The sequence below is a fragment of the Candidatus Methanarcanum hacksteinii genome (assembly GCF_964305265.1).
GTDB classification, from domain to species: Archaea; Thermoplasmatota; Thermoplasmata; order Methanomassiliicoccales; family Methanomethylophilaceae; genus Methanarcanum; species Methanarcanum hacksteinii.
Genome location: NZ_CAYATA010000002.1, coordinates 230,687 through 287,954, shown reverse-complemented (window position 1 = coordinate 287,954; position 57,268 = coordinate 230,687). Strand labels below are relative to the sequence as shown.

The window sequence follows — 57,268 nt, the reverse complement described above, 5'->3', positions numbered from 1 at the left end:
TAAAGAAAAAGGTATTCTTGATCATTGTTTGATTTATTGTTCAGATGGGAAAGATTCAGAGGATGACAATATCCGTTCTCGTGAAAGAGTTGTAATGGAATTGAATAAATTATGGGTTCCTTGCAGGAAATTTACTGCTGAAGAAAAAAATACTGAAAGACAGGAGATATTGCACGAATTTTCAATCGGCAATATCAAAGTAATTGTTGCAATAAAGTGTCTTGATGAAGGCGTTGATGTTCCTGCGACACGTAATGCTATTATAATGGCCAGTACAGGAAATCCGAGGGAATACATTCAGAGAAGAGGGCGTGTTCTCAGGAGATACGATGATAAGGAATATGCCAATATCTATGATTTTGTTGTTATTCCACGCGATTATTCACCAGATTTAGATTCGGAATGTCAGATTTTTACTAATGAGTACAAAAGATTCAAGGAATTTTCTGATTATTCGTTGAATAAGGACGAAAATGGTTTACTCATACAAAAGATAATTGATAAATTTTCTATCAATATTGAAGAAGGCGAATGAATGGCAGAAAACTCTCTGGTTATAAACAAAATAGAATCGATGGAAATCGATGAAAAATACAAGAAAGCTATGATTGATTTGTTCAGATCTGAGTTGCAACATGGCAATATTTCCAGAATTGATGTAAAAAAGAATAGAGCAACAAAATGCCGTGAGATTGTAATCAAGGTGATTTCTCGTGAAAATATTTGAGGTTGACATCTGTAATTATCGTCAGTACAAAGGCGAGAATATTATTGTTTTTTCAGTAGATAATGACAAAAATTTCACAATAATACAGGGAGATAATGGTGGCGGGAAATCTAATTTGATGAACGCTATCATATGGTGTTTGTACGGTGATGAGATATTCAAATCAAAAAACAACGAAGGAAGAGAAATAATCAATGAATTGGCGATTCAAGAGGTTTGTATCGGAGAATCTGCAAAAGTAAGTGTATCTATTAAAATGGGTAAAGATAAGGTAGATCACATAATTACGAGAGAAGTATCGTTCAAAAGAGCAATGGGTAACATAGTTCGTGGGATGTCAATATTTAAGGTTGTGGAAATATCTGACAAAGCAGGAGTGAGGACGATACCCACACCTGATTGGTTTATCGAAAAGCATTTTATCCCCAGGGATTTGATTGGATTCTTCTTCTTTGATGGAGAAAAAATGGATGAATATTTTGAAGATACAACAAAAGTTAAACAAAATGTTCAAAAAATAGCACAAATTGATGTATTGCAGAATTCGATAGACACATTAGACTATACTATTAGGAATATCAATGCAGACATTAAAAATCAAACTCCAGAATCTACGGTTGATGTTGAAGAGATAGAAGAATTAAAAACGAGCAAATCCCAAGCAGAACTTGAATTAAAAAATGTAAAAGACAGGATAATCGATTTGGAAATTGAAATATCTAAAATCGAACAGTATCTAAGGGACAATTCAGATACAGTAGTCAGACAAATACAGAGGACACGCGAGTCATTAGATGATCAATTAAAAATACAATTTAATAGGAAACAAACTATTGAAAATAATGTCAAATCATTAATATCTGAATCAGCTCCGATAATAATGTCTTTACAAGCATTAGAATATTCTGAGCACCTTATAGAAGAAGAAACACAAAAAGGGGTTCTTCCTCCGAATGTGAAAGATGTTTTCTTGATGGATTTGCTGGAAAAGGGCACTTGTATTTGTGGCAGAGATTTATCAGACGGTTCTGAAGAACGCTCGTGTGTTGAACAATTGCTCAATCAACTTATGCCTAGTGATATTTCATGTGAAGCTACTCAAGGAAGATATATTATTCAGAATATGTTAAAGAAGAAAAATTTCTCTGAAACATATAAAAGTTATCTCGAATCAAAACAAGATTGTAGAGAACAGATTGAATCTCTTACAGAAAGGATAGATGCAGAATCTGATAGATTGTCTAAATATAATGTAGGGGATATTCGCCAGAAGGAAGAAGATCGTAGTTTGAAACAAAAGACACTTGGTCAATTGAATACCAGAAAAGGTACATTGGGAAATAAAATCATGCTATATGAAAGAAACATTGCATCATTGGAAGAAAAATACAACAAAAATTTGGTTTCTGACAGCAATGTTGGTCGTTTAAGAAAACAATACGAAGTTGCTGATAATTTAAGGCGGTATTTTAAAGAAGTCAAAGAGTCAATTCTTGATGATGTTAGAAAGCAACTTGAGGATAAAACACGTAGTTACTTCTTTAGCATGATATGGAAGAAAGATGCTTTTTCAGATGTCTTGATAAAAGACATAGGTTCACAATATAAAATATCTGTATTGAGCGATTATGGGAATGAATGCTTAGGCGATCTATCTGCTGGTGAACGTCAGGTATTGGCACTTTCCTTTACGGCGGCTTTGTATTCAGTTAGTGGCTACTCTGTTCCCGTAATAATTGATACCCCACTTGGAAGAATATCTGGAGCGCCTCGTGATAATATCGCGTCTTCATTACCTAATTATCTATCTGAAACTCAGGTGGTGATGTTGGCTACGGATACAGAATATACAGAAACTGTTAGAGAAAAAATAAAAGTTCGTGTTGGTGCAGAATATAAGATCAAACATGACGTAGCAACGAAAACTTCGAAGGTGATTGACTATGAGTGATGAAAGAGCTACCGGTACTATCGACAAAGATAAAGCGCACATTTATGATGAGTTGGTGATGGATGACCACAGTCTATTTCGCAGTCATTCAAAAACTGATGTTTATGTTATGGCTGCTGCGTTGGGCTATTATTTTAAAGAAATAAAAGAGATACCTTCCACCAATAAGCAAGATTTGTTTGTTACTACGACATTAGGATCTGGTACTGTAGATAAATTGTGGATTTTGAAATCTATTGCTATTTCTTTTTCAGGTATTGAAGTGTTGAAAAGTATGAAAGAAATAATAAAGATCTGTGACTCTTATGCGAACGCTGGGATAGATCGTCTAGATCAGATACATAAAAATTCTGATGATGAAGTTGTTGAATATGCAATGTTGATGGCCGAATCATTGAACAACGATGATTAAATTATGGTTCTGTCAGATTAAGAATCCATTTGACCCAGCCTACAACAGTTCCTGCTCTACGGCTAGGTGTTTCTTTATTTTCTATTTCAGGATAATATTTTCTTATGAGGTTGGCAACATATTCTTTATCCGGCATGTCGCCATTTTTGAGAAGATAATCAAAGGTTTGGTAGAATACATCATCTTCCAAGATCGCTTTAATAAGATCTATATTTCTCTCTCTTATAGTTTTATCCATGGAGTTTTTACCGGTTTTCGAAATGCTTAATGGACCTCTTTTTATGACTGTAACATAACCTAAAAATGCAGCGGCGTTAAGATAGTAATCAGTTTGACGACGATCAAATTCAAAATAATCTGTTATGTCATCCTTTGTTACATCACTTCTGTCATTCAAGAGGTTTAACAAGTCTATTATTTTCTCCATTTTATCTGCTTGAGGGAAAATATTTGAGTGTATATGATTAGAAGGAGTTATTTTACTGAATTCATTTACAACATCGACCATTGTTATGGGTTCATCTGCGGGTGCAAATTTATATGATTTAACAATTTTCACAGAATTGATATCACCCTCATCATCAAAAGCTAGGACGTAGAAATAGAACGATTTGTCACTATGTACCATAAAAATCGGCACTACTTTTTTGTTGATTTTACTTGACCATAGCCTGTAAGGATAGTATATTTGGCGAAGGTTGATGTCTTCAACATAACGATTTTTTGCTTCAACAATAAAAAACGATTCTTCTGTTTCAAACGCGCCATCTATTTCGATTTGAGGTTTGTTTGCATTGATTGTGAATTTTCTTCCAGTTGGGTTTCCTTTTTTATCTATCTCGTCTGTCAAAAACGAAAACGTTCCTGCACCCATTCTACCATAGCTAGTAAAACTAACATTATTTGTACCGAATAATTCCCTCATCATGTTGCTATTATAGGCATAGAGCATTGAGGAGGATTCGTTGTAAAGATCATCAATTTTTAATGTTTCAAGATAAACCGGTTCGATGGGCCTATCGTCTGTATTTTTGTAATTAACTGACGAAAAAAGAGCAAATCTACCAATAATGTATGAACCTCTTGAATCAGAAATGATAGTCATTTTATTATTTCTGAATATTTGGGGCATTTGGGAATGCTCGTCAAATTTTGTCATCAAACGTGATTCTTTATACTCATTGATCTGTTTGGCAGTTATTCTAAAATAGCCATCTTTATCGATTTTATTAATGACATCATATTTTTTGAAAATTTCTTTCCATGCATCTTCAACGCTGACCATAATTCACCAATTTGAAACAATTACTTCATCAACAGCCCCTCTGTCATTTCCGTTAGAATTTATTGCACGATTACATTTCACCTTTTTCACCTTGTAATTTTTGTATAAATCATGGATAAAATCTGTGGAAGAATTACTCAATGTACAATAGACCCCGCCCTCTGTCAATTTTTCGTACACGTTTTTCAATCTTTTTTGTTCTTCTCTATCAAACCCACCAGACTGATATCCAGTAAAATTAGTGTTGTCAGGACTATCGTACGGAGGATCAAAATATACGAAATCATCTTTTGAAGCTGTTTCAATTGTTTTTTCAAAATCAGTTTGTAATATCTCAATATCGTTACCGTTGAGATAATTACTTACAGCACGTAATACATATTCGTCGCAAATAGCTGGATTCGTGTAGTTGCCAAATGGCGTATTGAATAAGCCTTGTGAATTGACACGATATAGGCCATTGTAACATGTTTTATTCAAGTAGATTAGCCTTGCCGCCTTTTCTACATCCCTCATGTTAGAATATATGGTAATGTCCCTGTCCATGGATCTAATTTTGTAATAGTCTGGACCGTTATTTTTTCCTTCGTACATTTTCAATAATTCGATTAATTCGTCTATCTCGTCTCTAACCGAAATATATGTTTTTATCAGATCTTCGTTTTTATCTGATATCGTTGCTTTTTTCGGTTGTAACTCAAAAAGTAAAGCTCCACCGCCGATAAACGGTTCATAATAAGAATTGTATTTTTTTGGAACATATTTAATCAATTCAGGCATTAGTTGTCTTTTTCCACCAGCCCATTTTATGAACGGCCTTACTAATGGTTTGGCAACTGTTTTTCTGGATGACATCTATTGTTCACTTATCCTTATTGTTGTATGGCAGAGGTATGGTTAAATGTTCGGTTGTTATAATTGTGATTTATTTCCCCATTATATTGTTACCTGTGCTAGTCGTATTAGTTATCATTTTGAAAAATCTATGGAACTATTATTTATCAAAACTTTATCATTTTTCGGTTTTCTAAACTCGAGTTCGACACATAAGGCAAAGTGATGCGGACACGACCATCAATTTATCCGAAATCGTTGGCAATGGATAATAAATGACCTTCCTTTATTCTCAACGACCAAGAATCAAACAAAGCGAAAGACCATGTTCAGTATCGGTATGATGCTGATTAATCTTACGGTGATTCTGCTTGTTCGATTCGGTCAGGCAGTGAGTATTTGACTCAGAAAAGGAAGAGAATCAACACAAGGATACCAGAACCGAATGATAATTTCTCAATGACAGTTGGTAACAAGGTTATTGTCGATGCCGTGTTCAGGGTTAAATCATCTGGCCCACTGTTTTTCAGATAGAGCATCAAACTTACAACAAAATATATTATTCGATAATTTACCACAATAATCAATCATATTGTTATTTATGTGTCATCTCGCATATACATGGCAACCGATGAAGAGATTGTTCAGGACCATAGATGAGAGGATTGAGGAATCATTGGATTCGTCCGAAGGGAATCACATCACGCTCTCACATTCGATACCATTCAAGAATGTCATAGATGATGCAGTAACTCTGATAATTGGAGTGCTTATAGTAATCTTAATCTGGTGGTTAGTCGGATCGATATACAACACATTTTTTGCACATTCGATGCTCTTCCCGATGCCTGATGAGGTCTTTGACGATCTATTGTCCTTGATGGTCGGCGAAAGGGTGTTCACGTACACCATATGGCAGCACATCGGTGCTAGTTTGGAACGTTGGACGATAGGGTTCCTCATCGCAGCGTTGATAGGTTCAGCCATCGGTTTCATCGTATCCTTGCATCCTCTGATCTACAAGGTCCTGATGGTACCAGTTAACATATTGCAGATGATACCTGGGCTCGCATGGTTGCCGGTAGTCCTCATACTGTTCGGATTCGGTAACGATTCCGCGATATTCATCGTCGGTGTCGTCGCCATAGCGCCGATCGCGATCAATGTCTCTAACGGTCTTCGCAACGTACCGAAGGTGAACAGACGCGTGGCCGAGATGTCCGAACTATCACGTTGGGATACATTTCTGGAGGTTCTGCTCCCATTCTCGGTGTTGGACATCATAACGGGCCTGAGGATCGGACTAGGTAGTTCATGGCGTATGATCATCGCCGCTGAGATGGTGGTCGGCGTCATGCAGGGTATTGGTTTTACGATAAAGGGTGCATCCGACACCTTGGATTACACTACAGCGTTCGCATGTATCATCGTCATATGTGCGATAGGCCTCGCCATCGATAGATTGTTCTTCAACCCTGTGGAACGTTATGTCAGGAAGAGGACGGGAGTGGGTGATGCATAATGTCAGAACCTGTGATATCCATCCGTAATGTCTGGAAGGCATATCCTGACAAATCCAACAGGACAGCGACCATAATCCTGAGGGATCTTTCCATGGATGTGGAGGAGAATGAATTCCTTTGCATAGTCGGGCCTTCTGGATGTGGTAAGACCACGCTTCTGAACATGATCGCAGGTTTCGAGACACCTCAGCGCGGAGTCATAGAGTATCGTGGCGAGGTGATATACGCACCCTCATCGAAGAGGTCTGTCGTGTTCCAGGAATACAGTCTACTTCCATGGATGAATGTTCAGAAGAACGTTGCCTTTTCCGTGGACAGGAGATCCCATACGGACATGGAACGTATGGCGATCGCCAAGGATTATCTGGATCTGGTAGGTCTTGGTGGTTATTGTGACAAGAGGCCTGCGGATCTCTCTGGAGGTATGAAGCAGAGGGTCGCCATAGCGAGGACATTGGCCATGGAGCCTGATGTGATGCTGATGGATGAGCCGTTCTCATCATTGGATGAACAGACGCGCCGTCACTTGGACGGGGAGATAAGGGATATCTGGGCCAAGAAGAAGAGGACGGTCATCTTCATCACACACAACATCGACGAGGCGATACAGATCGGGACGAGGATCGTGATGCTCGCATCCGATGCGGGCGGTATCGTCGGAGAATGGAAACCAGACGAAAATACGGATCACGTTGCATTGAAGAAAGAGATATTCGACAGTCTTCAGACCTGTAAATGTCTCGGCAGACCGAATGTCGTTGAATGGAGTTGATTGAGATGAATAGGAACATGAAGATAGCATTGGCGATAGTCGTCGTTGTGGCGATCGTGATCGCCGCCGTAGCAATCGTCACGAATGATAGTGACGAGAAGGGAGATACATACAGGATCGCTGTCGTCAAGCACAATTTCGAGCCGTTGTTCATCGCTGATGAACTTGGATACTTCAATGATGCTGGCGTGAATGTGAAACTTGTCCAAGCATCATCAGGCAATGATGCGATGACGAGTTTGGCAGCAGGGCATGTGGATCTTGCAGGATTCGGTTCGGATCCATTCTTTGGTATGATTGACAAATACGGAGGGGATTACAAATACATCGGAAGATGGATGATGGACGAGGGACTCAAAGGAGCCGCTGCGTTGGATTGTCCATATTCATTCAATGGTGACGAGAAAGGTCTTGTCGGCGCTAAGATAGGCGTCAACACAAATGTCTCCTATTACTCATTGCTTCTGAAATATCTGTCACAGACTGCACAAGGTGATATCATGGTGCTTCAGAAGGACGGAGGGTATGATAAGGATAAGGTCAACATCTATCATTTCGCCAACGATGCTCTCTCTGGTGCTCTTACGACCGGCAAGGTGGACATGATAATCGCAGGCGCCACGAACATCAACGTCGTCGAGAGGAATCCAACGCTCTACAAATATGTGGTTGCAGAGGAAGGATACAAAGGGTACATGTCAGTCGGGATGTTCTCTTCCATGGATCTCGTAGAGAAGAGAGAGGGCGACATAAAGAAGATACTCAATGCGATCGACAAGGCCTGTGATTACATGAACGATGCGAGTACGAAGAACAAAGCCATCGATATATGCATGAATAGGTTGAATATCACGGATAAGAACATCATGACAAAATACCTGGAGCTTGCTGAATGGGGAGTTAAACTCAATGATGACGACAAGGATTCGATAGAATCATCGTTCGAGTTCATCGTGAAGAACAACCCTTCGAAGTACACTGGTACGCTTAAAGGGTTAACGACGATCGATATCACGGATTATTTCGATTATAGATTCGTCAGGTGAATAGGGAATCGGAGGCCTCTGCCTCCATTCTCAGAACCTTCGTGCCGTATGATGTTCAGATTCCCTCAACAGGCAACCCGTTCTCATCGAAACCATCACGTCCGCGTATCATCTCGCGAATGAAAGCGGCAGCGAACAACGGATAATGCTCCACACCATCCTCATCCACATGTATGTTACCTTTCTCCAAGACGATACGTCTGTCGATCCTGAACACTTCTGATGCTTTCCTCAGCGATGGGAACTCCCTGTCCTTTCCAGATTTCACTTCGATCACACACAGATCCAATCCCAACTCTATGACGAAATCTAATTCCATCCTGTTCTTCCCATTGGTCTTGCGATAGCATCTCGGCTGTATACCTGATTTCATCAGACATTCCGCGACAACATTCTCTGCCACAGCACCTTGGTTATAGCGATAATCGTCCGTGAAGGTAGCCACCCTTGCCGATGGGCCATAGATGTGCGTCAACATGCCCGTATCGAACAGATATATCCTGTATTGATCCACGATCTCATTGGCCTTCAGAGGGAGCACAGGTTCCGTCAACAGATGACAGAAGTTCCCATACCCTGCCGCTCCAAGCCATTCCGTATTGTCATAGTATTTCTGTTTGGTAGAGTTGTCAAGGCGTTCATTGTCCTTGTCGACCATCCTGGAGAATGTGAATTTCTTATTCGTGTCCCTGAGTTGGGAGGGAATGCTTTCGAAGCATCTCCTCGTCTTGATGACATCCACTCCATCGTTGTACTTGTTTATGTCCCCCAGAGTGTTCGCGAGTATTGTATCCATGGCGGCTATCGCTTTGTCATTCTCCCCAGCTACGATATTGCGTACGACCTCAGGCATACCTCCGGAGATCATGAATGCTCTGAAGTGCCTCATCATCATCTCATACGTCACATCATCCAAAGGTATGCATCCTTTGATCTTGGATCTCAGATCATCTATCATCTCGTCGGATACACCTCTCGCCCAAAGGAACTCTTCGAAGTCCAAGGCATACATGGTGATCGTCCTCTCATACCCTACGCCGATCGTAGATGGTTCTCCTCTTTTGTAGATCCCCAATCTCGAGTCGGATACGCCTAACATGGATCCTGTCGCTATCACATCGTAGCGGCCGTCCTCAGCGAACAGTTTGAGTGTCTTTCTCGCTTTAGGGCATTCTTGTATCTCATCAAGGAAGATCAAACATCCTGGTGTGATGGCATCATCATGTAGTATCAACGACATCCTTTCTATGATCCCATTCACACTCAGATCACCATCGAACAGTTTCATCAGTATCGGATCGGTGAGGAAGTTCAATTCCACATAATGCTCATAATTGTCCTTCGCGAACTCTCTTACTATGAAGGTCTTCCCGACTTGACGTGCGCCTTTGATCACCAATGCCTTGTGATCATCGGACTCCTTCCAAGCGACCAATTCGCGATAGATCTTCCTTTTGAGCATAGTTGTTCATTTGCTCATGTATATTTAAACATCACGATTTACCCGACGGTAAACAGTGAAAAATCACGATTTACCCGACGGTAAATCCTCATCCCTCTAGTGACCAAAAGAGAACACCCACAACGATACGAAGGATCGACTCATACAACATCGAACAACCCATCCGTATCGATCACTCGAATATTTCGCCTATCGCCTTCCGTCAATGTTTTATCAGCATCCATTGTTACGGAACATATGCCCTTCCAAGAGAATGAGTACGTATATCTTGTCGATCAGGAGAACAGGAAACATTGGCTCAAAGTAGCCTACACGATGTTGAAGATATCGTCATTGGGTACCATCGACGGTAACAGGTTCAAGGATATGGATGATGGTTCATCATTCGAGGTCGCCAAGAAGAGATTCACTGTTTTCAGACCAGGGACCTACGAACTCATGGAATCATTGGATCGCGGTGCACAGATAATCACTCCCAAGGATGCCGCATCCATCCTATACTATTGCGATGTGAGGGCAGGGAGTGTCGTATTGGAAGTAGGCGCAGGTTCAGGAGGACTCACCACCGCATTGACAAGGGCCGTCGCTCCCAACGGAAGGGTACATACGGTGGAATTCAAGGAGGAGAACGCGGAACGCGCCCTCAAGAATCTTAAACGTACAGGTCTCGATGCGTATTGGTCATATCAGATCGGGGATGCGCGCGATGCTAATGTAGATATGGTCGCCGATGCATTGATCATGGATATGCCCGACCCTGAGAATGCGTTGGATAATCTATCGCCTTGTCTCAGGCCCGGAGGGAGGATATGCGCATACATTCCCAACACCAATCAGTTGGAACTCGTAGTGAACGCACTGCGCGAGAGGGATTTCTGCGACGTGTTCGCCATCGAGATCATGCAACGCGAGATGGAGGTCCATAAAGGCGGAGTCAGACCTTCCTATGAGATGTTGGGGCACACTGGATACATCGTATACGGAAGGAAGAGGGCATGACCCCTCTTCCTTCATGAATCTTTACACAACATCATCGACACATCTGGGTTCTAGGATCGTTATAGAATCCTGATTAACACACTTAAACTATATATTGGCGTTAACTGTTTGGTGAAGTATGAAGATACCGTGTGAATTGGTCGTATGGTACGTGCTCCCGACCATAAGAAGGGAGGTCGCCAAGGAATTGGTGAAGACTCACGGGATGTCACAGGCCCAGGTAGCTAAGAAATTCGGTGTCACGGATGCAGCAATATCCCAATATCTCAAGAAGAAGAGAGGGGAGAATCAGCTCATCGAGGAATCCTCTCAGTATGAATTGTTCTTAGAGGAGATCAAATTGGCCGCAGAGCGCATCGCTGATAATTCATCAGAATTCGTCAACGAGATGTGCAGGATCTGCACCGTTGTCAAGAGCACGGGATTGCTAGCGAAGATCTATGAGGTGCAGATGGGTTGTAAACCGCCGGTCTGTGCATGCGATAAGAGCATCACCATCAGGGATCAATGAATCCGCTGTGATACAACAGTTCCTGTGCGTATCCCGCATATCTTCCGAATCTTCTCCTTGCATAATCGGAGATATCCCTGTAATTGCCATCTTGTCCGTATCTTTCTTTCATCATCCTTCCGATACGGGCATCGATAGGGAACGCTTCAAGATGGTCCATGGAGAACAATGCAATGCAATCGGCGACCTTCGGCCCTATGCCTTTGATTGAAAGCAACATGTTCACGCATCCCTGATAATCCATCTTCCTCAGTTCATACGGATCGATGTCGCCATCGGCGACACGATGCGCAAGCTCCACGAAACGTTCATCACGATAACCTAGTCTGCAATTGGATATGCGTGATTTCCCATCGATTATCTCTTCCGGTGTCGGGAATGAGTGTCTTCCGCCAAGGTCCTTTCCGAATTCCTTGCATACATTCTCCACCATGCACCCGATACGTTTGACGTTCGCATTCGTCGCAAGGAGGTATGTCGCCATGCATTCCCAAGGATCTTGTCTAAGAAGTCTCAATCCAGGACATCTCTCAGCCAATGAGGCTACATAGGGATCGTTCTTCGAACAATCTGCATAGATCTCATTCAGATCGTCATCAGCACGGAAATAATCGAGTATCATCGCCTTATCATCGGTACCTGAGCATTCGAAACCATCCTCCGTCTGCTTCAATGATATTATCTCTTTCCCGAGCACACCTTCCCAGATATCTCCCTTCTTTATCCACCTGTGCGCCTGTCCGCAACCTAGTGTCGGGTCCAATGAGACGTCCAATTCGATCCTCATGTCAGGTACAACGATGACGAACATCAAATATCCTCCCTTGCATATTGTGCCCTCATGTTGAGATTTGGTCCCGCAGGATATCCGCAGGGTTCAAAGAACCCGAAGGATGGTTTGGATAAGACGAAGGCCCTTGGCTTGGATGCCTTGGAGGTTGAATTCGTGAGAGGGGCCAGGATATCGGAGGATAAGGCACTCGAAGTTGGCAGTATGGCCAAGGACAGGGATATAAGGCTGAGCTGTCACGCCCCATACTTCATATCATTCAATTCGGAGAATCAAGAGACCAGGGATAAGAGCATCAATTGGGTGATGGACACAGTTCGTGCCGCTCATAACATGGGTGCATATCTCATCGTGATACATGCCGCATCATACGGGAAATCCCCAGGTACGGCTACACAATCCGTCATCGACGGACTCTCAAGATGCAAGGACATCATGGATGACGAAGGCATTGATGATGTCATATTGGGCATAGAGACCATGGGCAAGAAGGGTCAGTGGGGTACGTTGAAGGAGATCGAGGAGGTCATGGATTCCGTCCAAGGCACTCATCCCGTATTGGATGTGGCGCATGTGCATGCCCGTGACATAGGGTGGTTGAGGACAGAGGATGATATGAGATCGTTGACAGAGGATTTCTTCAAATTGTCTGGAGATATAGCTCATTTCCACATCAGTTGCATAAGATACGGTGATAAGGGAGAGATATCCCACCTTCCGTTGGAGGCCAAGGATCCGGATCTCCAGTTGTTGGCGAACGTTCTCAGGGATACGAAGCAGGATTGCACATTCATCTGCGAATCCCCATTGCAAGAGAAGGATGCTGTCGTCTTCAGGGATATGTTCTGAAAAATGAACATTTCTAACCTGACCTTTCAAGGACAGAGTCTGGTGTTCAAGCATTATCTTTAAATGTTCGACGCTGTTGTAGTCTCAGAAGCCGCTGTGGCTAAGCCCGGTACAGCGTCTGATTCGTAATCAGAAGTGTCGCGAGTTCGAATCTCGTCAGCGGCTCCAATCCTATTATAACGATCTAACATTTCGAATATGGTCTATTCGAGAGGTCAATCCATCTGAACATAGTGAATATACGTATATCATCGATAGATACGTGGTATCTTCACCCTGGAGTGAAATTCACAGTGGATTGTACCGATCACAAATTTCTGATAAGAAAACACATGGGCCACCGCCCCGGACCATACGACCGGGACGATGACCTATTCGAGATAATCGACTTAACAGGTTTACATTCCCATTGCGCCCTTGACCTCTGGGTCCAAAAGGAGTTTGATCATGAATCCGTAGATGATGATTCCGCAGATCGCCAAAGGTATCGTGATGATTCCAAGGATGAGTATGATCGATGAGATGAGTCCGAGTACGAAGAGTACGAGAAGAACGACCCAAATTATGTTGTCGCTGACAGTGGTCTGACCGTCTGTCATCTTCATCGTGCACCAGTACAGGACTACTGCGATGACGATGTACACAGCTACATTGACCCATGAGGGTATGCTGAAGATACCGTTGATGAGAGTGACGAGTGCCGTGACTTTGATAAATGCAACGAGGATATTCATCTTTCCAGTGAACTCATTGTTACGCAGTTTCTTACCGAATCCGAAGTAGATCACACCTGCCAATGCGCTTCCGATAGCCGAAAGGATTCCAGGCAGTTTGTCTCCATCGTTCGTGAACACGAGGACGACCCCAACGATCGCCATCACAAATGTGACCACAGCGAGGATTATCATCGCGAGGCCCACTTTATCATTATCGTCGAATAGTGACATAATACGATGATTTCTACCGAAGATATATATAACTTAACTTTTAAGCATCTTAAAGGGCGGTGATGCCAGTGTCATCAAACCCTTTATGAGGAGTCATTGGGTAAGATCAGGCCAGGCCTTCAAACCTTTAAATATATGGTTAACGGTTTTAAGGCCATGGCGAAGTATAGATGCAGCGTATGCGGCGAGATATATGATGAGGAGAAGGAAGGGGTCAGATTCGAAGACCTTCCCGATGATTGGGTGTGCCCCATCTGTCATAGATCCAAGGACAAATACCATCTGATGGAGGATAGTTCGTCTGCATCGACTTCGCAGAAAGACATCGATTCCAAGAATATCGACATAGATCCCGATCTCATCAGATACGACGGAGGGATCATGGACGAGATAAGGGAGATGTCCCTCACCGGAAAGAACGCATCCGAACCGATGGATACTCTCCGCCCCATCCCTGCATTCTCAGACATACTGTTCTTAGGCGCTCAATTGGCAAGGAAGCCATTGGAAGGGAGTGATGATGTATCATTGCGTACAGTCATAGGGAAGGGTGCCGCAAAGCCGATGGAACTCGACATCCCTGTGTACATCTCCCACATGAGCTTCGGAGCATTATCCGCGAATGCAAAGATCGCACTCGCGAAAGGCAGCGCTATGGCAAGGACCGCTATGTGCAGCGGAGAGGGAGGGGTGCTGGATGAGGAGATGCACTCATCGCACAGATACATATTCGAATACGTTCCTAACAGGTACAGCGTGAATGATGATGTGTTCTCAGGCTGTGATGCTGTTGAGATCAAGATAGGTCAAGGCACTAAACCCGGTATGGGCGGCCATCTTCCTGGTAACAAGGTCACTGCAGCGATCGCATGGATGAGGGGGAAGAAGGCTGGAGAGGATATCCTGAGTCCTGCATCATTCCCGGAGATAAGGTCACCTGAGGACCTGAAGGATATGGTGGATATGTTACGTGCCAGGACCCAAGGGAAGCCCATAGGCGTGAAGATCGCCGCAGGCCATATCGAAGAGGATCTGGAGTTCATCTCACATTCAGGGTGTGACTTCATCACCATAGACGGACGCGGCGGAGCTACGGGTTCCTCGCCGAAGTTCTTGAAGGATGTCAGTAGCGTACCTACGGTGTATGCCCTCGCAAGAGCGAGAAGGTACATGGATGACCATGGCATGGAACAGGAACTCGTGATGACAGGCGGGTTCCGTACCGGTGGTGATATCATGAAAGCGATAGCTATGGGCGCTGACGCTGTCGCCATAGCATCCTCAGCATTGATGGCCCTGGGATGTCAGAGATACAGGATATGCGACAGTGGTAAATGCCCAATGGGTATCGCAACGCAGGACCCTGAATTGGTATCCCGTCTTGATACAGAGGCAGGGGCGAAGCGTGTAGCCAACTATCTCGAAGCGTTATCCGAACAACTGCGCACATTCGCAAGGACCTCAGGACATTCAGACATCCATGATCTGAGCATCGATGATCTGTGCACGACGGATTCGGAGATATCGGATGCGACCGGCATAAGACATGCTTGAGTGTTGCGAATACACGGATAAGAATGGATATTCTGTCATGATTTCTCGATAATTTGAATACATATGCGGTGATTCACCCATCATGGCAGAATCATTGGAGAGATTCCTGGAAGACACGGAATGCGTGGATTGGACCGACATGCTCGTCACCAGAGAGACCGCACAGGCGATCACAGGCTGTGTGACCGACGAGGAGAAGGTCAAGGCGATATTCGAATTCGTACGTGATGATATCAGCAACGCGATGAACATAGATTCGGTCGCACTTCCTTGGACGGCATCCACGACCATCAGGGCGATGATCGGTAATGATGATGCTAAGGCCATGGTGTTAGCCGCTATGGTACGCGCATTGAAGATCCCTGCAGGATTCTGTTATCAGCGCTTGACCGTCGTCGATGACGACAGCGAAGGACATTATCTCCATTGCTATAATGCAGTATATCTCGATGGGAATTGGGTGAAACTCGATGCAAGCGGACGTCTTGGAGCCAAGGATGTAAGGTTCTGTAAGATAGAGCCAGATCTCGCATTCATCCCGCGTGAGGTGTACGGCGAATGCAACGTCCCCGGAATATTCGCTGAGCCTTATGCTCCATCCGTGGATGTCATCAGGAATGCAGGGAGTATCTCCGATATCATATTCGGACTCCCCGATTCCATAGACGTCGAGCCCGACATCAAGGAATGAATCATTTCAGGTATTGATTCACGATCTTGATGGCGCAGACATCGCCGCACATCGAACAGCCGTCCTCCTTCTTGGTACAGCCGCGTTCCCTGTATGCTTTGGCCTTGACAGGGTCGATGCAGACATCGAACATGGCCTCCCAATCGAGGTTCTTCCTTGCGATGGCCATCTTGGTATCGGCGGCATGCCCTTTGCCGCGCATCATATCGCCTACGTGAGCCGCGATCTTCGATGCTATGAGGCCTTCCTTGACATCATCAACGTCAGGGAGCGAGAGGTGTTCTGCAGGTGTGAGGTAGCAAAGGAAATCCGCACCTGCCTTCGCAGCGATCGAACCTCCTATGGCGCCTACGATGTGATCGTAACCTGGAGCTATGTCCGTGACGAGAGGGCCCAGGACGTAGAACGGGGCGTTGTGGCAGAGTTGTTTCTCAAGCATCATGTTGCCTTCGATCTGATCCAACGGCATGTGTCCGGGACCTTCCACCATCGCCTGTACGCCCGCTTCGCGGGATCTCTTGACGAGATGGCCTAAAGTCCTGAGCTCCGATATCTGTGCCGCATCCGATGCATCATCTATGCATCCCGGTCTGAAGCCGTCTCCGAGCGATAATGTGAACTCGTACTTCTTGGCAAGCTCGAGGAGATAATCGAAGTTCTTGTAGAGTGGATTCTCCTCCTCATTATGCAGTATCCAAGCTGTGAGGAACGAACCTCCGCGCGAGACGACATCCATGATCCTTTCGGATTCCTTGAGCCATCTGACGTTCTCCATGGTTATCCCGCAGTGGACGGTCATGAAGTCCATACCGTCCTTGGCGTGCCTCTCTATCCCATTGAACATATCGTCTTCGGTCATCTCTACGACAGCGTTCTTCCTTGCTGCCGTCAATCCGATCTGATATATCGGTACTGATCCTGTCATCACAGGACACTCTTTCAGGATGGTCGCACGTATGGCATCGATGTCCCCGCCGGTACTGAGGTCCATGACAGCATCGGCACCGTAGTTCAATGCGACCTTCAGTTTCTTGAGTTCATCATCCATGCAGACCATGTCCCTGGATGTTCCGAGGTTGACATTGACCTTGATCCCCATCCCTTCTCCGATGGCCGAGGGTATCGGATCGTGGTTCGGATTCGATGGAGCGACTATACGTCCTGATGCTATGCCGTCCATCAGGAACCTCTCGGTCACGCCTTCTTTCTTGGCGATGGTCTTGAACTGTTCTGTTACTACGCCGTTCGCGGCATCCTGCATTATGGTGGACATCGACACACCCAACCTCATGGTATGTTATTACACTTTCTTAGGCGGTCGTGGAAGAAAGGTCGCATACGGGACATCGTCCCGTATGGACCCGATCAAAAAAGTTTTGGAATGTGTGGATCTTCAATCCTTGTCGTCCTTGGATTCCATCATCTTGAGCAGGGATTGGTTGCAACCGTTGCATCCGCCGCTGCAGTTGCAACAGCCCTTCCCTTTCCTCTTGCCGTTGATGAGGACGATCATCGCCACTATGACAGCGACCGATATCCCGGCTATCACGATGAGATCTCCGATGTTCATGCTGTCTCCTCCTTCGTGTACGGTTCCTTCCTAACGATCAATGCCACTATGGCAACGATCGACAATATCGCAATGATCCATCCGCTTACGACTGCGGTCTCCCCGTAGATGAGGGATGCGATGACGTAGATGATGGATGCTACCGCATATGCGAACACACATTGGTACAACACTGCCGCACCTGTCGCTTTCCAAGTTCCAAGTTCCCTGTGCATGGCGCCTATGGCTGCGAAACACGGGGCGCAGAGCATGTTGAACATCAGGAATGACAATCCTGCCGCGGGCGTTGTGATAGCGGCGAGAACAGTGTAGATCGCTTCACCCTCATCATCGACCGAGAACAGTGTCGCAAGGGTGGAGACGAGGTTCTCCTTCGCCATCAGGCCTGTGATCGAACCTACGGTGAATTGCCAATTGTCCCCCCAACCCAATGGTTGGAAGATTATACAGGTGGCACGTCCGAACGATTCGAGCATTGAGCCTGTAGTACCATTGTCGCCGACGTATTGGAATGCGCCGTTGTAACTTGCGAGGAACCATATGAGGATGGATGCGAGAAGTATCAATGTACCTGCTTTCTTCACGAATGCGAATCCTCTGTCCAATGTTCCCTTGAGGACGTTGATCCAACTAGGTATGTGGTATGGGGGCAGTTCCATGACGAATGGGGCAGGCCTTCCTGACAGTCCTTTGAATTTCTTCAGGATGATCCCTGAGACCAATACTGATACGATACCTACGACGTATACGAACAATGCGATCAGACCGTTGTTGTGGAATAATGCACCAGCGATCATAGCGATCACAGGAAGTTTAGCACCGCACGGGACAAATGTCACCGTCATCGCGGTAATCCTCCTGTCCCTCTCGCTCTCGATGGTCCTCGATGACATGATACCGGGGACACCACAGCCCATCCCGACAAGGAGGGGGATGAATGATTTTCCGGAAAGTCCGAAGAATCTGAACACGCGGTCCATCATGAATGCGGCCCTCGCCATGTATCCGATATCCTCAAGGATACAGAGTGCAAGGAAGAGTATGAGCATCTGGGGCAGGAATCCTATTACGGCACCCACTCCGCCTACGACACCGCTAACCAGTAGCGATGTGAGTTCGTCGCTGACATCCATGTCGGCGCACCAATCCGCGACAGCGGGTTGGAGACTCTCCTCGATCCAACCGTTCAGCATATCCGTGAAGTACGTACCGATACCAGGATAGTCGCCGTATCCGATGATGCCCATGAACAGGACACCGATGACGGCGATGAACATCGGAAGGCCGAAGATCCTGTGCGTGATGACCTTATCTACACGATCGGATAGTGTCTCCGCATTCTCCTTGACGCCTTTCCTGACGCATTTGGATACGATGTCCTCTATGATCCTGTATCTCGCATCGGTGATTATCGAAGCGGCATCATCCTCGTATTCCGCTTCCAATCCGTTGATGTCATCGGATAGTTCGTTCCTTGAATCTTTGAGTTCAGTGGATATGATCTCGTCATTCTCGACGAGTTTGATCGCGAACCATCTGATGTTCTTCTCGGGTACTTTCCCGCGGATCTCCTTCTCCGAAGCATCGATCAAGGATTCGATGCGATCGTTCATCCTTATCGGTTTGGACGGTACCTTCGACGAACCCGTATCGACGATGGCTTTCGTCAATTCCTTGAGTCCTGTGCCCTTCAATGCCGATATCGGTACGACCTTGCATCCTAGGATGTCGGTCAATGCCTTCACATCGATCCTGTCGCCGTTCTTATCGACAGTATCCATCATGTTCAATGCTACAACGGTCGGGATGTTGAGATCGAGCAATTGCAACGTAAGATAGAGATTCCTCTCGATGTTGGATGCATCCACGATGTTCAGGATGACATCCGGCGACTCCCCAACAAGGAAGTTCCTTGTGATGTTCTCCTCTGGCGTATATGGGGACAGGGAGTAGATACCAGGCATGTCCACCAGTTCCGCGTCGGTCCTGTGAATCGTACCTGTCTTCTTCTCTATCGTCACACCAGGCCAGTTGCCCACATGCTGTTTGGCACCCGTGAGTTTGTTGAAGAGAGTGGTCTTTCCGCTGTTCGGATTACCCGCCAGCGCTACGGTGATTCCCATTCTTAGGCCTCCTGTGGTCAGACTACCTCTATCATCTCTGCCTCTACCTTCCTCAGGCTGAGCTCATATCCTCTGATGGAGATCTGTATCGGATCCCCCAGGGGAGCTACCTTCCTAACGTAGATGCTGCATCCCTTTGTGATGCCCATGTCCATTATGTGTCTTCTAACTGGGCCGTTCCCGTTCAATCTTGTCACACGAACGGTGTCGCCGACCCTGATATCTTTGAGAGTGGTGACACCACTCCTGGAATTCGAATGAATACCTGTTATCATAATTTTAGGTAGAACTAAATGATATATAAATTAGGCGCTACTAAAAATATTTCGTTATGCCTAATATCCTTCATACCTCTCTACCTGCTCTCGCGTGCACGCGCGCGCACAAACTATATAGTAAAGGGAACATACGGAAGCAGAAGATGCGTCATAGCATCAGGCGTGATGAAATGGATGGGAATAACAGCGGTTCTGCATACGGTGCGGACAGTATAGTGGTTCTCGAAGGTCTTGAGGCAGTTAGGAAGAGACCCGGTATGTACATAGGAAGTACGGATACCAGGGGTCTGCACCATCTGGTCTATGAGGTCGTGGACAACAGTATAGACGAGGCGATGGCCGGTTATGCGGATCAGATCTATGTATGGATCAACGAGGATGGTTCATGTACGGTACAGGATGATGGGCGTGGAATACCGACAGGTATGCACGAAAAGGGAAAGTCCGCATTGGAACTTGCTCTTACCGAACTCCATGCCGGAGGTAAGTTCAACAAGAACAGTTACAAGGTATCGGGAGGGCTCCACGGGGTCGGTGTCTCGGTGGTGAACGGTCTGTCCGTATGGTTGGTCGCTACCATTGACAGGGATGGTAAGAGATTCCGTCAGTCATACCACAGAGGCATACCTGACGGACCGGTCGAGATCATCGGCGAATCCGACAGGACAGGGACGACTATCACATTCCTCCCAGATCCTGAGATCTTCGAGACAGTAGAGTTCGATTACAACACACTCCAGAACAGGTTCCGCAATCAAGCATTCCTGAACAAGGAGGTATCCATCAATTTCGAGGACAAGAGGTCCGGGAACAAGGAGACATTCCACTATGATGGGGGTGTCTCGGAATTCGTCCAATACATCAACAGGACGAAGTCACCCATCCATCCCACTCCGATCTATCTTCACGGCAAGTACGATTACACCGATGCTTCCGGGGACAATCAGATAGACATCGATATCGCGATGCAATGGACGAGCGATTATTCAGAGAGCATCGTCTCGTTCGTCAACACAATAAGCACGCCTGAGGGAGGTACGCATCTCGCAGGATTCAGAACAGCATTGACGAAATGCTTCAACGATTTCGCCAAGGACAAATCATTCGCCAAAGGGATATCATTCGAAGGTTCCGATATCCGTGAGGGACTCACGGCTGTCGTCAGCATCAAGATCCCCGAACCGCAGTTCGAAGGACAGACGAAATCGAAGCTCGGTAACAGCATCGCACAGACCGCAGTCTCGAGCTTCATGATGTCAAGACTATCGGAATATCTCCTTGAGAACCCCAAGGTCGGGGACATAATCGTCAGGAGGAGCGTGGAGGCATACACAGCAAGGGAGGCCGCACGTAAGGCAAAGGAGACCGCAAGGAGGAAGAGCGTCTTCGATTCCAACGCACTCCCCGGAAAACTTGCTGATTGTTCCGATAAGGATCCAAGCAAATGCGAATTGTACATCGTCGAGGGAGACTCTGCAGGAGGTTCCGCCAAACAAGGCCGCGACAGAACATTCCAGGCGATCCTCCCCATCAGGGGTAAGATCCTCAATGTCGAGAAGGTCAGACCCGATAAGATATTGGAATCCGCAGAGATAAAGAATCTCGTCACCGCGATAGGCGGTGGTGTAGGCGGTGATTTCGATGTCAGCAAGATCAGATATCACAGGATCATAATCATGACCGATGCCGATGTCGACGGTGCACATATCGCGACATTGTTATTGACGTTGTTCTACAGGCAGATGAAGCCATTGATCGAGGCAGGACATGTGTATCTCGCGATGCCTCCGCTGTACAGGGTCGCCAAAGGGAAGAAGGAGATCTATTGTTACAACGATGCAGAGCTTGCCGCAGCCACTCAGGAGCTCGGACAGGGATGCAACGTGAGCAGATACAAGGGTCTGGGAGAGATGAATCCACACCAACTGTGGGAAACGACCATGGACCCATCGAGGAGATTGATGAAGAGGGTACAGATCACCGATGCGCAGTTGGCGGACCACCTGTTCTCAATCCTCATGGGCGATGCAGTAGAGCCGAGAAGGGACTACATAGTGGAACATGCCCACGAGGTAGTCAATTTGGATGTGTGATAACATGGCAGACGATTGTGAGAACGATACACCTATCAGGGATCAGATAATCGCACAGCCCATCGAGAGGGAGATGTCCCGTTCATACGTGGATTACTCCATGAGTGTGATCGTCGGACGTGCATTGCCGGATGTCAGGGACGGACTCAAACCTGTCCACAGAAGGATCCTCTATGCGATGAATGACCTCGGTATCCCGTACAACAGGCCGCACAAGAAATCGGCAAGGATAGTCGGAGAGGTCCTAGGTAAGTACCACCCGCATGGAGATACGGCTGTCTACGATGCGATGGTGAGGATGGCGCAACCATTCTCATTGAGATATCCTCTCGTGGATGGTCAGGGTAATTTCGGTTCAGTGGATGGTGATTCGGCAGCAGCGATGCGTTACACCGAGGCACGTCTGACGAAGATGTCGGCGGACATGCTCGCCGACATAGACAAGGATACCATCGATTTCGTCGACAATTTCGACGGATCGTTGAAGGAACCCGTCGTCCTTCCATCCAAGGTACCTAACCTCCTTGTCAACGGTTCAGCAGGTATCGCCGTAGGTATGGCTACCAACATGCCTCCTCACAACCTGAGCGAGGTCGTGGATGCCACGGTATACGCCATCGACAATCCCGATGCGGATGTCCCTGAGCTCATGCAGTTCATCAAAGGTCCCGATTTCCCCACAGGAGGGATAATCCATGGACTTGGAGGCATAATATCTGCATACAAGACCGGTCGCGGTAAGATCAAAGTCAGATCCAAGACCCATTTCGAGGAGAAGTCGAACGGTAAAGTGATGATCATCGTCGATGAGATCCCATACCAGGTCAACAAGGAGAGACTGATAGAACAGATTGCTGACGCTGTCAGGAACAAGGACATCGAAGGTATCACCAACGTGAATGATGAATCGGACAAGGACGGTATGCGTATCGTCATCGAGCTCCACAAGGATGCTATGGAATCCGTCGTGTTGGAGAATCTGTTCAAACACACTCAGATGGAGATAACATTCGGTGTGATCAATCTCGCATTGGTCAACAACAAACCGATGCAGCTCACACTGAGAGAACTCATCAGACAGTACATCGAGCATAGGAAGGAGGTCGTGAAGAGAAGGACCGCGTTCGATCTCGATGTAGCAAGGAAGAGATACCACATCCTCGAGGGTCTGATGGCAGCCATCAACCGCATGGATGAGGTCATCGAACTGATCCGTGCATCAAAGAACGCGGATGAGGCATCGGAAGGACTTCAGAACCTGCTCTCCATCGACGCGGATCAGGCGAAGGCCATCCTCGATATGAAATTACAGAAACTCACGGGATTGGAGATCGACGGTGTCATCGGAGAGTACAATGACATCAAGAAACTGATGATCGATCTCGAGGACATCCTCGCGCACGAGGGAAGGGTCCTTCAGATAATCAAGGATGAACTCGTGGAGATGAAGGAAGGATACGGGGATGAACGCCGTACGGAGATCGACCCCAACGCCATCGACAGCGATGAGGAGGATCTCATCCCGAGAGAGGAAGTCGTCATCACCATAACCAAGGACAATTACATCAAGCGCATCCCGCTGAGGACATACAAACAGCAGGGTCGCGGAGGAGTCGGCCTCATAGGTATGCAGACCAAGGAGGAGGATGATGTCGCTAACATGTTCGTCACATGCACACATGACTATATCATGTTCATAACGAACACCGGACGTCTGCATTGGCTCAAAGGATACAAGATCCCGGAGGGAAGCAGGCAGTCCAAAGGTAAACCGATCGTCAACATGCTTCCGGACCTCGAAGATGGAGAGAAGGTCGTCAACACGATCAGCGTATCAGAATTCACCGATGACAAGGCATTGGTGTTCTGTACCAAGTCGGGAATCATCAAGAAGACCATCCTCAGCGCATACGGGAACATAAGGTCGAGAGGTATCAAGGCCATCAAGCTCGAGGAAGGGGATGAACTGATAAGCACAGGCATCACCGACGATACGAACGAGATCGTCATCGCCACCAAACATGGACAGGCCGCAAGGTTCGATGAATTCGAGGTCCGTGCTACAGGCAGGGATACGATGGGTGTCAAGGGAATAACGCTCTCAGGCGATGATGAGGTGGTCGGTATGACCATAGTGAAGCCCGAGGACATGATCCTCTCGGTATCCGAGAACGGTTTCGGAAAGATATCCGTGGTCGATGAGTACCGTAAGACACACCGTGGCTCCAAAGGGGTCATAACCATGAAAACGACCGAGAGGAATGGTTCCGTCGTCGCCATCAGCAAGGTATGCATGGATGACGAGCTCATGGTCACCAGCAAACAGGGTAAGATGATACGTATCAAGGTATCCGAGATACGTGTGACCGGCCGTAATGCCGCTGGTGTGAAGATAATGGATATGCGTAATGATGACAAGATCATCGCACTTCAGGCAATATCATCCGTGAGGGATGACGATGAGATCGAAGAACCTGACGCTTGAGGTCCTCTTCGCCATCGAATGGATCGCCACTTTGGCGATCCTCATCCTCCTCATGATGTCCGAAGGAGGCGCATACAGGACGATACTCATTGCATGCACAGCCATACTTCTGGTGCTCGTGACAGGCACCATCATCTACCTGTACAGGAATGGCGTCGCTTCCAAGGATGCACATCTGAGACTTGTCCCTGGTAGTAGCGATGCCATGAATGGTAGCAAGGGCCACTAAAACACTTTGAATATGGGCGGTTTTAAGCCGCCCTTTTCCATCAAGTTTTAATATGGATTCTCCATTGGGAGGATTACGCCGCGGTAACTCAGCAGGTACGAGTGCATGACTGAAGATCATGAAGTCGCTGGTTCGATCCCGGCTCGCGGCACCAATCCCCTTTTAACGTTCTAAAGCATTCATACTGGTTGATAGATATGGACACGGTCCTGATGGATGTGAGCGACCCTAATTTAACATTATCTCAGATCATGTCGATGATGGAAAGATATCGTGAGGATCATCCGGATATGGACGTCTATATCGATGGTGATGCCAGGGTCATCATGGCAAGGCCGCTTAAGGTATCGAAGGATGATTGAGATGGGAAGAGGAAGGATCACTATCGGCCTGTATAATTCGTACGATTCACAGAAATTCCGTGAACCCCATAGAAGGGTGATCGCAAGGGTCGGAGGTCTCGCCATGGCATTCAATATGAATCTGGCACTCTTCGGATTCCCGTTCCCTGAGGATATAAAGCAACCCAAGGAGTTGGCCGAATGGGTCGCAGGGACCACAAGCATCGGATCCCACGGGGATTATTTCATGGATCTTGCGGGATTAGGCAGATTCCTCAGTTTTCCATATCCTGATAAGGGATTCCCGCCTCAATTGGGCGAACCCATACTGACCACCAGTAAACCGGATCAGAAGAAATCCATAACCCTTCGTCAGACGGCGAATATGGTATCGAATGGTCAGAGTGTCCTTCTCATATTCGGTCTCGGACCTCACGGCGTACCGAAAGGTCCTGCCTCCATACCGAGATACAATCTAGACATCACCGATGGGAAGTATTCCCTCGAGACCTGCACAGCATTGGGTGCGGTGACAGGTGCACTCCACGCGATGTTGGATCAGTAATGTTCGTAGAGGATGTTCTCTGGTTCGAACAGCACACCGCTGCCTTCTTCGACACGACCTACGATGGACGCGTTGGAATATTCCTTGGCGATCGATTCTGCATCATCCGCGGGTGCGATTATATCGAACCCCATGCTCATATTGAGTGTCTGGTAGATTTCCTCGGTGGTTATGTTGCCGAGTTCCTGTATCTTCTTGAAGATGGGTGCGGGTTCTATCGGATCGTCGATTATGTATTTGCATGATTGATTCATGCGGAGTATGTTCCTGAGTCCGCCACCGGTTATGTCGACCAATCCATGGATCTCATATTTCCTGGTGATGTCAAGGACTTGTCTCACATAGATCTCAGTGGGTGTGAGGAGTTCCTCGCCGACGGTACCTTTCAATCCGGAGACCTTATCCTTCATGGTGTATCCTGCGTTCTCGAAGACCTTCCTAGCGAGTGTTAGGCCGTTGGAGTGTATCCCTGACGATCTCAAGGATACGATCACATCCCCTTTCCTACATGCCTGTCCGGTGATGATCCTGTCCTTGGGTACGAATCCAAGACATGTTCCCGAGAGGTCCACGCCATTCACCATCTCAGGGAGGACAGCGATCTCGCCGCCCACAATCTCCATGTTGGAGAGTTCCGCACCTTTCTGAAGTCCTCTTCCGATCGCTTCAGTGATGGCATCATCCGGTCTGTCGATCGCTATGTAATCAACGAAGGACATGGGTTCTGCACCTACGCAGATGGTATCATTCACATTCATGGCGATACAATCGATACCGACCGTATCCCAAATTCCTAGTTCCTCTGCCACGAGGAGCTTGGTACCGACGCCATCGGTAGCCAACGTCAGATAGTTGTCACCGAAGTCTATCAGGCTAGCAAAAAGATTCTTCATGCGGACCATCTGACCGATGCCCTCTCTCTTGAACTTGAGTTCCTTGACAAGTGATTCGATAGCACTCGATTTGGCATCTATGTTGACGCCTGCTTTGGCATAGGTCCAGTTTTTCGGCATGGTATCTCCGCTCATATGATGGAGCCAATGACTTTATAGATTATGTTAACGGTTTCGATACAACCAAGGGGATATCCTGTCATGATAGTGTACTTCTCTGCTACGGGCAATTCGAAACATGTGGCGCACAAGATTGCGATGGAGATAGATGATTGGGCACGTCCGATAGAGGAACTTAAGCTCGAGAAACATGTCGAGGCCCGTGCTGGTGGGGTGTTCGGTATCGTATGTCCGACCTACTTCTGCGGCATACCTGTGATCATGGAGGAGTTCCTGAAGAAGGTCAAGATGTTCGTAGGCGAGGATTGCTATTTCTTCTTCGTATCCACATATGGTGGGAATTCAGGCATGTCCGCGGATATGGTGGAGGAGATCCTCAACGAACGCGGTCTGAATCTCGATGCCAAATATGGCGTGAAGATGCCGGATACATGGGCCCCGATAATCGATCTCAACGACAAGTCGAAGATAGCAGCGATCAATTCCGATGCTGACAAGAACATACTGAGGATCGCCGAACAGATCAAGAACAGAGAGAAGGGTAATTTCATAAAGAACAAGAAATCGAGATTCTTCGCGAAATTCAACTATCGTGTCTATGACAGGATGAGGGAGACCAAGAACTTCATCGTCACCGATGCATGCACTGGATGTAAATTATGTGTCAAGAGATGTCCGATAAAGGTGATCGGGATGGTAGATGATAGACCGTCATGGATCACGGATCAGTGTGTGATGTGTCTCGGTTGCTACCACCGCTGTCCTATGAACGCCATTCAATACGGCAGTAGTACGAAAGGACACGGACAATACATACATCCGAACGATCTTGACGAAACCGATAAAGCATAGGTGTACGTAAGGTGGACCATGTCGATGCATGAGAGATGGCTCGATGAGAGACATCACGAACATTACTATAAGCTTGCGAAGAAGCTTGATTACCGTTCGAGGGCATCATTCAAGATAATGCAGATAGACGACCGTTTCAACATCTTCAAGGAAGGGGATTCGGTCGTGGACCTAGGTGCGGCACCGGGAGGATGGCTGCAGGTCGCAAAGGAGCGTGTCGGCGAATCCGGAAAGGTCATCGGCGTGGATCTGAGGCCGATAAAACCCATGGAAGGCGTGACGACGATCCTCGGGGATATAACAGATGACAACACCATGCTGAAGCTCCTCGAAAGCTTCGGAGGGAAAGCGGATGTCGTGCTGTCGGACATGGCCCCAAACATAGCAGGCGCGTACGCCACGGATCATGCAAGATCCGTACATCTCTGCATGTTCGCAGTCGATGTATGTGATAGGATCCTCAAGAAGGACGGGAAGATGGTTATGAAGGTGTTCATGGGCGATATGCTCCCTCAGCTCAAGAAGGAATTGGAGAAACGTTTCCAGAGCGTGAAGGTCCATTCCCCGGATGCATCGAGACCGACATCATCAGAAGTCTATGTGATATCCAAAGGTTTCCTTGCCAAGACTGTTGTTGACTTGAAACCCATCGCACCGCCTGAGAAGAAGAAGGAATTCACCAAGAAAGGCAATCTTCTCTGATGATTCAATCCCAGAATCTCTTATTCTTCGCATAGAGCACTTCTGCTCCAAGGATATCTCTGAGGAAATCATCCTCATCTATGTGCATCGTACGTAATATCCTGGATGCGGCATCCGGACCGACACCTCTTCCGGCCAATGCCATGCACGCTTTTCTGCCGTTCTCGTTGACGAGATTGGCGATCCTGACAACACGTGCCGTATCCTTCTTCTCCTCATCGGTCAACTCATCCTTCGCGAACAGTTTGATCTTCTCGCGATCGTATTCTTTGAGGACTGCCACCATGTTCCCTCCGCATTTCGGGCAGATGAAACGTTTGGGAGCATCCTTGACCCTGACCCTCCATTGGGCCCTGCATCTTAGACATGATGCGTAGAGCAACTCATCCTCGAGTCTCTTCTTCAAGGCCATCAATATGGAGTGATCCGCACGGAGCGGTTGCATCAGCTCCTTCGATCTCGTTATTCCTTCCATGCCTATGGGGGACATCCTCGATACTTCGATCTTGATCTCTCCATCAGCAATCATCGAGACGACCTTCTCGGTATTCTCTATATCGAGATCCTCCCATAGCACCTTGTTGAGTGCCTCATCATATGCTGGGGTGCCTTGATGCATCTCGAACAGTCTGTTGAAGTTCATGAAACGGTGGTCGGCATCCTTCTCTATGATGCCGAATTTCTTTGCTACGTATACGAACCTCCATTTGAGGAATGTGGAGTTGTTGATGGTAAGTCTGATCAGACCCTCCACCGTACCTGGTTTGACGGATGTTACGGAATTGACCAACGTCGCTTTGTCGATATTCCTTGGTAATTCAATCATTATACGATATGGATCCGTGGATACGCCGACGCTCTCTCCAAGACGTGCGGTCAGAAGTGCGGCATATATCTTTCCTAAGGTCTCATTGACGCGTGTCCCGAAGCATGCGTTAATTATCGTAAGACGGTCGCCGATCTCTATGGTCATTAGTCTGTCCGTAGGTACGGGGTATCCATCCTGTTCGGCTACGAAATCACGGATGCATTGTTTGGCATCCTCATTCCCAGGATAATCGTCGAGGTTCAGCAGTCTTCTAACTCTGCCGACCTCCATGGCAACATCGAATGGAACAGGGATGTCCGAACCGGCCCATGAGGGCACGGAACCGATCTCTCCCGTCTCTTCTACGAGTATCTCCTCTTCCCTCATCTCGATTATGCGCCAGGTCCTTCCTTTAGCGATGAACATCGCATAGGGTTCTGCGAATGTGGCGACGAAACTCTCATCCAATGTTCCCACGATCGCTCTTGTGCTGATGTCCCTGATCATGTAGTTCCTTTCATCAGGTATCATCGATATGTTGCTGTAGAAGTAGTTCATCCCTTTCTTGGAATGTTTGAACCCATCATCGTCCTCGAAGATCATCTTGATGGATTTGAGCTGCTCTAGGACAGAATCCATATCCTCTCTCTTCAGATCCCTGAATATGTAGGATCTCTTGAATAATGCGAATGCCTCATCCCTTGTCACGCGTCCGCTCATGGTCATCGCGATCAGTTGATTCGCAACGACTGTCAACGGACATGGTCTTCCGACCTTGTTCTCAAGTTCCTTGGCATCTGTCTTCCTTGCGACTACCAAGGATTCGCACACCTCATCCGGGGATGTTGCGATGATCTTCGCACGGATCTTCTCTCCCACGCGATGGCCCGCACGTCCTGCACGTTGTATCATCCTCGAGATCTGCCTCGGTGAATTGTATTGTATGACAAGATCGGTACTGCCGACATCGATCCCCAATTCCAACGACGATGTGCACACCAATGCCTTGATGTCGCCTCTTTTGAATCTGTCCTCCATATCCATCCTGTTCTCTTTCGAGAGTGAACCATGGTGGACATCGATGGACATGTTCTCGTCCCATATGTGATATCTCGCAGCCATCCATTCTGCTGTCTCCCTCGTATTGACGAATAATAGTGTGGATCTTCCATTCTCTATCAGGTCCTTCGCCCTCTTCATAACCGCAAGCATGTCGGGATCGCATTGCAGTTTATCCAATAGGATGGGATCCTCGCATGGCTGGGGGCATTCGACATCTATCTCATAACTTCTGAAGGTGTCGTGTTTGCATATCCTGATGTCCCTTTTGATCCCGGATAGGAATCTAGCGACCGCATTCACGTTTCCGACGGTGGCTGATAGTCCGATCCTCTGATATTCTCCGGCCAATGCGGCGAGTCTCTCCATGGCAACGCACATCTGAGCTCCTCTCTCCGTGGTAGCCAATTCATGGATCTCATCCACCACGAACCATTCCACGTGCTTCAGATGATCGATCAACCTCTTTCCAGTGAATAGGACCTGAAGTGTCTCTGGTGTGGTGATCAGTATCTCTGGAGGATGTAGGGATTGTCTGTTACGTTCGGCAGCAGGCGTATCGCCGTGTCTGACGCCCACTGTTATGTCGAGGGATTTACCATAATCCTCCATCCTCTTCAGCATATCACGGTTCAATGCCCTCAGAGGGGTCACATAGATGCATCTGATGCCTGGTTTCCCTTTGCTGTTGTAGATCTCATTCAGGATCGGGAGCATCGCGGCCTCGGTCTTTCCGATACCGGTGGGGGCAACGAGCAGTATGTTCTCTCCCTTGAGTATCCTGGGGATGGCATCCTTCTGCGGCTCTGTCGGCTCGGTGATGCCGTGTTCCCGCAAGGCATCGACTATCACTGGTGACAGATTATCGAATGGCATAGAAAAAAATCAGTCGGGCGTTACGCCCGACTTAAGTGTTTTACTTCTTTCTCTTGGTCTTCTTCTTTTTGAGAGCACGGAGATTCTCTTTGACGGTGTTCTTGATGATCGTTGCCTCTTCCTCTCCATCTGTGATCTTGCTCTCATCGAACCAGAGTACGATCCAACCCTCTTCCTCAAGTTTGGCTTTATCAATGGTCATCTCTCCCTCGGGGGAGACGATGACTGCAACCTTGCTCTTGACGAATGCGACGGGTATGCTGTACGGACCGTAGTTCCTTCTGCATCTCAGACCCTTGTTCCATGTTGCCCTTCTTACGATGCCTTCAGGCGTTACCTCGAATTCGAACTCGAAGTCGTCATCATCGGACGCATCATCATCTGCGACCTCTTCGATAGGCTCTTCCTCTACAACGGGTTCTGCCTTGGGTGCTTCGACGACAGGTTCCTCATTTTTTATATCAGCTGCAGCAGGTTTCGCCTCTCCAACATCTTTCTTCTCTTCGATGGGGGCGACAGCCTCTACCTTGGGTTCTTCCTTCTTCACTTCAGGCTCTGCAACAGGTGCTTCCTCGACCTTTGGGGGTGCACCAGAGGGATAGATGACAGCGGGCCCCTCGGGGTTCGTGACCTGTACGAGGATCTCTGTGATATCCATCACCTTGACTTTGGATCCGATCTTCTTCGCTCCTGCCCTGAGGTTGAGGACACAGAACGGACATGCGGTTGCGATGATCTCTGCGCCGACCTTCTCTGCATCTCTGATCCTCTCCGCAGCTATGTTGACTGCGAAGTCGTTGAATGCTGATTTGTATCCTCCACCTGCACCACAGCACCTAGAGTTCTCTCTGTTCCTCTCCATCTCGACGAAGTCGACACCCTTGATCTTCTTCAGGATGTTACGGGGCTCCTCGAATACCTTCGAGTGCCTTCCGAGGTGACATGGGTCGTGGTAGGTGATCTTTGCTTTGAATTCGTTGGGAAGTGCGAGTTTCCTGGTGGAGATGAGTTTGTCCACGTACTGTGTGATGTGATAGACGTTCTGTCCGGGCTTTCCATAGTATTCAACGAAGTTGCTCGACACTGTCTTGTAACAACCAGAACATGACATGATCATATCCTTCGCTCCGATTCCATCAGCTTTCGTGACGGTCTCTCTCGCTGCTTCCAATGTCTGGAGGTCGAGACCTGTCCTGAGCAGAGGCGATGTACAACAGACCTCGTTCTCACCAAGGCAGTTCAATGATACGCCTGCCCTGTCAAGGACCTTGACAGCCGCCTGCGGGATCCCCTGCATCCTGTATGATCCTGTGCATCCTGCGAAGAATACCGCGTCAGGGGGTGTGACTCTCTTGACCTCTTCGGGCCACCATGCATCCCTCTTGGATTTGGGTTCGCCGTATGGGTTACCGTTCTTGGCGATGCTCGCTTCCAGTTTCTTGTGGACTGGAAGGGGTGCGACACCGTATCTTGCCATCCACGTCCTGATCTTCTCCCAGAGTGCTACGAGTTCGATCTTGGCGTGACAAATCTCCTCACAGTTTCCGCATCCAGTACATTTGTACATGGCATCGACGAATTCTGGACTGAGTGTGACCTTCCTTCCGAGGATCTTGTCCATTTTACCGAAACCAGCTTTATCCAACTGGTTGAGGTAGTAGATCTTGCCTCTAGCGGTAACTGACTCCCAAGGTGTCTGCCTGTGCGCTTCGCATACATCTATACAGTATCCGCACATCTGACATTGGGCAAGTTCCTTCTGGATACGAGGCAACTTGACGAGTGTGGGTCCATCATTGCTCATTTGAGTCTCTCCCTTCGAATTTAGGACATCCTTATAATGTATGGAGGTCCGACTGTTGAGGTTCGGATAATTTGAGAGTATAAGTAGTTTCGTAGAAAGAGGACATAGCCACACATTTAAACTACGATATTCGTACAAATTCTACGTCTATCATTCATGCCCTGTGGCATTGTTTTATGTGGTATCATGGCGATTGGGCCGACATGACCCCTCGCAAAGTCTATTTTGACAATAGCGCCACGACAAGGATCGCACCCGAGGTCCTCGATGCGATGATGCCCTATCTCAAGGAGGAATACGGGAACCCCAGCAGCATTCATTATCTGGGCGATCAAGCGGCCAAGGCACTGCGCATAGCAAGGAAACAGGTGGCCGATTCATTGGGTTGTTATCCGTCGGAGATAACGTTCACATCCGGAGGTACGGAATCGGATAATCTTGCATTATTGGGAGTGATGAGCGCATGCAAAGAGAGGGGCGAGGGCAGGAACAGGGTCATAACGACTGCGATAGAGCATGAGGCTGTGTTGGAGGCATGCGAGGAATTGAAGAAGAGAGGATTCGAGATCACGATCCTGGGGGTGGATCGTGACGGGTATCTCGACCCGTCCGTATTGGACGATGCTATGGGTGATGATGTGTGTATGGTATCGGTCATGTCCGCCAATAATGTCGTAGGCACCATCGAGGATGTCAAGGAATTGGCCAAGGTTGCCCATGAGCACGGTTCATATTTCCACACCGATGCTGTGCAGGGATACACGAAGATGCCATTGGATGTCAGGAAGGACGGGATAGATCTGTTATCGCTATCAGGTCACAAGATCCATGCTCCGAAAGGTGTGGGGGCGTTGTTCGTTGCTTCGGAGGTACCGATATTGCCCATCAATTACGGCGGGGGTCAGGAGAGGGGATTGAGGTCATCGACAGAGAACGTTCCCGGTATCGTAGGCCTCGGGAAGGCATCCGAGTTAGCGATGTCAGCCATGGATGACGATATAATCAATATGACGAAGCTCAGGGACGAGATAATCGATGATATGGAATCATTGGAAGGCGTCCATCTGAACGGGCCGAGGGGTTCTAGAAGATTATGCAACAATGCACATTTCAGATTCGATAACGGATCCAAAGGGATGGATATGGTCATAAAACTGAGCAAGGAAGGTATCGCAGCCTCTGCAGCGTCTGCTTGTTCCGCAGGTTCGTCTGAGCCGTCATACGTATTATCAGCATTGGGATTGTCCCCGGATGAGTCGTTGTCCGCACTCAGGATATCACTATCTAGATACAATACAGAGGATGACGTATCCTATCTCAGAGAGGTCATGTCGAGGTTGTGATCTTATGATATTCTATTTCTCAGCCACTGGAAACTCCAAATATCTGGCACAGAAGCTTCAAGATATAACGGGAGATGAGATGTATGACATCGCTGCGGAGTTGAGAGGGAACTGCGGATATACTCTCGCGGATGACGAGATCGTGTACATCGTATCCCCCGTGTATTTCTTCGGGATGCCGTTGAACGTCAAGGAATTCATCGATCGCATGTCATTCAACAGGAGGCCGGATGTCGATATCATGATCAACTTCGGTACGTTGCCGGGAGATGCGATACATGCATTCGAGAAGGAATTGAATGCCAAGGGATTCAACGTAAGGAATCGTTATGGCACCAGGATGCCGGAGAATTACATCATATTGTTCAGACCGCCCAAGGATGACAGGATGGTGCATCTGCTCGATGATGCGGACAGGATGATGGAAGAGGTGTCCGAGACCATAAGATCCGGATGTGTGAAGGATGTCGGTATCAAGAAAAACATCCTCATGAACATCTTCGGTCACATAGCGAGACCGATATACGTGTACGGAAGGAGGACAAGAGGATTTCACATAAACACTTCGTGTTCTGGTTGCGGAAAATGTGTCGATCTGTGTCCTGAGGGGATTATAGAGATGCAGGATGATGCGCCTGTATGGACAGAGAAGAAATGTCTCCGTTGCTGTTCGTGCATCAACAGATGTCCTCACAAGGCGATAGAGTTCGGATTCCTGACGAAAGGCAGAAGGAGATATCATAATCTAAGGATCTGAGATCATTCCGAGGTATGCATATGGCATCTATCGAAGGTATGAACATAATCATCACTGGTGCTAACAGCGGCATAGGATACCACATGATGATGAAGCTCCTTTCAAAAGGGAACAGGATCATGGCAGTGGACAAGAATACGGATGTCCTGTGCAATGTGGATGGAATAATCCCATTCGAATGTGACGTCTCATCGAAGGATGGTGTGGACAGTATATTCGATGAGGCATCGAAACATTTCGACAAGATAGATCTGTTCGTGGCGAATGCGGGTTTTCCATATTACGAGAGCATGGATTATGTCGATTGGGACAGAATCGATAGGATATTCCGTACCAATGTGCACTCCCCGATCTATTCATATCAATCATATGTACAGCATCTCAATGGCAGAGATGGGATATTCACCATCACGGATTCCGCCATGGGCCTGATGGGGATGCCTGGTTTCACGCTGTATACGTCGACCAAGTTCGCTGTCAACGGATTCCAGGACGCGATCCGTTTGGAGAAGGGAGACAACATCCAACTCACGGTGCTGTATCCTGTTGCTACCGATACAGGATTCTTCAAAGCTGCATCGGAATCTGATTTTGAAAGACCCTTCCCTGTTCAAACGCCTGAGCATGTAGCATCATCCATGATCTGTGGCATAGAGAAGGGTAAGAAGAGAGTGTTCCCTTGCAGATTGTTCAGTGTCGCGATGTTCCTATTCAAGATATTCCCTCCGATCAAATGGTTGTATCTATCATCGGAGAAGAGGAAATTCGAAAGGTTCAGAAACAGGTTGTGATATCTTTGGATGGATCCTGCATCAGATGCTATGATTCTCCATTGGGTAGGTTGATCATCACAGCGGATGACATCGGAATCACAGAGGTATGTTTCGGAGATGGAGATGATGTGCCTGAAACGGACAGTAATCCCCATATCGATGATGCGATAGGATGGCTTGATACATACTTCGATGGATCCGAACCTGAAAATACGGTCAGTTTGCATATGATAGGTACGGATTTCCAGATGAGCGTGTGGGATGAACTTCTTAAGATACCGTACGGTCATACCACGACATACGGTGAGATCGCAGAAAGGATCGCTAAGATGAGAGGTATCGAACACATGTCCGCACAGGCTGTGGGGAATGCTATCGGTCGGAATCCCGTAGCCGTGATCGTTCCATGTCATCGCGTGATCGGTAAGGATGGCAGCATGACAGGTTATGCTGGGGGCATCGACAGGAAGGTCGGATTGTTGAGGATCGAAGGCATCCTGTCGGAATGATGGATGTTCATTTGTCTAGAAATTCGGGTGGTGGGCCTGGCCGGATTTGAACCGACGACCATCCGGTTATGAGCCGGACGCTCCACCATACTAAGCTACAGGCCCGTAAAAAGGGTTAAAATCATCATGAATATAAACATAGCGCACCCAGAAGTTCGACGTGCGCTTCGTTCATCCGTCACTCATGAGGATAGATGGGATCTACAGATTACTCTAAAGGAGTGTCGAGTTATGATAATTCCAGAGAATGTATGGCGCCGTTGCAAGGGATCGAACCTTGGACCTTGTGATTAACAGTCACACGCTCTACCTACTGAGCTACAACGGCAGTATTCCTTGCAATGAAAGAGTGGTATTAAAGCATTACGCTTCAGGCAATTTCTTCTTGAGTCTCTCGACCATCACCATGATTATCTCGAGATCATGGGAGACATTCTTCAGGTACTCATCATATTGATCGGTGACACGTGCGCCCTCGATCGATGGTGAGATCAGCCCTTCTTGCTCGAGCAATCTGAGGGAGTATCTGACTTTGTGCTTAGGGATGTTGAGAATCTCAGAGAGGCGGATAATCCCTATGGGCTGATTCTCCTTCGTTGCTTTGAGCATCATTATGTGCCTTTCGAGCAACTCGAGTTCATCGATGAGCTTATCGATCATGCTGTCAGATGCCATGTCGGGATACCATCCGCTAGTTGATTTTTTGAATCAGGTCTTTTAGAACCTGATGATAGAGAAATAGGTGTCTTGGTGTGGATTTACCTTCCGTACCAGTGGCCTCTTCCCCATTTGTTGTAGTTGACCGCCCATGCCTGAATCATAGAACCGCAACAGTCGAGTGCTTTCTGCTCGTCCTTGTGGGTTTTATAGCATTTGAGGCATTGGTATCTCATTTCTGGGGCCTTTACTTTGCCAGTCATGTCACCTGAATTGATGCGGTAGTAGATAAACCTCACCCATGGATATTGCGTTTATCGATGTTTTTGTCACGAAAAACACGTATTTCGTGAGAACGGTTTAAATATTTACTTACCTTTAAGGTACTGGCTATGAATAAAATCAAGGTCATCAATGAACCATCGGAGCTCGTTCCCATGCTAAGGTCTGTGGACACACCGGTAAAGAGAGATGTGCTGAAAGAAGTGACCTTGGAATGGAGGACCGTAGATGAAATTGAGAAGAAATACGGCCCCGAGGGAAAGGATGCTATAATCTTCTTCGAGAAAATGAAACTCGTAGAGAGCCGCTGGATTTCCACAGGTGGTAATTACCCCGAAAAATCGTTCCACACTTCATACACTTCTTTCCATATCAATGCGCAATGGCCTGTTTACGAGATCAGTGATGTTCTCGCAGCGGCAATGATGAGCGAAGAGGAATATTCGATCATCGAACAGAAGATCTTGGATGAGGTCGGAAAGGATGGAGTATTCTCAGGCGATGTCGCCGAGAGTCTCGGTTTGACATCGACGATGCTGAAGAGTCTTGTCCGCAGGTCAGTCAAGATGGACTTCCGTGGCCATAGGATCGAGTTGATCCGTGAAGAGTAGGCGTTCTGAGATGTCCGACATTTGGATAATGAGGATAGGCCACCGTCCGGAAAGAGATAAGCGTGTGACCACACACGTGGCATTGTCTTCAAGAGCGTTGGGTGCTAGAGGTATCTATGTGGATACGGAGGACCCTAAGCTGGAGGAGAACATCAGAAGTGTCGTGGAGCGCTTCGGCGGGGATTACACGATCAAGACCGGCATCACATGGAAGCAGGTCATCAAGGATTTCAAAGGAAAGGTTGTCCATCTCACGATGTATGGTGAGAGGGTCGATGAGGCACTGCCGCATATCCCTAAGGATGAGGACATAATGATAATCGTGGGCGCGGAGAAGGTGCCCATAGAGGTATATGAGAGGGCTGATTTCAACGTATCCGTTGGTAATCAACCGCATTCTGAGATCGCAGCCCTTGCGATATTCTTGGATCGTTTCACAGAGGGGAAGGCGCTGTATAGCGATCGTGACGGCGGAGAGATAAGGGTCATACCTACGGTGAGAGGTAAGAGAGTTGTCGAATTATCCAAATGAATCGGAATGCATAGGCATCCTTAAGAATGCAGGCTGTACGAAGAGGGTCATAATCCACTGTTGTACGGTGAGGACTGTTGCCGAACAGATGCTGAAGAGGATAGACTGCGATAGCGAACTCGTCATCGCAGGTGCTATGTTGCACGATATCGGCCGTGCGGTGGACCATTCGATAATGCACGCAGTCGTAGGTGCGAAGATGGCCGCCGATCTAGGCCTTCCCGATGAGATCGTCAATATAATCAAGAAGCATACGGGCGCAGGTCTCGATCACGAGGATATAGTGGAGATGGGCCTCCCTGATGGGGATTACATACCTTCGACCATAGAGGAGAAGATCGTAGCACATTCCGATAATATGGTGAGCGACAACGCTGTTGTGATGCACTCACATTCCGTGGACAAGCTTCTCATGAAAGGTGCGACTCGCGGCGCAGATAGGATCGAGCGCCTGCATGAGGAATTATCATCATTATATGGGGAGGACCTCGACTCCATAGTGGTCGAGATCGGCGAGTTCCCAAAGATCAAAGGCCCTTGTGGGAAGATCATCAACTGATGACTTTTCCCGAACCATCGATATACTTCGGGAACGTTTTCAGGATCACGACATCTCCGATCGATTGTATCCATCTGTAAGGTATCTTAAGCAACACATTGTTCGCAGCCTTCACAGGGCTGGGCTCGGAAATGTAGAGTCCGGTTATCGTTCTGGTGTCCGTATCGATTATCAGGTCGGCGACCTTTCCTACAAAGATACCGTCCGGACCGTAGACATCGAGTCCCTTCACACTATTGATCTCATCCAACATCCCTATCGATTCTCCATACGTACGACATCGGTTAAAAATGATAGGATTGAAGGCCGGATCATAATTTCTGTACATCTTCTCATCTCTGAAGTCATTCATCGGGTTTGTTCAGAGTATGTAGTGCTTCCTAAAGAATCATCATTATTCTCTTTTTCAATAGGTTGTAAACGTATGGCTCGATTTCAAATATCGTGTTTTTGCAGATTAATCGTACAAAACGACAGTGTTTTTGCAGATTTATATATTCTGAATATGATGCAATGTTATGTTCGAACGTAAGATCCTTTCAAAACTGATGGCGTGGAAGTCTCGCAGCCACAAACCCATGGTGTTGAAAGGTTAACGTCAGATAGGGAAGACCACGATAGCCGAATATTTCGGCAGAACGGAATACAACGATTATGTCATACTTGATATGTTCAAGGATCCGGTAGCTAAGGCGATAATGGAAGAGGGCATAACTGTCGACTCGATAATCGATTCCATATCTGTGTACAAGAACATCGAATTGGAACCAAATACCTCTTTGATAATAATCGACGAGATCCAAGAGTCCACCAAAGCAAGATCCAAACTAGGACTCTTCTCCGAGGATGGACGTTTTGATGTGATAGCAACAGGATCTATGCTAGGTGTATCAGATGCTAGGTTGGGCAAGTACAAGAGTAAAGAGAATCCTGATCTCATACCCGTAGGTTCGGAAGAACACCTTTTGATGCATCCGATGGATTTCGAGGAGTTCCTTTTAGCGCTCGGAACGAGACAGAAGGACATCGATCGTATCAGAGATAAGATAAGGTCTGGGGAGAGGATGACAGAGACAGAACTCGATGTGTTCAGCAAGAGGTTCGCTGTATATTCTGTCGTTGGTGGTATGCCTGCAGCGGTCGATGCATATCTTCATGATGGTATCAACGGGGCCCATCACATCCTTGATGCCATCAGAGCGACATGCGTGGATGATATCATCCATTACAATTCTGGAGTGGATGTGAAAAAGACGCAGGAGTGTTTCGATTCCATTCCACATCAGCTTTCCGACACGAACAAGCGTTTTATGTATTCCCGTATCAACAACGGTGGTTCACGCAGTTCTGCTGAAAAATACATGGAGAATCTGCTGTGGATCAGGTATTCCGGATACGGGATATTCTCCAGATCCCTTCGTGCTATGAGGAGACCTTTAAAGAAATATTCTGAGAAAGACGTCTTCAAGGTCTATCTCTCAGATACAGGGTTGTTGATGAACATGATAGGGCCAGAGTCCCGGACCGCCATGATCATGGGAGACACATTATTCGATTTCGGAGCCGTCACAGAGAACATGATCGCTGGATGCTTCTTCAAGAACGGATATGAATTGTCATACTACCGTCGTACGAATGGTGCTGACAAGATCGAGATCGATCTGGTGATTGAATCCGATGGACTGATATGTATCGAGGTCAAGACAGGTGCATATCGTGCATATCCTTCTTTGAGCAAGACATTGGACGATGCTAACATATCCCGTAGGATCGTATTCGAGAAGGGTAATGTTCGTAAGGATGATGACGGGATCGAACACTATCCATTGTTCGCTGCGGCATTCCTATTCCCTGAGAACGAATGGAAAGTGGATGCGAAGGGATTGGATGGACTGGTCGGGGATCCGTTCTCTTGATCGAGACCATCATCGAGTATCTATGGTGGCCATGATAGGGCCTAGCGATCGACATCAGTGACAATTTTTCTCTCACCATCGTGGCCTGTCGGCCATATTACTATTATATCCTAACAGCACATTGAAGGTCCGTCGTTATAGAGGGATGAAAATGGTCACTGAACTCAATGAATCCACATTTGATGCGTTTATAGATGACAACAAGTACGTATTGATCGACTGCTGGGCCCCATGGTGCGGACCATGCAGAAGGATGGGCCCGATAATAGAGGAACTCTCCAAGGATCTGGAGGGGAAGGTGGCCGTTGCGAAGTTGAACACGGATGAGAGTCCCGGCATATCAGCAAGATTCGAGATCAATGCGATACCTACGCTCTTGATCTTCAAAGACAAGGTCATGTTGGAACCGTTGGTCGGTCTCAGGCCTAAAGAGGACATCATCTCTGTCCTTGCGGACCGCGGCATGATAGAGGGCGGGAAGAAGAAGGAAGAGGAGGCCCACTTCGCAGCGAAGGTGACCGATAATGACTTCAATGAATTCATCAAGAGCAAGGATTACGCACTCGTTGATTGTTGGGCCCCATGGTGCAAACCATGTCTTAGGATGGGTCCTGTGATCGAGGAGTTGGCGAAGATCTCCCAGGATGACATTGCCGTCGGTAAATTGAATGTCGATGAGAATCCCGGCGTATCACTAAGTTTCAACATCCAATCCATCCCTGCTCTGCTGATCTTCAAAGGCGGAAAACAGGTCGGTACGATAGTCGGATACAGTCCCGAGCGCACAGCAGAGGCATTGAGGGAAGCGATCCTCAGTGCGTGAGATATGAACGCTGACGTAGTGATCATCGGTGCCGGCCCTGCCGGTATCCAGGCAGCGATACACGCATCCAGGAAGAAAGTCTCCGTGGTGATGTTCGGGCGTATTGACGGTAGTGCTATGCACGGTACGCACGTGGAGAACTATTTCGGATTCATTGGAATGACCGAAGGGGACGATATGCTGGAGGCAGGATTGGAGCAGGCAAAATCATTCGGATGCATCCACAGGAACTGTAACGTCACATCCACGGAGAAGATAGACGGTGGATTCCGTATATCGGACGAGGAAGGCGAAACGGTCGATTGTAAAGCTGTCGTGATCGCTACAGGCATCAGCAGGTCAAAGCTCAACGTTCCGGGCGAGAAGGAACTGTTCGGAAAGGGCGTGAGCTATTGCGCATCATGTGATTGTAATTTCTATAAAGGTCGCATCGTAACGATCGTAGGTGATGATACTGAAGCGGCAATATCCGCGGAATTGATGACGAGATATGCATCCAAGACATATTGGGTGCATGGTGCATTGAAAGCATCGGAGAGACTCGTCCAAAAGGCAAAGGATGCGGGAGTGGAGTCCATAGAGGATTCCATCGCATCCATCGACGGCGATGGCAAGGTGCAGACCGTCACATTATCATCCGGAAGGGTCATTCAGACCGATGGTGTATTCATAGAATTGGGTGCGAAATCGGCAGTCGATCTCGCTATGGACATGGATGTCATGCCCGAGATGGATGATACATTGAAGGTCGGACGTGATTGTTCGACAGGCGTGAGAGGAGTGTTCGCATGCGGTGATGTCACGGGGAAGCCGTGGCAGGTGGCGAAAGCTGTCGGCGAAGGTGCTGTCGCGGGTATTTCCGCAGCGAATTTCGTGAAGGAGACATAAGGATGTCCGTGAATGATCTGATATCAGGTATGTTGAAGGAGGAAGGCGGTTTCCAGAAGGCCTTCAAAGAGATGCTGGACAATGAGTTGGATATGACGGTCAACGAGTTCTGTCAGGAGGCGGGGATCTCACAGAGTACCATGTACAAGATGCTCGAGGACAAGAGGGAACCCAATCTCCGCACCATTCGTGCGATAATCAAAGCGGCGAAGAATCTGTTGGAACCCAATTCCGATGATTATATCGCGGTCATAGCATCGCACGAGGTATTGCAGACCCTGGTGAAGACGATAGACGTCGATGGACGTCCCGTGACGCTGAAGGAGTATCCTGTAGCTACGGTCGAGGATGCGATCGTGGCAGCCGTCAGAGCTGAGCGCGATGGTGCACTGGCGATAGTCTGTGCACCGATAGTGACACCAACGGTGGAGAAGATCGTATCCATCCCGGTTACGCCTGTCATCCCATCATCAAGTATAATACGCGCGATAGAGAAGGTGAAGAACGACCTGTATGGATGAATCTCATCCACTGGCCATGATAAATTAATTAATCACCTTTACTTATTACACACATAGGGCAGGGGATACGTAATGTTCGAACTTCAAGTAGTAAGCAATACCCCATTGAGTTCAGTGGGGGATATCGACGTTGTCGCTGAGACCTTCCTCATACAGATAGGATACATACCTAAGGGTTATGATCCGAAGACATCTGCCACTGAGATAAAGGACAGTGTACCCTATCGCCTTTTCATGGATTATTTCATGGGTAACATGAGCAAGGCATGGACAGTTGAGGAGCTAGCAGCACTCCTCTCCACGACCAAGCCCACGATCTACAGACATATCAACAAACTGAAGTCGTTGGATATCCTCGAAAGCATGGATGTGGAGTTCGATGGACAGGTACGCAAGGGATACCGCATCAGATTCGGGGATCTCGCCAAAGCATGGAACTTCACCGAAGCGAATGTGAACATGGCCATGGAGAATTATCGTAAGACTGTGACGCATTTCCAAGCGATGATCGACGAGAAGAGGAGGTCTTGAACATGACCAGGAGTGAGATCACTTTGAACATCGGCGGAAGATACAGCGTGAAGGTGTCAGATGTCGATGATACCGTAGGGGCTTTCAAAGGTTACTGTGCATTGGGCGTCGACACCGCGATCGTCATCGAGATGGATGGCGGAGGGATGAGGTTCATACCGATCCCGCAGATCGTGATGATCGATGTATTGGATTCTGGTGTGTCATCTGATGATGACAGAAAGATCGATGTGAATTACGGATGACTCAAATGGAGGAGTTCAGTAGATATCTCATCGAGATGATACTCGACGGCAGTATCACTGACAGGGATAGATTCCAAACTCAGAAGATATGGGCATGCAAGAGGTTCGGATTAGGGGCGGTACCTTCCAACTCCGAGATCCTGAAGTACGTCAGGCCGGAAGAGAGGAAGAAGGTGGTACCGTACATCCTGAAGAAACCGATGAGGACGTTGAGTGGTGTTGCCGTTGTCGCAGTGATGACCTCTCCCTATCCGTGTCCGCATGGTAAGTGCATGTACTGTCCAGGCGGCGTAGAGAACGATTCCCCTCAGTCATATACAGGCAAGGAGCCTGCCGCAAGACGTGCCGGCAGGAATGAGTACGATCCCTTCAGACAGGTCACCGAGAGGATAGGTCAGTTGGAAGCTATCGGCCACATAACCGATAAGATAGACCTGATAATAATGGGCGGGACATTCACTTCCCGTGACGAGGAATATCAGACATGGTTCGTCAAAAGATGTTTCGATGCGATGAACGGGCGTGAGGCACCGGATATCGAGACCGCTCAGGAATGGAATGAGGTTGCGGAGCACAGATGCGTCGGACTCACGGTGGAGACCAGGCCGGACGTCTTCGATGATGCACAGATAGAGCGTTCGATGCTGTTGGGGGCTACGAGGGTCGAATTAGGCGTTCAGATATTGGATGACGACATCCTCAGCTCTGTAGAACGCGGTCATGGAGTGAAAGAGGTCATCGAAGGGACACAGCGTTGTAAGGACCATGGTCTGAAGATATGTTACCACATCATGCCCGGACTCCCTGGTTCCGATCCAGAGAACGATATGAGGTGCTTCAGAACAGTGTTCGATGATGCTAGATTCAGACCTGATATGCTGAAATTCTATACGACATTGGTCGTGGCAGGTACGAAACTGTACGATATGTGGCAGGACGGGAAGTATACGCCATACGACGTCGAGATGGCCACCGAGCTTCTCGCTGATATGAAATCGATAGTTCCGGAATACGTCAGGATACAGAGGATCCAACGCGATATACCCGCACCCCAGATCGCAGCAGGCATATTGAAGAGCAATATCCGTGAATTGGTCCATGAGAGGCTCCAGCAGACCGGCAGGGAATGCAGGTGCATAAGGTGCAGAGAGGTCGGACACAACGATATCTCTCTGACGGATGATTCCAAGGTCATCATGGACGATATGGTCTACGAAGCCTCTGAAGGCATGGAGCATTTCATCAACCTATCATATGAGGATGCTCTGATAGGCTATGTACGTCTGAGGATAGATGATAATGAGTGTGCTACCATCAGAGAATTGAAGGTATTCGGTAAGATGGCCGAGATCGGAAAGGATGGAGAGGATTGGCAACATCGCGGATTCGGACGTGAATTGGTGTCCAAGGCAGAGGATGTCGCAAGATCCAACGGAAAGAGGAGGATCAGGATAACCAGTGGAGTCGGAGTGAGAGGTTACTACCGCATGCTCGGTTATTCCTTGGAAAGACCGTACATGGTGAAGGATCTCTGATCATTTGGAGAACACGACGTTCTTGTCGGTTATCTTGATCATATTGAACCCTATTATCGCACGACCCCTATCATCGAGTTCATACGCGTTCTTATGTGTGCTGGTGGCGTTCACGAGGAGATATTTGATCTCTCCAGTCTCTGTGTTGAACACGATATCGACTATCGGCCCTATGGGGAATCCCCCGGTGGTCATCGCGACCTTGCCGATGATCTCGTCCGAGAACATCTCCATCAGATCACCGTCCAAAAGGGTATGTTGTCATTGTTCGTCTTCCTCTTCATCATCTCGGACGCCATCGCATAGTATTCGTCCATGATCTTCGGGTCGACGGACGGTTTGATGATGTCGAGTGCGGACATGAAGTGCTTCCTATCGACATATTTCGCATTAGGGTTCTCATGGAATGCGGCCATACCCGCTTCCCTGCATACCGCTTGGAGATCCGCACCCACATATCCGTCCGTGAGCTCAGCGATATCGATCAGATCCACGTTGATCAGGGGCATATCTTTCGTATGAACCTCAAGGATCCTGAGACGACTCTCCAGATCGGGTTTGCCGACAAGGATCATCTTGTCGAATCTTCCGGGCCTGAGCAACGCAGGATCCATCATATCGGGTCTGTTGGTCGCTGCCATGACCGTGACGTTCTCCAATCCTTCGATACCGTCCATGGACGTCAGTATCTGGTTGACCATCCTCTCTATCGATGCGTTCTCGGCCCTAGTGCCGCGCTTCGGAGTTATGGAATCGATCTCATCGAAGAATATTATGCATGGCGCCATCTGTTTGGCGCGTTTGAATATCTGTCTTATGGCCTTCTCGCTCTCGCCCATCCATTTGCTGGTGAGCTCTGGACCGTTCACGCATATGAAGTTGGAACCCGATTCGTTGGCCACCGCTTTGGCTATGAGCGTCTTACCAGTGCCTGGGGGACCATACAGCAACACGCCTCTCGGAGGTTTTATGCCAAGATGTTCGAACGCTTTCCTCTCCTCTGTCGGGATGAACGTCTCGCGTATCTCTTTCTTTATACTATCAAAACCGCCGACATCTGACCACCCCACCTTCGGTATGTCCACGATGACCTCTCTCATGCCGCTCGGTTCCACTTCCGATAGTGCGTTCATGAAATCGTTCATGTTGACCTTCATGGATATCAATGTGGACTGTGGGATCGGTTTATCGAGATCAAGGTTGATAAGGTTCCTCGTGAGGCATTTCATGGCAGCCTCCCTTGCCAATGCAGCAAGATCGGCACCCACGAATCCCTGTGTGAGGTTCGCCAATCTATCTGTTGACACGTCCTCATCCAACGGCATCGATCTTAGATGAACGGCAAGGATGTCCTTCCTCCCATCCCTTCCTGGTATGCCGATCTCTATCTCGCGATCGAATCTTCCAGGTCTTCTCAGCGCAGGATCTATGGATTCCTCTCTGTTGGTGGCGGCGATCACGATCACATCCCCTCTTCCGGACAATCCATCCATCAGTGTGAGCAACTGTGCGACCACACGTCTCTCCACCTCTCCATTCACATCGTTACGGTTGGGCGCTATGGAATCGATCTCATCTATGAACACTATGCTGGGCGCACTGTCCTCCGCCTTATCGAACACATTCCTCAGACGTTCCTCGGACTGTCCATAATAGCTGCCCATGATCTCAGGGCCCTGTATCGAGAAGAATGATGCTCCCGATTCCTTGGCAACGGCCTTGGCTATGAGCGTCTTACCTGTACCTGGAGGGCCATACAGCAGCACACCTTTCGGGGCAGTGATCCCCAGGCGGTCGAACAATTCGGGATGTTTGATGGGGAGTTCGATCATCTCCCTGATCCTCTTGAGCTCCTCCTCGAGTCCGCCTATATCCTCGTACGAGACCTGACTAGTGAATGTACTGGCGGTCTTGTCATCCGCCACCTCCTTTATGGTGACCTCTGTCTTCTGGTCCACGACCACTATGCCTACGGGAACGGTCGTTATGACCTTGAATTGTATGAGATTGCCCATGAGCGCTATGTTCGGGACGACTATCTCATTGTCCCTGAGGACAGGTCTGTTCATCAGACCGTTCTTGAATATCTCGTCCACGCCTTCCCTGAAGCTGATCTTCTTTCCGGCAGGTATGCCGATGGGGGATATGATGATCTTCTCTGCCGGTAAGGTCTCCGCTTTCCTCACGCGAACGCTCTCATCCACGGTGACGCCTGCATTGGACCTCGTGATACCATCCATGCGGATGAGCCCCTTGCCCTCATCATCGATGGCGCCCTTCATGACCTTGGCCACGGCTGAACGTTTACCTACGATCTCGACTACATCCCCTATCTGTACGTTGAGTCTTCTGAAGGATGCGGAATCCATCCTGACCCTTCCAAATCCTGCCTCGGATTTCATCAATGCGGTCGCTACTTTCAGCTCTATCAGGTCGCCCATGAGTCCCTGTAAGCGATACGTTTATTTTATTGGTCGTAATCCACGGTGATGTTGGAAGCAGGTGTCCATCGCTGATATCTATCGGCGATCGACATGTATCGCTTCGTGACCACCCACGATATCTATCGAAAACGAACGTGGAGGACATTGTTCGTTTGATAAATATTATATATGGGGAGGTATTCGGAGCGTTTACAAAGCTTAAGCTATCCAAGGGCCTGTAGCTCAGCTAGGTAGAGCATCTGACTTTTAATCAGGTGGTCAAGGGTTCGAATCCCTTCAGGCCCGCCGATGGTCTTCATGAGCGATCAAGAGCGGATCAAGTATGAGGAATATCGAATGAAATGTCTTTTGAATTTTCTCAGAGGTTTCCCACTGACCTGCAGTGGGGCAAAATGTAGGTGAAAACTTGGCAGCAGAGAATATCTCATTCAATGTCCTCCAGCATGATCTGGTGCCCGAACACATTCTTTTGTCAGAGGAAGAGGCTAACAAAGTTCTGTTAGATTTGAACATAACTCGCGACCAGCTTCCGAAGATAAAGAAGAGTGACGCGGCCGTCAGAGTGCTTGAGAATATCAACGGGCCTATCGAAGTAGGGCGCGTGATCAAGGTCATTAGGAAGAGCAGTACGGCGGAGGAATTCGTTGCGTACAGACTAGTAACGGAGTGATTTCTAATGAGGGATTTAGTAAAGTTATACTTCGAGGAACGCACCATCGTCAACCACCATATCGCATCATTCAACGACTTCCTTGCGACGAGGAGCAATCCCAACAGCAGGATGCAGAAGATCGTGGACGATATGAGGGTCCCCACCGACGATGCTGCACGCGGTGTCATCAAATTGGACACCGACCGTACGAATGGCAGGAACATCGAGATCCGCATCGGAAGGAAGAGAGATGAGGAAGGAAACATCGATCACCAGGCCAAGCCCACCATCACGATCGAACAGCCGAAGGTTATGGAGGCCAACGGATACAGTCACGACCTCACACCCATGGAGGCAAGGCTCAGGAACCTCAACTACATGGCTCCCGTCTACGTCGATTTCACCATCATAGAGGATGGGATCGAGAGGGAGACCGAGAGGGTTCACGTCGGAGACCTCCCAATGATGGTCAAATCCGATGGATGCAACCTCAACAAAGAGGTCATACAGGCATCATTGGAACGCGAGATGTCGGATGAGGAGTATCAGAAGTTCCTCATCGAGAACAAAGAGGACACGAGGGATCCCGGAGGATACTTCATCATAGGAGGTACCGAGAGGGCACTCATCACACTCGAGGATCTCGCCCCTAACAGAGTCATGGTCGAGTACAGCGAGAAGTACGGAGCAGCCGTAGAGGTCGCCAAGGTCTTCTCACAGAAGGAAGGATACCGTGCACTCACACTCGTGGAGAAGAAGAAGGACGGCATGGTCATGGTATCTGTGCCAGTCGTCTCTGGTTCGATTCCACTCATAGCCCTCATGAAGGCATTGGGCATGGAATCGGATCAGGAGATCTACGAGGCCATCGCATCAACACCCGAGATGGCGAACATAGTCTACGCCAACATCGAGAACAGTTACGATAAGAAGACCTACGCTCCCAACGGATTCCACACGAGGGACGATGCGATAGCATTCCTCGAGAGGAATTTCGCAGCCGGTCAGGCAAAGGAGTACAGGACGAAGAAGGTCGAGAGCATCCTCGACCGTTCATTGTTGCCTCACTTAGGCGACACAGAGGATGACCGTTTGAAGAAGGCGATCTTCCTCGGACGTATTGCACGTTCAGTCCTCGAACTCTCCCTCGGAATAAGGAAGGAGGACGATAAGGACCACTACGCCAACAAGAGGCTCAAGCTCTCAGGCGATCTTATGGAGGATCTCTTCAGGACAAGTTTCAACAGTCTCATGAAGGACCTCAAATACCAGCTCGAGAGGAACTGGGGAAGGAAGAGAGAGGAGGTCAGGATCTCATCATCGATCCGTCCGGATCTCCTTACGCACAAGCTCTTGCACGCACTCGCCACAGGTAACTGGGTAGGAGGACGCGCAGGTGTATCGCAGCTCCTTGACAGGACATCCAACATGTCCGCGATGTCACACCTCAGGAGGATAACATCATCACTCACGAGGAGTCAGCCGCACTTCGAGGCTCGTGACCTTCACCCCACACAGTGGGGAAGACTCTGTCCATCGGAGACCCCTGAAGGACAGAACTGCGGTCTGGTCAAGAACGCCGCACTCATCATCAACGTTTCAAAAGGATTCCCTGACGCCGATGCCAAGTGGATGCTCAGGGACCTTGGGTCCGCCTCTGTCTCACAGCAGGGCGCACGTATCTATGTGAACGGAGACCTTGTGGGAAGCCACAGCGATCCAGTCAAGTTGGTCTCAGAGATCCGTGAGAGAAGGAGATGCGGTATCCTCTCCGATGAGATTAACATCCATTACAATGAGGATATGGATGAGGTCTACATCAACTGTGACGAGGGACGTCTCAGAAGGCCGCTCCTTGTCATAAAGGAAGGTAAGACAGTCATCACAAGGAGACACCTTGAGGGCATCAGGGATCACAAGATCAAATGGGAGGACCTCTTCAGAGAGGGAATCATGGAATGGATCGATGCCGAAGAGGAAGAGGACGCATTCGTAGCAGTCGACGCATACGAGGTACCGAGCAGATGTCCTAAATGCGGTGCCGCACTTTCACCTACAGATGTCGACTGGATGAATCCCGGAAAGGAAGGGGATGTCATACTGAAATGCTGCCACTGCAGTGAGGAATTCACTGTCGATTGTACACTCACCAAGGATCACACCCACATGGAGATCGATCCGATGGTCATCCTCGGTGTCGCAGCAGGCCTCGTTCCGTATCCTGAGCACAACTCATCGCCTCGTGTGACGTTGGGTGCAGCTATGGCAAAGCAGGCATTGGGTGTTCCCGCGGCCAACTACCGTATCAGGCCCGATACCCGCGGACACCTTCTCCACTACCCGCAGAAGCCTATGGTACAGACGCAGACCATGGAGTTCATGGGATACAACCACAGGCCGGCAGGACAGAACTTCTGTATCGCCGTCCTATCATATCACGGATACAACATAGAGGATGCACTCGTCATGAACAAGTCATCCGTTCAGAGAGGTCTCGGAAGGTCCACATTCATGAGGACATACCGTGCAGAGGAACGCCGCTACCCTGGAGGAGAGGAGGATCACTTCGAGATCCCGTCCCCCGACGTCATGGGAGCACGTGCGGATCTCGCATATGCATCACTCGGTGAGGATGGTCTCATCTCACCAGAATCTGAGATCAAGGGCGCAGATGTCCTCATCGGTAAGACATCGCCGCCAAGGTTCCACGAGGAGGGTACCGATTTCCTCACACCTCAGAAGAGGAGGGAGACATCGGTCACCGTCAGGCCCGGAGAGTTGGGATACGTCGATTCGGTCATGGTCACCGAATCAGAGAACGGTTCAAGGCTCGTCCGTGTCAAGGTCAGGGATCAGAGGATACCTGAACTCGGGGACAAGTTCTGTTCAAGGCACGGACAGAAGGGAGTCATCGGAAGGCTCGTCAGCCAGGAGAACATGCCGTTCACGGCCGACGGTATCACACCCGATCTCGTCGTTAACCCCCACGGTATCCCTTCGCGTATGACCATCGCCCACGTCCTCGAGATGATCGGCGGTAAGGTCGGAGCGATGGAGGGACGTACGATCGATGGTACCGTCTTCTCAGGAGAGAGGGAGGATTCGATCCGTGACGGTCTCGTCAGGAACGGATTCAAACGCACAGGTAAGGAGGTCATGTACGACGGAAGGACCGGACGCAAGATCCAGATGGATGTCTACACAGGAGTCATCTTCTACGAGAAACTGCACCACATGGTCAGCGGAAAGATGCACTTCAGGTCAAGAGGCCCTGTGCAGATCCTCACACGTCAGCCTACAGAGGGACGTTCCAGGCAGGGAGGTCTCAGGTTCGGAGAGATGGAGCGTGACTGTCTTATCGGTCACGGCGCAGCCATGGTCATCAAGGACCGTCTCCTTGACGAATCCGATGGTACGCAGCAGTACGTCTGCGGTAACCCCAAGTGCGGTCACATCGCGATCCTGGACAAACGCGGTTCGCTCTACTGTCCTGTGTGTAAGGAGAACACCAACATCTACCTCGTACAGACATCATACGCATTCAAGCTCCTGATGGATGAATTGCTCTCACTTGGTGTCGCCATGAGGCTTCAGCTGGAGGATTTAAGATGAATACGATGCACGGAATATCAAAGAGGATCGGATCGATCAAATTCTCCTGCGTCTCACCCGACGAGATCAGAAGGATGTCCGCAACGAAGGTCCTCACAGCCGATACGTATGATGATGAGGGATTCCCGATCGAGATGGGTCTGATGGACCTCCACATGGGAGTCATCGAACCCGGATTGTCATGTAAGACATGCGGTTGCAAATCGAGTGAATGTCCCGGTCACTTCGGACACATCGAATTGGCAAGACCCGTCATCCACGTCGGTTTCATCAAAGATATCAAACAACTCCTCGAGTCCACCTGCAGGAAATGTGGAAGGCTCATGCTCACACCTGAGCAGGTCGAGCAGACCAGGAGCAGGATGGAGCAGATGGAGGAGCTCGGAGGGGACACGACGGATATCAAGCTCTTCTCCAAGGGAACAGCCAAGGATGCATCCAGGGACATCTGTCCTCACTGCGGTGCAGAACAGCTCAAGATAAAATTGGACAAGCCTACGACATTCCGCGAGGGTCCTGAGAACCACAAGCTCACACCCGAGGATGTGCGTGAGAGGCTCGAGAAGATCCCTGACGAGGATCTCATAACACTCGGAATGGATCCCGAGACATGCAGACCGGAATGGATGGTGCTCACAGCATTGGCAGTGCCTCCTGTGACGGTAAGGCCCTCGATCACGCTCGATTCAGGTGACAGATCGGAGGATGACCTCACACACAAGCTGGTCGATGTCCTCAGGATCAATCAGAGGCTCAGAGAGAACCGTGATGCAGGTGCACCACAGCTGATCATAGACGATCTGTGGGAATTGCTCCAATATCACGTGACAACATACTTCGATAACCAGACATCCGGTATACCTCCCGCAAGGCACAGGTCCGGCCGTCCGTTGAAGACACTCACACAGAGGCTCAAAGGTAAGGAGGGACGTTTCAGATCCAACCTCTCAGGTAAGCGTGTGAACTTCTCGGCACGTACGGTCATCTCACCTGATCCATTGCTTTCGATCAACGATGTCGGTGTACCCATCCCCGCAGCAAGGGAACTCACAGTCCCCGTTCGCATATACGGAGAGAACATGGCCGAGGTAAGGGCCATGGTCAGGAGAGGTATCGCACCCATCAAGATCACCGAGAAGAATGACCTCATCAAGAAGAGGGGAATCAAATCGGTCTTCGAGGAGTGGGAAGAGAACATCGCAGAGAAGGAGTTAGAGTTCGACTACGACAACCTCTGTAGCCGCGATGAGGAGAACAAGTACGTCTACAAACTGAGTAACTTCGAGACCAAAGCCGATAAGGAACTCCTTGACAACATCAAATGGAAATACGTTCCCGGTGTGAACTACGTCATAAGGTCGGACGACAGGAGGATCAGGGTATCCGACCGCAATTCGATCGAGGTCGCAGAGAATCTCGGTATAGATTACACAGTCGAGAGACAGTTGATCGATGGCGATGTCGTATTGTTCAACAGGCAGCCTTCACTTCACAGGATGTCCATGATGGCCCACCGCGTCAGGGTGATGGATGGACGCACATTCAGGTTCAACCTCTGTGTCTGTCCTCCGTACAACGCTGACTTCGATGGTGATGAGATGAACCTTCACGTCCTGCAGAGCGAAGAGGCACGTGCCGAGGCACGTATCCTCATGCAGGTCCAGGAGAACATCCTGTCACCAAGGTATGGTGGACCGATCATCGGAGCGATCCATGATCACATCACAGGAGCATACTTCCTCACTAACAAGAACCCCAGGTTCGATAGGCTCCAGGCCATGAACATCATCATGAAACTGGACAACATCGACATCCCCGATCCTTACAAGGATGAGGAAGGCAAGGAGTTCTGGACAGGAAGGCAGCTCTTCTCGATAGTCCTCCCCAAGGACCTCAACATTCAGTACAAGGCAAAGATCTGCCGCGGATGTGCCGAGTGTAAGAAGGAGAACTGCGAGTACGATGCATTCGTCAAGATAAGCAACGGCGAGCTCGTATGCGGTACCGTCGATGAGGCTGGTATCGGTAACAGCAAGGGTAAGATCCTCGACCGTATCGCTCGTGACTATGGAGCGGACAGGGCATGTCAGTTCATCAACGAGGTCACGAGGGTCGCACTCGGTTCGATCATGAACCACGGATTCAGTACCGGTATCGATGATGAGGATATCTCAGAGGAATCAAGGCTCGAGATCGAGAACTTCAACCAGGAGTGTATCGAGGCCGTGGACGAGTACGTCAGTTCATACAAGGACGGAACACTCCACCAGGACCCCGGACGTTCATTGAGAGAGACGTTGGAGGTTAAGGTCAAAGCCAAGCTCGAGGAGGCACGTACCGAGGCAGGACGTGTCGCAGGAACGAAGGATGGTAACATCAACATGCAGAACCCCGCGGTCATCATGGCCAAGTCAGGTGCCCGTGGATCCATGCTCAACCTCTCTCAGATGGCAGGTTGTGTCGGTCAGCAGACCGTTCGTGGAGACAGGCTCGCAAGAGGATACCAGGACAGGACGCTCCCGCACTTCAAGAAGAACGATCTTGGAGCATTCGCAAGGGGATTCGTTGCAAACTCATACAAATCAGGTCTTAGGCCTACGGAGTTCTTCTTCCACGCAATGGGAGGAAGGGAAGGATTGGTCGATACGGCTGTCCGTACATCCAGGTCAGGATACATGCAGAGAAGGCTCATCTCAGCGTTGGAGGATCTCAAACTCACATCCGACGGATCCGTCAGGAACACAGTGGGTACGATCATCCAGTTCAAATACGGTGAGGACGGGACCGATCCCGCAAGGGCAGTGGGCGGAAAGGTGATCGACTACGATGACCTCTTCATAGAGGTACTCGGTGAGGAGAGGGCCGCACCGTTCCTGAAACTTGACAGGAAGGACAACGGAGAGAGCTACGGTTCGCGCGAGAAGGACGAGATGGAATACGAATCCGAGGACGAGGAGAACATCGACGAGGACTTCGGAGACAGCGACTACAGCGGCGATGGTGAGTGAAATGGCTAGAAAAGATACATTCAATGCATTGGTGGCAAGGGATATCAGTGAGAGGACCGCAGAGATCCTTCTCACGAAATACAACACCCTGAAATCGATCTCAGATGCAGGGGTCTCGGAATTGGTATCGCTCGGTATCGAGGAGGCAGAGGCAGCGGATGTCATCACGAAGATCGGCAGACGCGGTAGCAGGACCTCCAGCAGATCCAAAGCTTCTTCGGAAGAGGTCGTGGAGGAGATCCACATGGAGCCTGTGCACAAGTCCCGTGAGAACAGCGACATGGAGAACAAACTCCTCGCCATATGCGAGAGGGAGGGCATGGCGCTCCCGCTCAAGATCGTCGTGGACATCGCATCACGCATAGAGAATAGCGAAGAACTGTCCGATGAGGACATAGAGGGAATACTCAAGGAAGCGTTCAAACTCTATGACAGGCGCCGCATGGATCCCAACGAGTCCGTCGGTATCATGGCAGCCCACTCGATAGGTGAGCCTGGTACACAGATGAACATGCGTACATTCCACTATGCTGGAGTTGCGAACGTCAACGTTACGACCGGTCTGCCTAGGCTCATCGAGATCGTGGATGCAAGACGTGTCCCCAGTACACCGTCCATGAGGATCCCGCTCACGGGATTGGCAGCAGAGGACGAGAATGTCGCAAAGCACGTCTCCTACAACATCGAGGTCACGACATTGAACAACGTCGCGGACATAAAGACCGATATCAACAACATGAGGTTGATCATCAGTCCGGATCCACGCAAGATGGATGACCGCGGTGTCACCGTAGAGGAGATCTATGACAGACTGAACAAGATCAAGGTGCTTCGCGGCTTGATCACGATCGAAGGATTCGACCTTATAATCAAATCCGACGAATCATCATACAAGAAGCTCCAGCAGATCTATGACAGCACTAAACAGGCCAAGATCAAAGGTATCGACGGTATCTCGAGGGCTATCATAGACAAGGATAAGAACACAGGTGCGTACTTCCTCGTGACAGAGGGTTCCAACCTCAAAGAAGTGATGAAGGTGGAAGGCGTCGACAAGGAGAAGGTCATGACCAACAGCATATTGGAGGTCGCTGACGTTCTCGGAATCGAGGCAGCCAGGAACTCACTCATCAACGAGGCTCGTGACACACTGTCCGCAGCAGGTACCGTTGATATCAGACACATCATGCTCGTTGCAGACATGATGACCAATGACGGTTGCGTCAAGGCCATCGGTAGACACGGAATCTCCGGAAGGAAGTCGAGTGTATTGGCAAGGGCAGCGTTCGAGATCACTACGCCGCACTTGTTGCGTGCAGCCATGAACGGAGAGGTCGATCACCTCGAAGGAGTGGCGGAGAACATCATCGTCGGTCAGCCGGTCACACTCGGTACCGGTGCCGTCAACCTGATCTACACACCTAAAAAGAGTGAGAGACAGGACAAACCCGTTAACGAAATACCCAACATGGGGGATGAAGAATGATAGACATAAGCAAAGCATTGAAAGCTGCGATCACAACAGGAGATGTTGCGTTCGGAGTAGACCAGACAGAGAAAGCAGTAAAGGCCGGAAAGGCACAGATGATCATCGTGTCCAAGAATTGCCCCAGCGAGATGCTGACAGCAGCAGACGTAGGGGTCAAGGTCCACGTTTACGAGGGTAACAACATGGAGTTGGGAGCCCTCTGTGGTAAACCGTTCTCGGTATCCGCTCTCGCGGTCATCGACAAAGGTACTTCCAACATCTTAACGCTGTGAGAACATGTCAGCCGATATCGTACTTACCGAGGATACGCTCAGATACATCTCGTTATTTGAGGCCGTGACGAAGACGAATGTCATCGATTGCATGGAGACCGAGGACAAACTCGTTTACGTCGTGGAGAAAGGACAGGGGAACACCGCTGTCGGAAAGA

General features: G+C 48.6%; 56 protein-coding genes and 5 tRNA genes (2 of these 61 cut by a window edge). 42 read left to right on the top strand and 19 right to left on the bottom strand.

Annotated elements, in window-relative coordinates; genetic code table 11:
* The 4 genes in view from ACI2NF_RS02330 to ACI2NF_RS02315 are tightly spaced (each overlapping or abutting the next) and all read left to right on the top strand, a layout consistent with a single transcriptional unit that may run on beyond the window.
* Positions 1–535 carry the end of a DEAD/DEAH box helicase family protein gene (locus ACI2NF_RS02330; protein ID WP_400211015.1) on the top strand. 1,772 nt of this gene lie to the left of the window's left edge, so the window shows 535 of its 2,307 coding nt (coding positions 1,773–2,307); its start codon lies beyond the left edge, outside the window; its stop codon occupies positions 533–535.
* Complete coding sequence (locus tag ACI2NF_RS02325) at positions 536–727, top strand: hypothetical protein (RefSeq protein ID WP_400211014.1); 192 nt, start codon at positions 536–538, stop codon at positions 725–727.
* Positions 714–2,678 carry an AAA family ATPase gene (locus ACI2NF_RS02320; RefSeq protein ID WP_400211013.1) on the top strand — a complete coding sequence of 655 codons (1,965 nt, stop codon included), beginning with the start codon at positions 714–716 and terminating at the stop codon, positions 2,676–2,678. Before ACI2NF_RS02325 ends, ACI2NF_RS02320 begins: the two co-directional genes overlap by 14 nt.
* Positions 2,671–3,090: a hypothetical protein gene (locus ACI2NF_RS02315; RefSeq protein WP_400211012.1), complete on the top strand. Its 420-nt coding sequence runs from the start codon at positions 2,671–2,673 to the stop codon at positions 3,088–3,090. The genes ACI2NF_RS02320 and ACI2NF_RS02315 overlap by 8 nt, the downstream gene beginning before the upstream one ends.
* A 1-nt stretch (position 3,091) precedes the next feature.
* On the opposite strand, the gene ACI2NF_RS02310 is transcribed toward ACI2NF_RS02315, so the two are convergent.
* Both ACI2NF_RS02310 and ACI2NF_RS02305 read right to left on the bottom strand, forming a co-directional pair.
* The gene (locus ACI2NF_RS02310) at positions 3,092–4,375 is read right to left on the bottom strand and encodes a type II restriction enzyme (protein ID WP_400211011.1); all 1,284 of its coding nucleotides are present in this window, start codon (positions 4,373–4,375) and stop codon (positions 3,092–3,094) included.
* A gap of 3 nt (positions 4,376–4,378) precedes the next feature.
* Positions 4,379–5,230, bottom strand: a complete 852-nt coding sequence (locus ACI2NF_RS02305) for a DNA adenine methylase (protein ID WP_400211010.1) — start codon at positions 5,228–5,230, stop codon at positions 4,379–4,381.
* Positions 5,231–5,840: 610 nt separating this feature from the next.
* On the opposite strand from ACI2NF_RS02305, the gene ACI2NF_RS02300 reads away from it, so the two are divergent.
* The 3 genes from ACI2NF_RS02300 to ACI2NF_RS02290 are packed head-to-tail and all read left to right on the top strand — an operon-like array spanning position 5,841 to position 8,550.
* Positions 5,841–6,731, top strand: coding sequence for an ABC transporter permease (locus ACI2NF_RS02300; RefSeq protein WP_400211009.1), 891 nt, complete (start codon positions 5,841–5,843; stop codon positions 6,729–6,731).
* A complete protein-coding gene (locus tag ACI2NF_RS02295) occupies positions 6,731–7,504 on the top strand; it encodes an ABC transporter ATP-binding protein (RefSeq protein ID WP_400211008.1) in 774 nt (257 codons plus the stop codon). Before ACI2NF_RS02300 ends, ACI2NF_RS02295 begins: the two co-directional genes overlap by 1 nt.
* Complete coding sequence (locus ACI2NF_RS02290; protein ID WP_400211007.1) at positions 7,495–8,550, top strand: ABC transporter substrate-binding protein; 1,056 nt, start codon at positions 7,495–7,497, stop codon at positions 8,548–8,550. The genes ACI2NF_RS02295 and ACI2NF_RS02290 overlap by 10 nt, the downstream gene beginning before the upstream one ends.
* 55 nt (positions 8,551–8,605) lie before the next feature.
* Here the strand turns inward: ACI2NF_RS02290 and ACI2NF_RS02285 are convergent, their stop codons facing one another.
* Positions 8,606–10,012 (bottom strand): ATP-binding protein, encoded by a 1,407-nt coding sequence (locus tag ACI2NF_RS02285; protein ID WP_400211006.1) that lies wholly within the window; start codon positions 10,010–10,012, stop codon positions 8,606–8,608.
* 237 nt (positions 10,013–10,249) lie between these two features.
* Here ACI2NF_RS02285 and ACI2NF_RS02280 point away from each other — a divergent pair, with 237 nt between their 5' ends.
* Both ACI2NF_RS02280 and ACI2NF_RS02275 read left to right on the top strand, forming a co-directional pair.
* The gene (locus tag ACI2NF_RS02280; RefSeq protein ID WP_400152476.1) at positions 10,250–11,011 is read left to right on the top strand and encodes a tRNA (adenine-N1)-methyltransferase; all 762 of its coding nucleotides are present in this window, start codon (positions 10,250–10,252) and stop codon (positions 11,009–11,011) included.
* A gap of 118 nt (positions 11,012–11,129) precedes the next feature.
* Positions 11,130–11,522, top strand: coding sequence for a transcriptional regulator (locus ACI2NF_RS02275; RefSeq protein WP_400149434.1), 393 nt, complete (start codon positions 11,130–11,132; stop codon positions 11,520–11,522).
* On the opposite strand, the gene ACI2NF_RS02270 is transcribed toward ACI2NF_RS02275, so the two are convergent.
* A complete protein-coding gene (locus tag ACI2NF_RS02270) occupies positions 11,509–12,333 on the bottom strand; it encodes a DNA-3-methyladenine glycosylase family protein (protein WP_400150712.1) in 825 nt (274 codons plus the stop codon). The two genes, ACI2NF_RS02275 and ACI2NF_RS02270, sit on opposite strands and share 14 nt — an antisense overlap.
* 30 nt (positions 12,334–12,363) lie before the next feature.
* Here ACI2NF_RS02270 and ACI2NF_RS02265 point away from each other — a divergent pair, with 30 nt between their 5' ends.
* Both ACI2NF_RS02265 and ACI2NF_RS02260 read left to right on the top strand, forming a co-directional pair.
* Positions 12,364–13,161, top strand: coding sequence for a TIM barrel protein (locus tag ACI2NF_RS02265; protein ID WP_400152473.1), 798 nt, complete (start codon positions 12,364–12,366; stop codon positions 13,159–13,161).
* A gap of 90 nt (positions 13,162–13,251) precedes the next feature.
* Positions 13,252–13,329, top strand: a tRNA-Thr gene (locus ACI2NF_RS02260).
* 230 nt (positions 13,330–13,559) lie between these two features.
* Here the strand turns inward: ACI2NF_RS02260 and ACI2NF_RS02255 are convergent.
* Positions 13,560–14,108, bottom strand: a complete 549-nt coding sequence (locus ACI2NF_RS02255; RefSeq protein ID WP_400149440.1) for a hypothetical protein — start codon at positions 14,106–14,108, stop codon at positions 13,560–13,562.
* 156 nt (positions 14,109–14,264) lie between these two features.
* Between ACI2NF_RS02255 and ACI2NF_RS02250 the strand changes: the two genes are divergently transcribed.
* Both ACI2NF_RS02250 and ACI2NF_RS02245 read left to right on the top strand, forming a co-directional pair.
* Entirely contained in the window at positions 14,265–15,662 is a 1,398-nt protein-coding gene (locus tag ACI2NF_RS02250) for a glutamate synthase-related protein (RefSeq protein WP_400146949.1), read from the top strand.
* Positions 15,663–15,744: 82 nt separating this feature from the next.
* Positions 15,745–16,353 carry a transglutaminase-like domain-containing protein gene (locus ACI2NF_RS02245; protein ID WP_400146952.1) on the top strand — a complete coding sequence of 203 codons (609 nt, stop codon included), beginning with the start codon at positions 15,745–15,747 and terminating at the stop codon, positions 16,351–16,353.
* 1 nt (position 16,354) lies between these two features.
* On the opposite strand, the gene thiC is transcribed toward ACI2NF_RS02245, so the two are convergent.
* The 4 genes from thiC to ACI2NF_RS02225 all read right to left on the bottom strand — a co-directional run bounded on the left by thiC (position 16,355) and on the right by ACI2NF_RS02225 (position 20,321).
* Positions 16,355–17,626 carry a phosphomethylpyrimidine synthase ThiC gene (gene thiC, locus ACI2NF_RS02240; protein ID WP_400205307.1) on the bottom strand — a complete coding sequence of 424 codons (1,272 nt, stop codon included), beginning with the start codon at positions 17,624–17,626 and terminating at the stop codon, positions 16,355–16,357.
* 120 nt (positions 17,627–17,746) lie between these two features.
* A complete protein-coding gene (locus ACI2NF_RS02235) occupies positions 17,747–17,923 on the bottom strand; it encodes a hypothetical protein (RefSeq protein ID WP_400146954.1) in 177 nt (58 codons plus the stop codon).
* Complete coding sequence (feoB, locus tag ACI2NF_RS02230; RefSeq protein WP_400211005.1) at positions 17,920–20,046, bottom strand: ferrous iron transport protein B; 2,127 nt, start codon at positions 20,044–20,046, stop codon at positions 17,920–17,922. Before feoB ends, ACI2NF_RS02235 begins: the two co-directional genes overlap by 4 nt.
* A gap of 17 nt (positions 20,047–20,063) precedes the next feature.
* Positions 20,064–20,321 carry a FeoA family protein gene (locus tag ACI2NF_RS02225; RefSeq protein ID WP_400149443.1) on the bottom strand — a complete coding sequence of 86 codons (258 nt, stop codon included), beginning with the start codon at positions 20,319–20,321 and terminating at the stop codon, positions 20,064–20,066.
* Positions 20,322–20,494: 173 nt separating this feature from the next.
* On the opposite strand from ACI2NF_RS02225, the gene gyrB reads away from it, so the two are divergent.
* The 6 genes from gyrB to ACI2NF_RS02195 all read left to right on the top strand — a co-directional run bounded on the left by gyrB (position 20,495) and on the right by ACI2NF_RS02195 (position 26,037).
* Entirely contained in the window at positions 20,495–22,417 is a 1,923-nt protein-coding gene (gyrB, locus tag ACI2NF_RS02220) for a DNA topoisomerase (ATP-hydrolyzing) subunit B (protein ID WP_400195968.1), read from the top strand.
* A 4-nt stretch (positions 22,418–22,421) separates the two neighbouring features.
* Positions 22,422–24,902 (top strand): DNA gyrase subunit A, encoded by a 2,481-nt coding sequence (gene gyrA, locus ACI2NF_RS02215; RefSeq protein WP_400149445.1) that lies wholly within the window; start codon positions 22,422–22,424, stop codon positions 24,900–24,902.
* On the top strand, positions 24,877–25,131 hold the full coding sequence (locus ACI2NF_RS02210) for a hypothetical protein (protein ID WP_400146963.1): 255 nt from the start codon (positions 24,877–24,879) through the stop codon (positions 25,129–25,131). The genes gyrA and ACI2NF_RS02210 overlap by 26 nt, the downstream gene beginning before the upstream one ends.
* A gap of 77 nt (positions 25,132–25,208) precedes the next feature.
* A tRNA-Phe gene (locus ACI2NF_RS02205) sits at positions 25,209–25,285 on the top strand.
* Between the two features lie 43 nt (positions 25,286–25,328).
* Positions 25,329–25,493 (top strand): hypothetical protein, encoded by a 165-nt coding sequence (locus ACI2NF_RS02200; protein WP_400146965.1) that lies wholly within the window; start codon positions 25,329–25,331, stop codon positions 25,491–25,493.
* The gene (locus tag ACI2NF_RS02195; protein WP_400211004.1) at positions 25,486–26,037 is read left to right on the top strand and encodes a DUF531 family protein; all 552 of its coding nucleotides are present in this window, start codon (positions 25,486–25,488) and stop codon (positions 26,035–26,037) included. The genes ACI2NF_RS02200 and ACI2NF_RS02195 overlap by 8 nt, the downstream gene beginning before the upstream one ends.
* Here the strand turns inward: ACI2NF_RS02195 and purM are convergent.
* Positions 26,031–27,050 carry a phosphoribosylformylglycinamidine cyclo-ligase gene (purM, locus tag ACI2NF_RS02190; RefSeq protein WP_400211003.1) on the bottom strand — a complete coding sequence of 340 codons (1,020 nt, stop codon included), beginning with the start codon at positions 27,048–27,050 and terminating at the stop codon, positions 26,031–26,033. The genes ACI2NF_RS02195 and purM overlap by 7 nt on opposite strands.
* A 42-nt stretch (positions 27,051–27,092) precedes the next feature.
* Between purM and ACI2NF_RS02185 the strand changes: the two genes are divergently transcribed.
* Positions 27,093–27,902, top strand: a complete 810-nt coding sequence (locus tag ACI2NF_RS02185; RefSeq protein ID WP_400150701.1) for an EFR1 family ferrodoxin — start codon at positions 27,093–27,095, stop codon at positions 27,900–27,902.
* A 24-nt stretch (positions 27,903–27,926) separates the two neighbouring features.
* A complete protein-coding gene (locus ACI2NF_RS02180) occupies positions 27,927–28,604 on the top strand; it encodes an RlmE family RNA methyltransferase (protein WP_400195972.1) in 678 nt (225 codons plus the stop codon).
* 4 nt (positions 28,605–28,608) lie between these two features.
* Here ACI2NF_RS02180 and ACI2NF_RS02175 read toward each other — a convergent pair whose 3' ends face one another.
* Both ACI2NF_RS02175 and ACI2NF_RS02170 read right to left on the bottom strand, forming a co-directional pair.
* Positions 28,609–31,347, bottom strand: a complete 2,739-nt coding sequence (locus tag ACI2NF_RS02175) for a DEAD/DEAH box helicase (RefSeq protein ID WP_400150698.1) — start codon at positions 31,345–31,347, stop codon at positions 28,609–28,611.
* A gap of 40 nt (positions 31,348–31,387) precedes the next feature.
* Positions 31,388–33,151 (bottom strand): heterodisulfide reductase-related iron-sulfur binding cluster, encoded by a 1,764-nt coding sequence (locus ACI2NF_RS02170; protein WP_400149455.1) that lies wholly within the window; start codon positions 33,149–33,151, stop codon positions 31,388–31,390.
* Between the two features lie 203 nt (positions 33,152–33,354).
* Here ACI2NF_RS02170 and ACI2NF_RS02165 point away from each other — a divergent pair, with 203 nt between their 5' ends.
* Genes ACI2NF_RS02165 through ACI2NF_RS02150 form a run of 4 tightly spaced genes read left to right on the top strand, consistent with a single transcriptional unit; the run spans position 33,355 to position 36,533 of the window.
* Positions 33,355–34,494, top strand: coding sequence for a cysteine desulfurase family protein (locus tag ACI2NF_RS02165; RefSeq protein WP_400146981.1), 1,140 nt, complete (start codon positions 33,355–33,357; stop codon positions 34,492–34,494).
* A gap of 4 nt (positions 34,495–34,498) precedes the next feature.
* On the top strand, positions 34,499–35,251 hold the full coding sequence (locus tag ACI2NF_RS02160) for an EFR1 family ferrodoxin (RefSeq protein WP_400149457.1): 753 nt from the start codon (positions 34,499–34,501) through the stop codon (positions 35,249–35,251).
* A gap of 20 nt (positions 35,252–35,271) precedes the next feature.
* Complete coding sequence (locus ACI2NF_RS02155) at positions 35,272–36,042, top strand: SDR family NAD(P)-dependent oxidoreductase (protein ID WP_400211002.1); 771 nt, start codon at positions 35,272–35,274, stop codon at positions 36,040–36,042.
* 5 nt (positions 36,043–36,047) lie between these two features.
* The gene (locus ACI2NF_RS02150) at positions 36,048–36,533 is read left to right on the top strand and encodes a methylated-DNA--[protein]-cysteine S-methyltransferase (RefSeq protein WP_400151360.1); all 486 of its coding nucleotides are present in this window, start codon (positions 36,048–36,050) and stop codon (positions 36,531–36,533) included.
* A gap of 28 nt (positions 36,534–36,561) precedes the next feature.
* Here the strand turns inward: ACI2NF_RS02150 and ACI2NF_RS02145 are convergent.
* The 4 genes from ACI2NF_RS02145 to ACI2NF_RS02130 all read right to left on the bottom strand — a co-directional run bounded on the left by ACI2NF_RS02145 (position 36,562) and on the right by ACI2NF_RS02130 (position 37,453).
* Positions 36,562–36,638, bottom strand: a tRNA-Ile gene (locus tag ACI2NF_RS02145).
* Between the two features lie 147 nt (positions 36,639–36,785).
* Positions 36,786–36,861, bottom strand: a tRNA-Asn gene (locus ACI2NF_RS02140).
* 35 nt (positions 36,862–36,896) lie between these two features.
* Positions 36,897–37,208, bottom strand: a complete 312-nt coding sequence (locus tag ACI2NF_RS02135; RefSeq protein ID WP_400146990.1) for a hypothetical protein — start codon at positions 37,206–37,208, stop codon at positions 36,897–36,899.
* 83 nt (positions 37,209–37,291) lie between these two features.
* Positions 37,292–37,453 (bottom strand): hypothetical protein, encoded by a 162-nt coding sequence (locus tag ACI2NF_RS02130; protein WP_177971665.1) that lies wholly within the window; start codon positions 37,451–37,453, stop codon positions 37,292–37,294.
* Between the two features lie 129 nt (positions 37,454–37,582).
* Between ACI2NF_RS02130 and ACI2NF_RS02125 the strand changes: the two genes are divergently transcribed.
* Genes ACI2NF_RS02125 through ACI2NF_RS02115 form a run of 3 tightly spaced genes read left to right on the top strand, consistent with a single transcriptional unit; the run spans position 37,583 to position 39,174 of the window.
* Positions 37,583–38,083, top strand: coding sequence for an ArsR family transcriptional regulator (locus ACI2NF_RS02125; RefSeq protein WP_177971666.1), 501 nt, complete (start codon positions 37,583–37,585; stop codon positions 38,081–38,083).
* A 10-nt stretch (positions 38,084–38,093) separates the two neighbouring features.
* Positions 38,094–38,615 carry a tRNA (cytidine(56)-2'-O)-methyltransferase gene (locus ACI2NF_RS02120; RefSeq protein ID WP_400211001.1) on the top strand — a complete coding sequence of 174 codons (522 nt, stop codon included), beginning with the start codon at positions 38,094–38,096 and terminating at the stop codon, positions 38,613–38,615.
* Positions 38,596–39,174: an HDIG domain-containing metalloprotein gene (locus ACI2NF_RS02115; RefSeq protein ID WP_400146995.1), complete on the top strand. Its 579-nt coding sequence runs from the start codon at positions 38,596–38,598 to the stop codon at positions 39,172–39,174. The genes ACI2NF_RS02120 and ACI2NF_RS02115 overlap by 20 nt, the downstream gene beginning before the upstream one ends.
* Here ACI2NF_RS02115 and ACI2NF_RS02110 read toward each other — a convergent pair.
* Positions 39,167–39,427, bottom strand: coding sequence for a PRC-barrel domain-containing protein (locus tag ACI2NF_RS02110; protein ID WP_400146997.1), 261 nt, complete (start codon positions 39,425–39,427; stop codon positions 39,167–39,169). The genes ACI2NF_RS02115 and ACI2NF_RS02110 overlap by 8 nt on opposite strands.
* Before the next feature lie 349 nt (positions 39,428–39,776).
* Here ACI2NF_RS02110 and ACI2NF_RS02105 point away from each other — a divergent pair, with 349 nt between their 5' ends.
* The 7 genes from ACI2NF_RS02105 (at position 39,777) to ACI2NF_RS02075 (ending at position 45,633) form a co-directional block, all read left to right on the top strand.
* Entirely contained in the window at positions 39,777–41,090 is a 1,314-nt protein-coding gene (locus tag ACI2NF_RS02105) for an ATP-binding protein (protein WP_400211152.1), read from the top strand.
* Positions 41,091–41,241: 151 nt separating this feature from the next.
* Complete coding sequence (trxA, locus tag ACI2NF_RS02100; RefSeq protein WP_400147000.1) at positions 41,242–41,913, top strand: thioredoxin; 672 nt, start codon at positions 41,242–41,244, stop codon at positions 41,911–41,913.
* A gap of 3 nt (positions 41,914–41,916) precedes the next feature.
* Complete coding sequence (locus ACI2NF_RS02095; RefSeq protein WP_400151354.1) at positions 41,917–42,801, top strand: NAD(P)/FAD-dependent oxidoreductase; 885 nt, start codon at positions 41,917–41,919, stop codon at positions 42,799–42,801.
* Between the two features lie 2 nt (positions 42,802–42,803).
* A complete protein-coding gene (locus ACI2NF_RS02090; RefSeq protein WP_400147004.1) occupies positions 42,804–43,322 on the top strand; it encodes a helix-turn-helix domain-containing protein in 519 nt (172 codons plus the stop codon).
* A 72-nt stretch (positions 43,323–43,394) separates the two neighbouring features.
* Positions 43,395–43,853, top strand: coding sequence for a winged helix-turn-helix domain-containing protein (locus ACI2NF_RS02085; protein ID WP_177971672.1), 459 nt, complete (start codon positions 43,395–43,397; stop codon positions 43,851–43,853).
* 2 nt (positions 43,854–43,855) lie between these two features.
* Complete coding sequence (locus ACI2NF_RS02080; protein WP_177971673.1) at positions 43,856–44,098, top strand: hypothetical protein; 243 nt, start codon at positions 43,856–43,858, stop codon at positions 44,096–44,098.
* On the top strand, positions 44,095–45,633 hold the full coding sequence (locus tag ACI2NF_RS02075) for a tRNA uridine(34) 5-carboxymethylaminomethyl modification radical SAM/GNAT enzyme Elp3 (RefSeq protein ID WP_400149465.1): 1,539 nt from the start codon (positions 44,095–44,097) through the stop codon (positions 45,631–45,633). Before ACI2NF_RS02080 ends, ACI2NF_RS02075 begins: the two co-directional genes overlap by 4 nt.
* On the opposite strand, the gene ACI2NF_RS02070 is transcribed toward ACI2NF_RS02075, so the two are convergent.
* Together ACI2NF_RS02070 and ACI2NF_RS02065 are read right to left on the bottom strand one after the other, a co-directional pair.
* Entirely contained in the window at positions 45,634–45,867 is a 234-nt protein-coding gene (locus ACI2NF_RS02070; RefSeq protein ID WP_177971675.1) for a PRC-barrel domain-containing protein, read from the bottom strand. It abuts the gene before it with no gap.
* A complete protein-coding gene (locus ACI2NF_RS02065; protein ID WP_400151348.1) occupies positions 45,867–48,074 on the bottom strand; it encodes a CDC48 family AAA ATPase in 2,208 nt (735 codons plus the stop codon). The genes ACI2NF_RS02070 and ACI2NF_RS02065 overlap by 1 nt, the downstream gene beginning before the upstream one ends.
* Before the next feature lie 214 nt (positions 48,075–48,288).
* Between ACI2NF_RS02065 and ACI2NF_RS02060 the strand changes: the two genes are divergently transcribed.
* The 7 genes from ACI2NF_RS02060 to ACI2NF_RS02030 form a co-directional block, all read left to right on the top strand.
* Positions 48,289–48,362, top strand: a tRNA-Lys gene (locus tag ACI2NF_RS02060).
* Positions 48,363–48,483: 121 nt separating this feature from the next.
* Positions 48,484–48,747, top strand: a complete 264-nt coding sequence (locus ACI2NF_RS02055) for a DNA-directed RNA polymerase subunit H (RefSeq protein WP_177971677.1) — start codon at positions 48,484–48,486, stop codon at positions 48,745–48,747.
* A 6-nt stretch (positions 48,748–48,753) separates the two neighbouring features.
* Positions 48,754–52,341, top strand: coding sequence for a DNA-directed RNA polymerase subunit B (locus tag ACI2NF_RS02050; RefSeq protein WP_400147010.1), 3,588 nt, complete (start codon positions 48,754–48,756; stop codon positions 52,339–52,341).
* A 5-nt stretch (positions 52,342–52,346) separates the two neighbouring features.
* Positions 52,347–55,349, top strand: a complete 3,003-nt coding sequence (locus tag ACI2NF_RS02045) for a DNA-directed RNA polymerase subunit A' (RefSeq protein ID WP_400147098.1) — start codon at positions 52,347–52,349, stop codon at positions 55,347–55,349.
* Position 55,350: 1 nt separating this feature from the next.
* Positions 55,351–56,835: a DNA-directed RNA polymerase subunit A'' gene (rpoA2, locus tag ACI2NF_RS02040; RefSeq protein WP_400147012.1), complete on the top strand. Its 1,485-nt coding sequence runs from the start codon at positions 55,351–55,353 to the stop codon at positions 56,833–56,835.
* Positions 56,832–57,110, top strand: a complete 279-nt coding sequence (locus ACI2NF_RS02035) for a 50S ribosomal protein L30e (RefSeq protein ID WP_400147015.1) — start codon at positions 56,832–56,834, stop codon at positions 57,108–57,110. Before rpoA2 ends, ACI2NF_RS02035 begins: the two co-directional genes overlap by 4 nt.
* 4 nt (positions 57,111–57,114) lie before the next feature.
* Positions 57,115–57,268, top strand: partial view of a NusA-like transcription termination signal-binding factor gene (locus ACI2NF_RS02030; protein WP_177970899.1) — the 5' portion only. The gene runs 275 nt beyond the window's last position; the window shows 154 of its 429 coding nt (coding positions 1–154); it begins with the start codon at positions 57,115–57,117; its stop codon lies off the right edge, out of view.

What these genes read in the sequence shown, in the direction of transcription:
- ACI2NF_RS02325 (WP_400211014.1), top strand. Translation starts at nt 536, where the DNA reads ATGGCAGAAAACTCTCTGGTTATAAACAAAATAGAATCGATGGAAATC.
- ACI2NF_RS02315 (WP_400211012.1), top strand. Translation starts at nt 2,671, where the DNA reads ATGAGTGATGAAAGAGCTACCGGTACTATCGACAAAGATAAAGCGCAC.
- ACI2NF_RS02310 (WP_400211011.1), bottom strand. Translation starts at nt 4,375, where the DNA reads ATGGTCAGCGTTGAAGATGCATGGAAAGAAATTTTCAAAAAATATGAT.
- ACI2NF_RS02305 (WP_400211010.1), bottom strand. Translation starts at nt 5,230, where the DNA reads ATGTCATCCAGAAAAACAGTTGCCAAACCATTAGTAAGGCCGTTCATA.
- ACI2NF_RS02300 (WP_400211009.1), top strand. Translation starts at nt 5,841, where the DNA reads ATGAAGAGATTGTTCAGGACCATAGATGAGAGGATTGAGGAATCATTG.
- ACI2NF_RS02295 (WP_400211008.1), top strand. Translation starts at nt 6,731, where the DNA reads ATGTCAGAACCTGTGATATCCATCCGTAATGTCTGGAAGGCATATCCT.
- ACI2NF_RS02290 (WP_400211007.1), top strand. Translation starts at nt 7,495, where the DNA reads ATGGAGTTGATTGAGATGAATAGGAACATGAAGATAGCATTGGCGATA.
- ACI2NF_RS02285 (WP_400211006.1), bottom strand. Translation starts at nt 10,012, where the DNA reads ATGCTCAAAAGGAAGATCTATCGCGAATTGGTCGCTTGGAAGGAGTCC.
- ACI2NF_RS02280 (WP_400152476.1), top strand. Translation starts at nt 10,250, where the DNA reads ATGCCCTTCCAAGAGAATGAGTACGTATATCTTGTCGATCAGGAGAAC.
- ACI2NF_RS02275 (WP_400149434.1), top strand. Translation starts at nt 11,130, where the DNA reads ATGAAGATACCGTGTGAATTGGTCGTATGGTACGTGCTCCCGACCATA.
- ACI2NF_RS02270 (WP_400150712.1), bottom strand. Translation starts at nt 12,333, where the DNA reads ATGTTCGTCATCGTTGTACCTGACATGAGGATCGAATTGGACGTCTCA.
- ACI2NF_RS02265 (WP_400152473.1), top strand. Translation starts at nt 12,364, where the DNA reads ATGTTGAGATTTGGTCCCGCAGGATATCCGCAGGGTTCAAAGAACCCG.
- ACI2NF_RS02255 (WP_400149440.1), bottom strand. Translation starts at nt 14,108, where the DNA reads ATGTCACTATTCGACGATAATGATAAAGTGGGCCTCGCGATGATAATC.
- ACI2NF_RS02250 (WP_400146949.1), top strand. Translation starts at nt 14,265, where the DNA reads ATGGCGAAGTATAGATGCAGCGTATGCGGCGAGATATATGATGAGGAG.
- ACI2NF_RS02245 (WP_400146952.1), top strand. Translation starts at nt 15,745, where the DNA reads ATGGCAGAATCATTGGAGAGATTCCTGGAAGACACGGAATGCGTGGAT.
- thiC (WP_400205307.1), bottom strand. Translation starts at nt 17,626, where the DNA reads ATGTCCACCATAATGCAGGATGCCGCGAACGGCGTAGTAACAGAACAG.
- ACI2NF_RS02235 (WP_400146954.1), bottom strand. Translation starts at nt 17,923, where the DNA reads ATGAACATCGGAGATCTCATCGTGATAGCCGGGATATCGGTCGCTGTC.
- feoB (WP_400211005.1), bottom strand. Translation starts at nt 20,046, where the DNA reads ATGGGAATCACCGTAGCGCTGGCGGGTAATCCGAACAGCGGAAAGACC.
- ACI2NF_RS02225 (WP_400149443.1), bottom strand. Translation starts at nt 20,321, where the DNA reads ATGATAACAGGTATTCATTCGAATTCCAGGAGTGGTGTCACCACTCTC.
- gyrB (WP_400195968.1), top strand. Translation starts at nt 20,495, where the DNA reads ATGGATGGGAATAACAGCGGTTCTGCATACGGTGCGGACAGTATAGTG.
- gyrA (WP_400149445.1), top strand. Translation starts at nt 22,422, where the DNA reads ATGGCAGACGATTGTGAGAACGATACACCTATCAGGGATCAGATAATC.
- ACI2NF_RS02210 (WP_400146963.1), top strand. Translation starts at nt 24,877, where the DNA reads ATGAGATCGAAGAACCTGACGCTTGAGGTCCTCTTCGCCATCGAATGG.
- ACI2NF_RS02200 (WP_400146965.1), top strand. Translation starts at nt 25,329, where the DNA reads ATGGACACGGTCCTGATGGATGTGAGCGACCCTAATTTAACATTATCT.
- ACI2NF_RS02195 (WP_400211004.1), top strand. Translation starts at nt 25,486, where the DNA reads ATGATTGAGATGGGAAGAGGAAGGATCACTATCGGCCTGTATAATTCG.
- purM (WP_400211003.1), bottom strand. Translation starts at nt 27,050, where the DNA reads ATGCCGAAAAACTGGACCTATGCCAAAGCAGGCGTCAACATAGATGCC.
- ACI2NF_RS02185 (WP_400150701.1), top strand. Translation starts at nt 27,093, where the DNA reads ATGTTAACGGTTTCGATACAACCAAGGGGATATCCTGTCATGATAGTG.
- ACI2NF_RS02180 (WP_400195972.1), top strand. Translation starts at nt 27,927, where the DNA reads ATGCATGAGAGATGGCTCGATGAGAGACATCACGAACATTACTATAAG.
- ACI2NF_RS02175 (WP_400150698.1), bottom strand. Translation starts at nt 31,347, where the DNA reads ATGCCATTCGATAATCTGTCACCAGTGATAGTCGATGCCTTGCGGGAA.
- ACI2NF_RS02170 (WP_400149455.1), bottom strand. Translation starts at nt 33,151, where the DNA reads ATGAGCAATGATGGACCCACACTCGTCAAGTTGCCTCGTATCCAGAAG.
- ACI2NF_RS02165 (WP_400146981.1), top strand. Translation starts at nt 33,355, where the DNA reads ATGACCCCTCGCAAAGTCTATTTTGACAATAGCGCCACGACAAGGATC.
- ACI2NF_RS02160 (WP_400149457.1), top strand. Translation starts at nt 34,499, where the DNA reads ATGATATTCTATTTCTCAGCCACTGGAAACTCCAAATATCTGGCACAG.
- ACI2NF_RS02155 (WP_400211002.1), top strand. Translation starts at nt 35,272, where the DNA reads ATGGCATCTATCGAAGGTATGAACATAATCATCACTGGTGCTAACAGC.
- ACI2NF_RS02135 (WP_400146990.1), bottom strand. Translation starts at nt 37,208, where the DNA reads ATGGCATCTGACAGCATGATCGATAAGCTCATCGATGAACTCGAGTTG.
- ACI2NF_RS02130 (WP_177971665.1), bottom strand. Translation starts at nt 37,453, where the DNA reads ATGACTGGCAAAGTAAAGGCCCCAGAAATGAGATACCAATGCCTCAAA.
- ACI2NF_RS02125 (WP_177971666.1), top strand. Translation starts at nt 37,583, where the DNA reads ATGAATAAAATCAAGGTCATCAATGAACCATCGGAGCTCGTTCCCATG.
- ACI2NF_RS02120 (WP_400211001.1), top strand. Translation starts at nt 38,094, where the DNA reads ATGTCCGACATTTGGATAATGAGGATAGGCCACCGTCCGGAAAGAGAT.
- ACI2NF_RS02110 (WP_400146997.1), bottom strand. Translation starts at nt 39,427, where the DNA reads ATGTTGGATGAGATCAATAGTGTGAAGGGACTCGATGTCTACGGTCCG.
- trxA (WP_400147000.1), top strand. Translation starts at nt 41,242, where the DNA reads ATGGTCACTGAACTCAATGAATCCACATTTGATGCGTTTATAGATGAC.
- ACI2NF_RS02095 (WP_400151354.1), top strand. Translation starts at nt 41,917, where the DNA reads ATGAACGCTGACGTAGTGATCATCGGTGCCGGCCCTGCCGGTATCCAG.
- ACI2NF_RS02090 (WP_400147004.1), top strand. Translation starts at nt 42,804, where the DNA reads ATGTCCGTGAATGATCTGATATCAGGTATGTTGAAGGAGGAAGGCGGT.
- ACI2NF_RS02085 (WP_177971672.1), top strand. Translation starts at nt 43,395, where the DNA reads ATGTTCGAACTTCAAGTAGTAAGCAATACCCCATTGAGTTCAGTGGGG.
- ACI2NF_RS02080 (WP_177971673.1), top strand. Translation starts at nt 43,856, where the DNA reads ATGACCAGGAGTGAGATCACTTTGAACATCGGCGGAAGATACAGCGTG.
- ACI2NF_RS02075 (WP_400149465.1), top strand. Translation starts at nt 44,095, where the DNA reads ATGACTCAAATGGAGGAGTTCAGTAGATATCTCATCGAGATGATACTC.
- ACI2NF_RS02070 (WP_177971675.1), bottom strand. Translation starts at nt 45,867, where the DNA reads ATGGAGATGTTCTCGGACGAGATCATCGGCAAGGTCGCGATGACCACC.
- ACI2NF_RS02065 (WP_400151348.1), bottom strand. Translation starts at nt 48,074, where the DNA reads ATGGGCGACCTGATAGAGCTGAAAGTAGCGACCGCATTGATGAAATCC.
- ACI2NF_RS02050 (WP_400147010.1), top strand. Translation starts at nt 48,754, where the DNA reads ATGAGGGATTTAGTAAAGTTATACTTCGAGGAACGCACCATCGTCAAC.
- ACI2NF_RS02045 (WP_400147098.1), top strand. Translation starts at nt 52,347, where the DNA reads ATGCACGGAATATCAAAGAGGATCGGATCGATCAAATTCTCCTGCGTC.
- rpoA2 (WP_400147012.1), top strand. Translation starts at nt 55,351, where the DNA reads ATGGCTAGAAAAGATACATTCAATGCATTGGTGGCAAGGGATATCAGT.
- ACI2NF_RS02035 (WP_400147015.1), top strand. Translation starts at nt 56,832, where the DNA reads ATGATAGACATAAGCAAAGCATTGAAAGCTGCGATCACAACAGGAGAT.